Here is a 41,468-nt window from a genome sequence, read left to right on the forward strand (position 1 = left end):
TATGCCGAAGTGCTCAAGAAATCCGTCGCCGGTCCGAGCACCCTTCAATAGCGTTGCACTTGGAACTTGAGACCGCCACCCTTCCCGCTGAAACCACGCTGGTAATCACACGGCGCAATCCCAGAGCCGTCGACCGCCTCGATGCCAGTCTTTTTAGACCACGCGAAGCGCAAGACACGTCTATTAGACGCCACCCTCCAATAGCCTCAGGCAACCAGCGGAAAATCCCTCCCATCATAGGGATTCAGGCGATACGGCGATATTCGCAGCCCGTCATGCAGAGCTGCATATCGCTGGGCAAGGGGGAGCCAGGGTCCCAATCCACAGCGCTACAAAAGGTGTCTCCAGGACAGGGTTTGCCGGTGTGGGCATGCCATAAAGGAAGCCCGGCCCCCCTGGGCTGGGGCCGGGCTTTCCTTAAGCGCTTAGAGCGCCGCCTTCCTTGCTTACCTTTCGCAGGCTTCCAGCCCGCGCATCCTTGGCAACCGGAGCCATCCTGGCTCGTCCTTCCATGAATTGGGCTTCCTGCCCAACGAGGCTCATTGTGCCAAAGCCACTCCGGCCTCTACATAACCTATGTTAGGTTTATTTGTAAGATATTGCCTACAAAATACTGGAGATCGCCGCGCCCCATCCTTGACCGTGCCCTCCCCCGGAAACCGGTCTGAATCGCTCATGCCATGACGTCACTCCGGACTCATCCCCTCACAACCTGCTACTCATGCATTCTGGGAAAAGGTCCTCCGCCCGGCCCGCCAGCCTCGCCTCGCCTCGCCTCGCCTCGCCTCGCCTCGATAGTCACATTACCTACAGAAACAAGGCGTTGTGATGAAGAATAGCCATTGCCCTCAGAACATCTTGCCGGGCAGCCACAGGGTCAGGACGGGAAGTGCCGCCAGCAGCACGAGCCGTAACACATCCGCCAGGATGAAGGGCAGGATGCCACGGATGACCATTCGCTGGGTCAGATGGGGCTGGGTTGCCTGGACCACGAACAGGTTCATGCCGATGGGCGGGGTGATCAGGCCGATCTCGGCCACCGTCACCACGAGCACGCCGAACCACACCATGTCGAAATCCAGCGAGGCCGCGACCGGCGCCAGGAACGGCACGGTCAGCAGGATCATCGACATGGCGTCCATGAAGCAGCCCAGGATGATGTAGAACAGCATGATCAGGACCAGCACCATGGCCGGCGACAGCCCGCTGGCCTCGATGCCGTCGATCAGCGCGCTGGGCAGCCCGGTGGTTTCCAGGAAATAGTTGAACAGCGACGCACCGATCAGAATGAAGAAGATCATTCCGGTCAGGCCCGCGGTTTCCCGCACCGCGCCCCACAGTGCCTGACGATCGAGCTCCCCGGAGAGCAGTGCCAGGCCGAAGGCGCCGACGGCGCCGACCGCGGCGGCCTCGGTGGGCGAGAACCAGCCCAGATAGATGCCCCCGATCACCAGCGCGAAGAGCAGCAGCACGCCCCAGACCCGACGCAGCGTGGCCAACCGGGTGCCCCACCCGGCCCTGGGCGCGGAAGGCGCCAGATGCGGGGCCATGCGGACCCGCACGATGATCGCCAGCCCATAGAGCACCGCGCCGATGATCCCGGGCAGGATGGCGCCGATGAACAGCTGGCCGATCGAGGTCTGGGTGAGGATGCCGTAGATCACCAGCAGGATGGAGGGTGGGATCAAGACCCCCAGCGTGCCGCCCGCGGCGATGGAAGCGGACGACAGCGAGCCGTCGTAGCCGCGTTTCTCCATCTCGGGGATTGCCACGCGCCCCATGGTCGCGACCGTGGCCAGGGACGATCCACAGATGGCGCCGAAGATCGCGCAGGCGCCGACCCCGGTGACGGCGAGCCCGCCACGCACATGGCCGAGGAAGCTGTTGACCATGTCGAACAGCGAGCGCGACAGCCCGGCCCGCGCGGCAAAGACGCCCATCATCACGAACAGCGGCACGACACTCAGCGAGTACGGGAAGATCGCCTCGAAGGGCGACGAGCCGAGAATGAAGCCGGCGCCCATGAGCCCGTTCAGCCACCAGAAGCCACCGACCCCCACCAGCGCCATGGCCACCGCGACCGGGAAGCCGAAGGCAATCAACACCAGCGTCAAGCCGAAACCGGCCAGACCGAGCATCGCGCCACTCATGAGGCGACCTCCGTGGAAACCGTCGGCTGGGGAGACGGCAGCAGGCCGAGCCCCGTCCCGACGATGGACAGGCCGACACCAAACAGCAGCGGCACCCAGTAGTAGAAGATCGGGATGCCCAGTTGCTGCGAACGATCACCGAACATGACCTGCTGCTGGAAGGTGGCGTAACAGAAGTACAGCATCATCCCCAGCAGCGCCATGGCCGCCAGCCCGGCGATGCCCCGCATCACGCTCGTCCACTGACGGGGCAGCGACTCGACGAGCAGATCCACGCCCACATGGGCCCCGGTCATGAAGGCGTAGGGAATGACCAGCCAGGCCCCGCCCAGCACGCACAACTGAACCAGATCGACCACCCCGGGCACGGGGTAACCGATCTGGCGGCCGATGATGTCGGCCACCGTCAGCAGCGCGGCCGCCGCATACGCCGCGACCCCGGTCACGGCGACCAGCGTGACCAGGGAGCGCAAGGCGGTTATCACATATCGCATAAACAGGGTCACCCTAAGGACGGCGGACCGTCACCCTGACGGGCGCCGGTCCGCGCAAGGAGGCTCAGGAGGAGGCGTCTTGCTGCTTCTCGGCGAGCAGCTCGCGCATGCGCTCGTAGATCTCGCGCGCGTTGTCGACCCCGTGGTCGGCGGTCTCCTGAATATAGTGATCAATGGTGGGCTGCAGCGCCTCGCGCCAGCGCTCCCGCTCGGCGTCCGTCAGATGGGTGATGACATCGCCGGAGGCCACGGCTTCCTCGCGGCCGGCGGCGTCCCACTTGTCCCACCAGTCCCCGAACTTGGCCTCCAGCGACGCCCCCGACGCCTCGTCGATGCACGCCTGGACGTTCTCGGGCAGCGAGTCGTACTTGCGCTGATTCATCACGAAGAAGAACGGGACCGTATAGGCGCCGGCGTCCAGGTGATAGTGGAGCACCTCGTTCAGGCCGAACGACTTCACCGGGTCCCAGGGGAAGACGGTCCCGTCGATCACGTGCTTCTGAATGTTCTCGTAGACCTCGCCCGGCGGCAGGCCCTGCGGGGTGGCACCCAGTGCCGTGAGCATCTGCGAGACGGCGGGGCTGGGGGTGCGCAGGCGCAGCCCCTGCATGTCCTCCATGGTTTCCACCTTCTTGTCCGCCGTATGGATGAGCCCGCCGTTATGGGCGAACAACGCGAGCACCTTGAGGCCACGATATTCAGGCGCCAGGTACTCGGGATACATCTCCCACAGCGTCTCGCTGGCAGCCCCGGCATCGCGCGTCATGAACGGCAATTCGATCAACGAGGTGCGCGGGAAGCGCCCGCGGGGAATCCCCTGGAGGCCAAGTGCGATGTCCACGACACCGGCCAGCACCTGCTCCTGCTGCTTGGCGACATTGCCCAGCTGCGTCCCGCCCGGATAGATCTCGAACTGGACCTCGCCGTTGGTGCACTTTGTGACCTGCTCGGTCCAGGGCTCGATGAAGTCGGTATGGAGGCCATGCACGGGAGGCAGGTAATGGCTGACCTTGAGCGTGGTCTGGGCGGCGGCGGCTTGCGACATCAGCAGCGTCGCGCCGATGGCAAGCGAGGCGAAGGTAAGCGTCTTGTTGTTCACAGGGTGCTCCTGATTGCTCCGCAGGCGCGGAGATGAGGTTGGTATTGTTGTTTGGCCGTCAGGGGCCGGGAGAAAGACGTTATCGACCCACTAGAGCCCCAGCACGAGCTTGCCGCGCTTCGCACGGGAGCAGCAGGTCATCATGCGCCGGCTGGCGGCTCGCTCGTCGGCGCTCAGGACCTTGTCGCGGTGATCCACCTCGCCCGCCATGACGGCTACCTCGCAGGTGCCGCACAGCCCCTCCTCGCAATCGCTGGGCACGTCGACACCGACCGCGCGCAGCGCCTGCAGCACGGTCTGGTCGGCGGCCACGGGGACGGTCAGTTCGGAGTCGCTCAATTCCACTTCGAAGGCCTGCTCCCGGCGGGGATCGAGGATCGCGTGACTCGCGCTGAAGTGCTCGACATGGATGGCATCCGCGTCGTCCCGGGTCAGCGCCGCCAGGGCATCGAGCAGACGCGCCGGGCCACAGGCATAGACCCGAGCCTCGCCGCGCCCGCCCACGACAGCCGGTAGATCGAGGCGCCGCCCCTCGTCCGCGGGGTACAGGCACAGCCGATCGCCATGATCTCGCTTCAGGCGCTCCAGCAGCGGCATGGAGCCCCGGGAACGGCCTGCGTAGTGAATGGCGTAGCGCTTGCTGAGCCGCTTGAGTCGATCCGCCATCGCGATGATCGGGGTGATACCGATGCCCCCGGCGATCAGCAGGTAGCCGTCGGCGGTCTCGTCCAGCCGGAAATGATTGCGCGGCCCCCGCAGGCGCACTCGGGTCTGCGGCTTGACCGTGTCATGAATAAGTCGGGAGCCGCCCCGCCCCGGTTCTTCGCGACGGATGGCGATCTCCAGGCGCTGTTCGTCGTCCGGGTCGCCGCACAGGGAGTACTTGCGAGTGATGTCGCCCACGGCCAGATCGATGTGCGCGCCGGGGGTCCAGCGCGGCAGCGGCCGACCGCGTGGATCTTCCAGCACCAGGCGGATGACGTCGGGCGTCTCGTGGATGACCCGAGTCACCACGGCTTCCCGCTCGGCATCGCGCCGGGAGGGCGCGCCCAGGGGGAAATCACGCCCCTGCTCACGGAGCGAGTCGTCGCGGCGTTCGGGGTTTCGGGTCGGGTCCCAGCGCACCCACAGATGCTCCGGACCACGGAACGAGGTGTTGGGCACGAAGGTGAATGTCTGGTCGGGAACCAGGGTCATGTGCGGCAGGCGACGCGTGAATTCTTCGAGGAAGATCCGCATCTCCAGGCGGGCGAGGTTCTTGCCCATGCACTGGTGGCTGCCGTAACCGAAGGTCAGGTGGTCGGTGGTGTTGTCCCGGTAGATGTCCAGCTCATCGGGGTTCTCGAAGTGCCGGCCGTCGTGGTTGGCCGAGGCGCTGACGATCAACAGCTTCGCCCCCTTGGGGATCGCCACGTCACCGACCTGCGTATCGGTCGTGGCGATACGCCGCCAGGCGGCCACCGACCCCGACAGACGCAGGCACTCTTCGACGGCATTGGGAATCAGGGACGGGTTGGCACACAGATCCTCCCAGACCGCGCGGTTTTCCAGCAGCAGGCGCAGCATGTTGGCGGTGGCATGCGCCGTGGTCTCGTGGGCGGCGACGATGCCGGCCATCATCATCGAATGCAGGTAGGAGTCGGTGACCACCTCCGGCAGTTCCTGCTGGCGACGAATGGCGTATTTCATCCAGCCATGGCCGGCAGGGTCCTGCCGCATCTTCTCCAGCACCTGGCCGGCATACTGCCAGAACTTGCCCACCGCCTCGGCGACGGCGACCTGCTCGTCCGGCGAGGGCCGCCCCCAGGTGTTCACGGTGTGGGCGATGGAGTACTCGCGAAGCGTGTCCATGTCTTCCTCGGGCACGCCGAGAAAGTGCAGCGCCACGGTCAGCGGGATCTCCCAGAGCATCTCATCGACCAGATCCGCCTCGCCTTTGTCGACCAGCCGATCCAGATACTCGCGCGTCAGGCGCCGCACCATGGGTTCGTGATGGGCCAGCTCCTCCAGCTCGAAGGACTTCATCAGGGCGCGGCGGCGCTCCATGTGGGCCGGCTCGTCCTCGTTGACCAGCGTGCGGTTCATGGCATAGCCGTAGCGCTGGAGCGTGTCCTGCGCGGCCTGGGTGGTCGGCGTGATCTTCTCCAGGGCGATGGACGGCGAGAACGTCCGGTTGTCGCGGAAGATGGCCTTCACGTCGGCGTAACGGCTGACCACCCAGTAGCCGAGCCGGGGACTGTAGAAGACCGGCTCCTGATCGCGGGACCAGCGCAGCGCCTCTGCCGGATCCAGCTGATAGTCGCTTTCGAAGGGGTCGAACGATGCCGCCTGCGGCGATACCGGGCAGCCGTTCGGCGCAGTATCGGGGGCATGAGAGGCGGCGTCGCGAAAAGGACAACGTCCTTCGTCGGCACGCGGCGAGGTCCGAGGCGTGGGCATGGCGAGTCTCGTTATTTACTTTTATTGAAAAGACTTGTTCCGTGAACGAACATAGGTAAGCCCTTGACCGGGGTCAAGGGGCGGACAGGTGATACCCTGGGCTCTCTAGCCCAAAGTCTAAGTTGCAGTTTCTGAACGGCGAGCCACGCACGATGAGTCAATTGCAAACCCTCGATCGGGGGCTCCACGCCCTCAGGATCATCGCCCGTCACCCGGGTGGCCTGAGCATTGCCGAGCTGGCGGAGGCGCTGGGTATCAACCGGGCGATCGTCTATCGCATCGTGGCGACGCTGGAGGCGAACGCCCTCGCCTATCGCCGGGAGGATGGGGCCATCTGTCTGGGTGGCGGGATCCTCGGCCTCGCCGCGCAATTCGAGCCGCAGCTGCGCAGCGTGGCCGAGCCCTTGCTGCGCCGCCTCGCCCGCGAGACGAACGCCACCGCCTACCTGTCGGCCGCGCAAGGCGACGAGTGCGTGGCCTTGATGGTGGCCGAGCCCGAAGAGGCGTTACTGCGCGTCGGCTATCGGGTGGGGAGCCGGCATCCCCTGACCATCGGTGCGGCGGGCATTGCCATCCTCTCGGCACGCCCCGAGTCCGAGTCGGACAGCGACGCAGTGCGCGACGCTCGCCGCCAGGGCTACAGCATCACCCGCGGGCAGCTCCAGCGCGGCGCCGTGGGCGTGGCCTGTCCGCTGTGCGATCCGGCATCACGCCCGGGGTTCGAAGGCAGTGTCGGGGTCGTTGCGCTGGACGACCTGAATGCCGACGCGGCGGCAAGCGCCGTTCAAGCCTGCGTGAAGCGACTCAATGTCCTGCTGGCATGACGAGACGGCGTGCCAGAGTCGGGGCAGGCGTCTGGCAAGGCGGGGCGCCTTCAATGCCCCTTGTCGGCTCCCTTGCTGGAGCGGAACGCCCAGCCCGAGGCGGCGATCACCAGCGCGATGGCGATGCCCAGCTCGAGGATCGGCCGCCCCGCACCCAGCTTGACGGCGTTCTCCACGAACAGGATCACCAGCACGATGCCGGCCACCGTGACCAGCGAGTGCTTGAGCTCGGTGAAGCTGGCTACCTGCAACGGCCCCGGGCTTTCGAAGTCGGGACGCAGGAACAGCCGGTACATGCCGTGGGCCATGATCTGGAAACTCGCCGCGATCAGCAGCAGGTCCATCATCTTCAGCAGTCCCACGGCGCTTTCCTTGAGGGTGTCGCCATCCCCGGCACCGCCGGTCACCAGGGCCCACAGCGTCTGCAGCAGGCTCAAACAGGCCAGGGCATAGAGCACGAAGGCCGCCAGCATGGCCAGCACCACCGTGACATGAATCATCAAGCGACTGCGTCGCAACCAGCGCTCGATCATGGCGGCACCTCCGGGTATCAGGCTGTTCAACCTGTTATGCCATCCCCGTCGCGGATGCGCCACTCTCGATGACCCCGCGACGAGCGCATCACGCTCGAGCGGCGGGTCGGCGGATCTGCTGCACCTGAATCTTGAGATCCGGCCCCTCGCCCTGGAATACCGCCACGTTGACCACCCCTTGCGGGTTGACCCACTCCATCTGATTGACGCCGCTTTTCACCAGGCTATTGGCCTCGGCGGCCGTGACCGGCATCCCGCCATTGAGGGTTCGGATCACGGCCCTTTCCGGTACCTTTCCCCGCAGTGGACTGCCCTGAGCCATACGCAGTATGCGCAACCCGATCTGCTGGCCCTCGGCCAGCAGATCGACGTCCTTGAGCGGCTTTCCGCCACCGACTGGTCGGGACAAGTCGTCGCCCGTCTCGAGCTCATTGTCGTGCATGAGCGTGTCGAGATCCTCGTTCAACCTGGAGCACAGGAAGGCAATGCCGATGAAGGCGGTCACGAAAAAGGCCAGGATGAGCGCCACGAACTGGCGCCGCGACAGCGGCAACCCCGCATAGACGGCGGGGTCGAAGCGCATGATCACCGCCATGGCGCCGGGGATCAGCAACAGGGTAAAGCCCCAGCAGGCCACGACGGCTCGCTGCCGTATCTTGCGCGCCAGCATGGTGTTCCTCACTTTTCTTATATGGCATCTCTTATAGACGTCAGCGTGAGAAACAACAATTTCATCAACGTTTTATACTGTTTACTTGCGCATCCTTTTGTTAATTGCCGCACAAGGGAAGACGTCAGTCAGACATCCAGGTCTCGGAAGCCCGCCGGGCCCGCTCGGCGGCCGCCTTGCGCGCCCGATTGCGGCGGTAGAGACGCACCAGGGCGATGCTCAGTGCCGCCGTCAGCATCACCGCCAGGGTCACGCCCTGCCAGGGGCGAGCCGCATCGCCGAGCATGGTTTCCAGGGTGATGATGAGGATGAAACCCACGGCCTGACTGGCAATCGCCAGGGCGCGCAGGGTGTCGACTCGCTTTGCCATGGACACTCCGGGCGGCAGGACCGCCTCAAGCCAACGGAAATCAGGCTCCGGGCCACAGCCCGCAGGCGGCTCATTGTAGCCCGGCGTCACGCCGCTGGCGACGCGCGGCCGTCGATCCGCCCGTCAGCGGTACTTCTGGCTCCCGCAGGACGAGTTTCCTGCTCTTTCCAGGACAGTTTCCTCCGCGCGTCTGACGGTCTTATTCACGAAGGAAACCGCGTTTCCCGCCTCATGCCACTCTTCCATGCTTGTTTTGTATCCTTGTGTAACATCAGGAGGATGTCATGGCGATTCGCAGCTTCAAGATCGCGCCGGCCAACCTCGGCTCGGGCAGGCAGCTCAAGCAACCCGACTACTGGCTGCTGCTGGAAACCACCGGTGGCAAGATCCGCGAGATCGACCGCTACCCGACCTATACCGAAGCCCTGCAGGCCAATCGTGCCCTGAGCGAGCCCCGGCTGCACTGACTCCGCGCTCCCCGGGCCGCCGCCGGCGGCAGCCCCCGGTGGCGGTCGGCACGGCGACGGCGTCACACCAGGTCGCGCGGGATCGTCTCGTCCCAGGTCTTGGCGAACACCCGGCTCTCGCCCTCGTAGGCATCCAGGGTGGCCCGCAGACGGAAATTCTCGGCGTCCGAGGTCATCAGCGTGCGGGCCACGGTGCGCACCTGCCAGTCGCCACGGCCGAAGCTGCGCCGCCACTCGGTCCAGCCACTCAGGCTGTCGTAGTTGCCGTAGGCGTAGCTGTAACGCTCGGTGACCCGCACCGCGAGCTCGAGGTCGATGTCGTCGAGGCGGTAGGTGCCTTCATCGTTGATCACTTCCAGGGTGGTGCGGTCGTTGCCCAGGTCGCGGATCACCCGCCAGGCCTCCTGGCTGGGCTGGATCAGCGTACGCGCCAGCGGCGGCGCGCCCTCGGGCTCGGCGAAGGCGGGCAACGCCGCCTCCTCGTCCGGCTGCGGCTCGCGACACGGCAGGACCAGCCGGCACTCGGCCGGATGCAGGGTCAGCTTGGCCGGGATCGGCGCCGGCCAGGCCAGCGGCCAGTAGCTGCTCGACAGCGACAGGCGGATCGCATGCCCCGCGGGGAACTGCTGGGCGATGTGCTTGAGCAGGACGCGTACCCGGTAGCGCCGGCCCGGCTCCAGCGGCTCGGGAAACTCGTCGCTGTCGCGATGGGTCAGGTTGAGCAGCCCGTAGGAGACCCGCGTCGCCTTGTCGTCCTCGCCGACATCGATCAGGCGCAGCGCGACCATCGCCACCGGCTGGTCGGCCTCCAGGTCGAGCTCCACCACCGGCTGGCCGCAGATCTCCAGTGGTGCCTCGAGCGGGGCGGTCTGGAAGATCAGCGCGCCGCCGTCCTCGTCGCGCTGGTCGTGGGGCAGGTCGGGCGGCGCGTTGTAGGAGCACCACTTGCCGGCATACAGGCCGACGAACAGCGGCGAACGGATCGTCAGGGGCACGTCGTCGAGCGCGCTGTCGGCACCGATCCGCGCCACCTCGGGCTCCAGGTCGTGACCGCTGGTCAGGCGAAACGGCGTCGGCACGATCCGCGGCGAGGGCCACTCGGGCTCGCTGACCCAGCGCCCCGGACGCACGTCATAGCGTGCCGAGGGCGGCACCGACTCCTGCATCCACACGCGCAGCATCGGTTCGTCCATGATCCCGGTATCGATGCCCTTCAACCAGTGGTCCCACCAGCGCAGCGCCTCCTGCAAGAAGCCGATCGCCGGCCCCGGCACGCCCAGATGCGGGTACTTGTGCGCCCAGGGCCCCACCAGCCCCTTGCGCGGCACCTCGAGCCCGTCCAGCAGCCGGAATACCGCATTGCAGTAGCCGTCGGCCCAGCCGCTGATGGCATAGACCGGGCAGCGGATGCGCGAGAAGTCCTCGCACACCGAACCGTGCTTCCAGTAATCGTCACGGCGCTGATGGGCCAGCCAGGTGGCCAGCCACAGCCCGCTGCCCTCGAGGCGCTCCATCCACATCTCGCGCCAGCGCTCGCCGACCAGCGCCGGGTCCGGCGGGCAGGCGTTGGCGTCGAACATCGTCGAGGCCCAGGACAGGTTGTCACCCAGCAGGCAGCCGCCCATGTGATGGACGTCGTCGGCATAGCGGTCATCGGTGGAGCACAGGGTGATCACCGCCTTGAGCTCGGGCGGCTGCAGCGCGGCGATCTGCAGGCCGTTGAAGCCGCCCCAGGAGATGCCCACCATGCCAATGTCGCCGGTGCACCAGGACTGTGCGGCGATCCAGCGCAGCACCTCGAGACCATCGTCGAGTTCCTGCTGCAGGTACTCGTCGGTGAGCACGCCGTCCGACTCGCCGCTGCCGCGGATATCCACCCGCACCCCGGCGTAGCCGTGCCCGGCCCAGTAGGGATGGGTCTGGGCGTCACGGCTCGCGGTCAGGTCACGCTTGCGATAGGGCAGATACTCGAGGATCGCCGGCACCGGGTGGCGCTCGGCATCGACCGGCCGCCACAGGCGCACCGCCAGCCGACACCCGTCGCTCAGGGTGATCCAGGTCTCCTCCTCGTGAACCCGGCGCGAATAGGTCTCGACGATGCGCATGCGTTCCCCCTTTAGTCTGCGTGTTGTTGTCGCCCTGGCATCGGCTGTTTCAGCCGATGATGTCCTCGAATTCGAAGACCAGCTCTTCGGCCAGCCGGGCGTAGTTGGCCTCCAGCGCCTCGTCGCTGTCCGCGCCCATCCAGACCAGCGCCAGCGCATAGCTGTAGCTGTCCTGCTCGGGCAGCTCCGACAGCCGCATGCCCGGGGTGACCTGAAGCTCGATGTGGGTGCCGGGGAAGCGCCGCTCCAGCGCCGCGATCGCCTCGGGATCGGGAACGCTCACGATCGTGGCGTCGACGAAGAACACCCGGTAGAAGAACTTGCCGGCCACCGCGTACTCGCCCTCGCGATGAGGCATGTCGGGACGCTGGCCCAGCGCCAGGTCGACGGTGACCTGCTGATGGCTGACACCGTCGACCTTCTCGAACAGGTCGCAGTGCGACTGCGAGATGCGGGTATTGATCTCCAGCAGCCAGATGCGGTTCTGGACCTCGTCCCAGAAGAACTCGATGTTGAAGGCCGCGTTGTCGTAGCCGATGTGGGCCATGATCGTGCGGGTGAGTTCCTCCATCCGGCTCTGGATGCGCGCCGGCAGTCGCGACGGGTAGCGGTAGCAGAAGAAGCTCAGCACCTGCGGATAGCGGATCGAGTCGACGATGCCGTAGGGCACCACCTCGCCCTCGAAGACATAGCCTTCCACCGTGCACTGCCAGCCGCCGATGATCTCTTCGGCCATGCAGTGGCCGCCGTCCACGGCACGCACCGCCTCGGGCAGGCTGGCCTGCTCGAGGACGAAGTTGAACGGCTCGGAGATCAGGCCGATCTCGTCGCGCAGCCGCCCGGTCGCCATGATGAAGTCCTCGGGGCTGTCGATGCGAAAGCCCAGCCGCGAGCCCGACGACTTGATCGGCTTGACGAAGAACGGGAAGTAGAGACCCGCCTGGCCGATCTTCGACAGCGCCTCGTCGTCGAAGGGATCGAAGGCGGTGAAGCGCGGAATGTAGTTGCCGATCACCTCGCGCTGGACCAGCCGGCTCCAGTACTTGTGCTCGCACTTGAGCAGGCTCTCGAGACTCGCCGTGCGCGTGCCGAAGCGTTCGCAGAGCAGCGGCAGCATGGTCGACACCGGAAAGTCCATGTAGCCGACGATGGCGTCCACCGGGCCGTCGAAGTCGCGCAGCGTGGCCTCGGCGCGCGACAGCATGTCCTCGATCGGAAAGACCTCGGTGTCGTAGACCTCGGCGGGCTCGATGACGCCGTGAAAGCGATAGTCCTGCGCGCCGCGCAGCTGCTCGAGACGCGCGCGATTGAAGTCATTGAGCCCGACGACGAAGATGTTGCGCTGACCCATGGCAGCCTCCCGGGCGGCCCGCCAGGCCCGCCACGCCGGCGAGGAGCTGAGAAAGGAACGCGCCACGGCAGGCAGCGGCCGGCGGCCGACCCTCGCCCCGTCGGCCGGCCGCGTCCCGGCGTGCAACGTTGAAGTCACGTTGTGCTCGGAAACGTCGTTCTCAGGATAGTCGCTCTCGCCGCGAACAGGGGAAATGACGGGCTAAACCGTCGCAGGCCGGGAACAGCCCCTGAGCCCAGAGCTCTTGCAGACAGCTGAAACATGGCTCGGGCTGAGCCGACGGGACATGACAAGCCGGGCCGCGGGCCGTAGGCTGGTCACTGGCCCCGATGCGACCGCGCCGACGGCGTGCGCTCGACCGCCTTGATCCCTGATCGCTCCCGGCTCAACTCGACCGTCCATGAATGTCCTCGCCCTCGGCCCCTGGCTCGTCCCCCTGCCGCGCCTCTACGCCGGGCTCATCGCCGGCGGCGTGCTGATCGCCGCCACGCTGGTGCTGCGTCTGCCGCACCATCGCCGCGCCATCTGGTTCGGCGGCGGCCTGGTCTGCGCCCTGCTCGCCGCCCGGTTGGGCCATGCGGCCCTGCACCCCGAGGCCACGCTCGCCGCGCCGCTGGACCTGTTCCGCCCCTGGCTGCCGGGCTACCAGCCGCTCGCCGGCTGGCTGGGCGCGGCGGCCTGGAGTGCGTGGGCCCTGCGCGACCGCCGACGCCCCCGGCTCGCCGCCCAGGGGCTGCTCGTGGCCGCCGCCCTTGCCTGGCTGGGCCTGACGGCCTGGCAGCCGTTGGGGCGAGCCCCGACGCTGACCCACCTGCCCGACCTGGCCCTCGACACCCTCGAAGGGCGGAGCGTCACCCTCGCGCCCGCCGACGACCGGCCGCTGATCGTCACCCTCGTCCAGACGCGCTGCCGGGCCTGCCGGCATACGCTGCCCCGCCTGGCGGCACTCGCCGCGCGGGGCGAGGCCCGGGTGGCGGTGATCGCCGAGGGCGACAGCCTGCTCGCCGTCGGCCGCTATCTCGACCGGCACGGCCTCTCCCTGCCCCGGGTGCTGCTCGACCCGCACGAAAAGTGGCTGGCGCTGAGCCACGCCCCCGGGCTACCCGCGACCCTGGTGTTCGATCGCCACGGCCGCCGGGTGGCGAGCCACGCCGGGGAGCCGACACGGGCGCTGCTCGACAGCTGGACCCGGCTGGCTCAACGCTGAGGAACGAGAAAACGCGGGCGGCGCTTGGAACTCGTTCCCAAGCTTTCGGAACGATGGGCGCCGGGGGACAAGGCGAAGCGAGGGTCCTTTGCCATGGATGGCAAAGGTAGCGCCCAGGGAGGGGTTTACAGCGCCCTCGCGAAGCCTTGCCGCCGGAAAAGCCCATCCCGACGACCGGTTGTAAAAGGAGCGCTTAAGCCACCTGCCGCTTTGCGTTAGTATACGGCGCCCCATCGCCGGGCGGCCGGGACCGCAAGCCCGCCGGCCCGCAAGCCCCGATTTCTTCGAGCATTTAGGACACCATGAGCGACTTCATTCCCGGCCAGCGCTGGATCAGCGACGGCGAGGCCGAACTGGGCCTGGGTACCATCCTCAACGTCGATTTCCGCAGCGTCACCGTGCTCTTCGCCGCCAGCCAGGAAACCCGCACCTACAGCGTGCGCCAGGCACCGCTGACCCGCGTGGTCTTCGGCAGCGGCGATCACATCGAGTCCGCCGAGGGGGTCACCCTGACCGTCGACGACACCAAGGAAGTCGACGGCCTGGTGATCTATATCGGCATCGACGCCGCCGGCGAGTGGCACGAGCTCTCCGAGGCCAAGCTCTCCGATCGCATGCAGTTCAACCAGGCCCGCGACCGCCTGCTCACCGGCCAGGTCGACCGCAACGACTGGTTCGACCTGCGCTTTCGCACCCTGCATCACCACCACCGCATCAGCCAGAACCCGGCGCTGGGCCTGGCGGGCCCCAAGATCGACCTGATCCCCCACCAGCTCTACATCGCCGACGAGGTCTCGCGCCGCCATGCGCCGCGCGTGCTGCTCGCCGACGAGGTGGGGCTGGGCAAGACCATCGAGGCCGGGCTGATCCTGCATCGCCTGCTGCTCGCCGGGCGCGCCGAGCGGGCGCTGATCCTGGTGCCCGACAGCCTCACGCATCAGTGGCTGGTCGAGCTGCTGCGCCGCTTCGCCATCGAGGTCACCCTGCTCGACGAGCGCCAGAGCCAGGCCCACGGCGAGACCAACCCCTTCGAGGCCGGCCAGCTGATCCTCGCCAGCCAGCAGTGGCTGTTCGCCAACCCCCATCGCCAGAGCCAGGCCGAGGCCTGCGCCTGGGACCTGCTGATCGTCGACGAGGCCCACCACCTGGACTGGACGCCGGAAGAGAGCGGCCCCGGCTACGCCTGCGTCGAGCGCCTGGCCGCCGTAACGCCGGGGCTGCTGCTGCTCACCGCCACCCCCGAGCAGATGGGCCTGGAGAGCCATTTCGCCCGGCTGCGCCTGCTCGACCCCGACCGCTACCACGACCTGGAGCGCTTCCGCGCCGAGGAAGCCGGCTACGTGCGGGTCGCCGAGGCCATCGACGCCCTCGACGCCCTGCCCGGCGACGCCGCGGCGCTGGACACCGCCGCCACGGTCATCGACGACGCCGACAGCCGGGCGCTGCTCGACACCCTGGCCGATCCCGAGAGCGATAGCGCCCAGCGCGAGGCCGCGCGCATCCAGCTGCGCGACCAGCTGCTCGACCGCCACGGTACCGGCCGGGTGATGTTCCGAAACAGCCGGCGGCATGTCGGCGGCTTCCCCGAACGGCGCCTGCACGTCGCGCGCCTCGACCCGCCCTCGGCCTACCGCCGCGTGCTGCGCAAGCTCGCCCGCGACGAGGACTCCCTCGACGAGCTGCTGATCGAGACCGGACTCGACCACCCCGACGTGATGCTCTATCTCGACGCCACCTACCGGGCGCTGGACGACGACCCGCTCAACGGCGAACCCTGGTGGCAGATCGACCCGCGCGTCACCTGGCTGCTCGAGCGGCTCACCGAGATGGGCCGCGACAAGGCGCTGGTGATCGCCCACGACCGCCGGACCGCCACCGACCTGGCCGAGGCGCTGCGCGTACTCGGCGGCGTCCACGCCCCGGTGTTTCACGAGGGGCTGACGCTGGTCGAGCGCGACCGCGCCGCCGCCGACTTCGCCGACGCGGAGGACGGCAGCCAGCTGCTGATCTGCTCGGAAATCGGCTCGGAAGGGCGCAACTTCCAGTTCTGCCGCCATCTGGTGATGTTCGACCTGCCCCAGCATCCCGACCAGCTCGAGCAGCGCATCGGCCGCCTGGACCGCATCGGCCAGCGCCACGCCATCGAGATCCATGTGCCGGTGTTCGCCGACAGCCCCGGCGAGCGGCTGCTGCGCTGGTACCGGGAAGGCATGGACGCCTTCAGCGCGCCCCACGGCGTGGGCAGCGAGCTGTTCGACGCCTTCGGCGACGAGCTGGCCGAATCGCTGCTCGACGACGAGGCCCTCGCCGAGGTGATCGACGAGACCCGCGCGCTGTTCGACGCCAAGCTGGCCGAACGCAACGCCGGACGCAACCGCCTGCTCGAGCTCAACGCCTGCCGCAACGAGCGCGCCGATGCCGTCGCCACGGCGATCCGCGAGCTCGACGCGGACCGCGCCCTGCCGCGCTACCTGGACCAGGCGCTGGACATCTTCGGTGTCGACAGCCAGGACCTGGGCGGCGAACTGCTGCACCTGCGCGCCGGCCCGCAGATGCTCGACGGCCTGCCGGGGCTGGTGAAGGGCGAGGAAGGCTTCACCGCCACCCGCTCCCGCGAGCGCGCCCTGGCCCGTGACGACGTCCAGCACCTCTCCTGGGAGCACCCGCTGGTCCGCGAGATCATGGAGCGCATCCTCGACGGCACCCTGGGCAACACGGCACTGGCGCTGCTCGATCATCCCGCCATCCCGCCCGGCCGGGTGCTCACCGAGCTGGTCTTCTGCACCCACTGCCCGGCGCCCACGCACCTGCACGTGGACCGCTTCCTGCCGCCCACGGCGATCCGCGTGCTGCTCGACGAATCCGGCGCCAACCTGGCCGACAAGGTCTCGTTCACCGGACTGGCCAAGAACCTGCAGAAGGTCAAGAAGGCAGTGGCCCGCGACCTGATCAAGTCACGCCACGAACAGCTCCGCGACCTGCTGACCCGCGGCGAGAGCGAGGCCGAGCGCGAGCTGCCGACCATCCTCGAGGCCGCCCAGAGCCGCATGCGCGAACGCCTCGACGGCGAGCTGACCCGCCTGCAGGCGCTGGCCCGCCACAACCCCTCGGTGCGTCAGGACGAACTCGACGCCCTGCGCGACGAGCGCGCGGCCCTCGACACCGCCATCGAGGGCGCGCGGCTGCGCCTCGACGCGGTGCGGGTGATCGTGACGGTGGACAAGGAGACCCGGCGCTAGGAAACACGGAATAAATGCCTGCGCGGGTGTATCGCTGCGTTGCGCGGTGCTCGGAATCCGAGCCTATACCCCATAGGCTGTGGTTCCTGCGCGCCGTGCGCCTTGCGCTACTTCCCGCTCGGCTATTTATTCAGCGCTTCCTCCAATTCACCGCGTGAATTGTCACCCGATCGACGTAACAGCGAGCAGAAAGATCGTCTTATCGGTACGGAATCAGCCCCGACGCTGGCCACCCGAAAGAATCGCGGCGAGGGCGGCGTCGAGCGTCTCGTAGTCGAAGCGAAAGCCGGCGTCGAGCAGCCGGCGCGGGCGCATGTCCGCGCCGGTCAGCAGCAGGCGGGCCATCTCGCCCAGCGCCAGTTCGAGCAGCCTGCCCGGCACCGGCAGCAGCGCCGGGCGATGCAGCCGGCTCGCCAGGGTGCGGGTGAACTCGGCGTTGGTCACCGGATGCGGGGCCGAGGCGTTGAAGGGGCCGCTCAGGTCATCCCGCCCGAGCAGGAACTCGATGCTGCGGACGTGATCCTCGCGGTGGATCCACGGCATGAACTGGCGGCCGTCGCCGAAGCGCCCGCCCAGCCCCAGCCGGAACGGCGGCAGCATCTTCGCCAGGGTGCCGCCGCCGGCGTCCAGCACCAGCCCGGTGCGCAGCAGTGCCACCCGCACGCCGGTCGACTCGGCCTCGCGGGCCGCCGCCTCCCACTCGGCGCACAGCCGGTGGGCGAACTCGTCGTGGGGCGGCGTGTCCTCGTCCACGACCCGCTCGCCCTGAGCACCGTAATAGCCCATCGCCGAGCCCGAGACCATCACCCGGGGCGGCGTGTCGGCCGAGCGGCACAGCGTCACCAGCTCGCGGGTGATGGTGACCCGGGAGTCGACCAGGCGCCGCTTCTGTGCCGCGCTCCAGCGCTTGTCGGCGATCGGCTCGCCGGCCAGGTTGACGATCGCCTCGACGCCGGCATCGCGGAAGTCGAGCACCCGGGAGCGGATCGCGGTCGCCGACGGCAGCACCCGGGCCGCCGCCTCGGGGTCCCGGGACACCACCGACAGCGTGTGGCCGGCCGCGGCCAGCCGCTCGGCGAGCCGACGTCCCACGAAGCCGGTCCCGCCGGTCATCAACACATGCATCGGGCCTCCTTGGCTCGGCTGAAGCCGAGTTATACAGACGTTGTACGCTTTGCTAGTCTAGTCGGCGCAGTGCGCCGCCGACCACCTGCTCGGCGGCCTCTTTCGCCCCGCACAGGAGAGCCTCGCATGACGGTCGCCCCGCTTGCCATCATCGGTGCCGGCATCGCCGGTCTGGCCTGCGCCCGCGCACTCGTCGACCAGGGCCGGGCCGTGCAGCTCTTCGACAAGGCCCGCGGCCCCGGCGGCCGCCTGGCCAACCGTCGCATCGGCGAGACGGTCTTCGACCTCGGCGCCCAGCACTTCACCGCGCGCCACCCGACGTTTCGCCGGGCCCTGAGCGCCTGGCGGGATGCCGGCCTCGTCGCCCCCTGGCCGACCCGCCCGTGGCGGGTCAGCGCCGATGGATGGCAGCCGGCGAGCGCCGCCGAACGCTTCACCGCCGTGCCGCGCATGAGTGCTCTGGCCCGGCATCTGGCACAGGGGCTCGATGTCCACACCGGGCAGCGAATCACCGCCCTGCAATCGACCCGTGACGGCTGGTGGCTCGAGACGGAGTCCGGCGCGCACCATGGCCCCTTCGCCGGCGTGGTGCTGGCGCTGCCGACGCCCCAGGCCGCCGCGCTGCTCGGCCCGGTCGCCCCCGAACTGGCGGCGGCCTGCACGCAACGCCCGATGACACCCTGCTGGGCCGCCTGCGTGCGGTTTTCCACGCCACTGCCGGCACTCGACGCCCCGGCCCCGGACTGGCAGACGGCGGCCTTTCTGACGGGCCCGACGCGGACGCTGCATCGTGCCATCCGCAATCACACCAGGCCCGGCCGCCACGCCCAGGGCGAGAGCCTGACCCTGCTCGCCGATGTGGCCTGGAGTGTCGAGCACCTGGAGGACGACCCCGCCACGGTGGCCGACGCCCTGCTCGCCGCCTTCGCCGCGCAGTACCCCGCGCCCCTGCCCGCCGCCGAGTGCCTGACGGCGCACCGCTGGCGCTACGCCCAGCCGGCCGCGGCGGACACCGGCGGATCCGGCTATCGGCTGGGGGCGGACGGCCTGGCGCTGTGCGGCGATGCCTGGCGGAACGGGCGCATCGAGGACGCCTGGCTGTCCGGCCACGCCCTGGGCCATCACCTGGCCACCCATTCCGCCGACAAGGAGAACCTGCATGCATGATGCCCTGATCCTGCTCGCCCACGGGTCCCGCGACCCGCGCTGGCGCGCCCCCTTCGACAGCCTGGGCGAGGGCCTGGCCGAACGCCTCGAACGCCCGCTGCGCCTGGCCTACATGGAACTCTGCGAGCCGTCGCTGGACAGCGTCGCCGCCGAGCTGGCCGCGGCCGGCTGCCGCCGCGCCGAGATCCTGCCGCTGTTCTTCGCCGCGGGGCGCCACCTGCGTGAGGACGTGCCCGGCCAGCTCGAGCGCCTGAACGCCGCGCATCCCGAGCTCACGCTCACGCTGCTGCCGCCGGTGGGCGAGCACCCCGCCTTCGTCGACGCCCTGGCGGCGATCATCGAGAGTCGCGCAGATCCCGTGGCGTCACGGTAGAATGGGCGCGGATACGATTTGTACAATACGGTTGCCTTGTACAATTATCTCCCCCATTCTCTAGATGACAACGGCCTCCGGGAGGCGTGCCGTGTCGTTGGACTGCAAGAGGCCCCAGTGCGCATGAGTGACAAGTCAACGGATCCGACCGGCGCTCCGCTGTATCCGATTCGCGAAGTTTCCCGCCTGACAGGGGTCAACTCCGTCACCCTGCGGGCCTGGGAGCGACGCTACGGCCTGATCCGTCCCCAGCGCACCCCCAAGGGGCACCGCCTCTACGCCCGCGACGACATCCAGCGTGTCGAACGCATCCTGCAGTGGCTCAACCGCGGCGTGCCGGTCAGCCAGGTGCGCGACCTGCTCGACCAGCCCGAGACGCCCCCCGAGCCCCTCACCGACGACGGCGGCGACTGGGAGGGCCAGCGTCGGCAGCTGCTGGCCAGCATCGAGGCGCTCGACGGCGCCCGGCTGGAATCGCTGTTCAATCAGGGGCTGGCGCTCTACCCCGTCGCCACCTGCCTGCACGAGCTGTGGCAGCCGCTGATCGGCGAGCTCGAGGAGCGCTGGGGCGACCAGCTGGGCGCCGGTCTGCAGCGCCAGTTCCTGAGCGCCTTTTTGCGCACCCGCATCGGTACCCGCCTCTACCACGCCAACCTCCGCGCCAGCGGCGCCCTGGTGGTGGTCGCCTGCCTGCCCGACGATCCCGGTTCGCTGTGGTCGCTGCTGTTTGCGCTGGCCGCCGCCGATGCCGGCTACCGGGTGCAGCTGTTCGACGCGCCGCTGCCCCAGGGCGACTGGCCGCTGGCGGTGGAGCGCCTGCGCCCGTCCGCCGTGGTGATGCTCAGCGGTCGCGCCGAGCGCAACGACCTGCTGCGTCGCCAGCTGCCGCGGCTGGCCGACCAGCTGCCGGTGCCGGTGTGCCTGGCCGGGCCGGTGACCCGCATCCGCGCCGGCGACATCGAGGACACCGCGCTGGAGACCCTGGGCGATCAGCCCACCATGGCGCTCGAGCGGCTGCGCCCGCTGATCGGCTGAACGTCCCACGCCTTGCACCCGCAGGAGTGCCCCCATGGCCCGTCAACTCGTCTGGTTCCGCAGTGACCTGCGCACCCTCGACAACACGGCCCTGGCCGCCGCGGCCCGCCGCGGGCCGGTGATCGCCGTGTTCCTGCACTGCCCGTCGCAGTGGCAGGCCCATGGCCACGGCGCCAACAAGATCGACTTCCTGCGCCGCGGGGTGGCGGCGCTCGGCGAGGCCCTGGCCGGCTACCATATCCCGCTGCTGCAGCGCGACATCGGCGACTTCTCGGCCGCCGCCGAGACCCTGCTGGCCATCGCCCGCGAGCATGACGTCGCCGCGCTGCACTTCAATCGCGAATACCCGCTGAACGAAGCCCGGCGCGACGCCGCCGTGCAGGCGGCCTTCCGCGAGGCCGGACTGGCCAGTCACGCCTGGACCGATGCTGTGGCCTTCGAACCCGGCGAGCTGCTGACCGGCCAGGGGCACTACTACAGCGTCTTCACCCCGTTCGCCCGAGCCTGGCACCGCCAGATCGACGCCGAACGGCTGGCCCTGCGCGACGCGCCGACCGTGCAGACCGCGCTGCCGATCGCCGCCGAGGCGCTGCCGGACGCGCCACGCCTGGCCGACACGCCGGTGGACGCCCGACTGTGGCCCGCCGGCGAGACGGCCGCCGCCGACCGACTGGCACGCTTTTTGCGCTACCGGGCGCGCCACTACCATGAGCAGCGCGACCTGCCGGCCATCGCCGGTACCAGCGAGCTCTCGCCCTACCTGGCGCTGGGCATGCTCTCCCACCGCCAGTGCCTGCAGGCGGCGATGGCGGAAAACGGCGGCCATCTCGGCGACGGCGACGCCGGCCTCACCGGCTGGATCAACGAGCTGGTCTGGCGCGAGTTCTACCAGCACATCGTGGCCGGTTTCCCCGCGGTCTGCCGCCACCGCCCCTTCCAGCGCCACACCGAGGCTCTCGCCTGGCGCGACGATGACGATGCCTTCCGCGCCTGGTGCGAGGGACGCACCGGCTACCCGCTGGTCGACGCGGCGATGCGCCAGCTGGTGCGCACCGGCTGGATGCACAACCGCCTGCGCATGGTCACCGCCATGTTCCTGACCAAGCACCTGCTGATCGACTGGCGGCGTGGCGAGGCCTTCTTCCTGCGCCATCTGGTCGACGGCGAGTTCGCCGCCAACAACGGCGGCTGGCAGTGGGCGGCCTCCACCGGCACCGATGCCGCGCCCTACTTCCGCATCTTCAACCCCACCACCCAGTCGCGGCGCTTCGACCCGGACGGGCGCTTCCTCGCCGAATATCTGCCCGAGCTCGCCGAGCTGCCCGCCAAGGCGCGACACGCCCCGCCCCGCGATGCCCCGGGAGCGGCCGACTATCCGCCACCGATCGTCGACCACAAGGCGGCCCGGGAACGTGCCCTGGCGGCCTTCAAGGCCCTGCCCAGGAGCTAGATGTGATCTCTCGGCAGGTTGTTCATCCGGAGCCTGGCCGTGGGAGCGACTTCAGTCGCGATGGGTCGGCCACCGGGCTCCACCGCCGGGGCCCAATCGCCGCCCACAAGCTCCTCAATCAGGCCGGCCAGCATGGCCACCGTCGTGGTGGGAGCGACTTCAGTCGCGATGAACCCGCCATCGGGCCACCGCTGTCGGGGATGAATCTCCGCCCACAGGTGACTGCGGCGGGCCGGCCAGCCTGGATGCTCCTGCGGTTAGCCGGTCGGGCCTTTGCGTGAACAACCTGGTGGGGCTACACCGCTAGCTCCGCTTTCTCCCGGCCGATTCCGGCCCACACCCCGGAGGCGATGATGACCCGTGACTCGTCCCTGGAGGCCTTCTGCGCCTTCTACAATAAATTGGACAAAACCTGTACAAATCGACTCGCAGAGTTTTACACTGAGGACGTCAGCTTTCGCGATCCCTGGCACCACATCGAGGGACGGGAGGCACTGATCCGCTACTTCGACACGCTCTACACGCGGGTCGGCGACTGCCGCTTCACCTTCGCGGAACGCCTGCACGACGGCGATCGGGCCTTCGTCCGCTGGACCCTGACGGTGACGCATCCGGCCCTGGCCGGGGGGCGCCCGGTCACGGCGGACGGTTGTTCGTACCTGCGCTTCGAGGCCGAGCGGGTCCGCGAGCATCACGACTACTTCGATGCCGGTGCGCTGCTCTACGAGCACGTACCGCTGCTCGGCGGCGCGATCCGCTACCTGAAGCGCCGCCTGGCCTGACCGGTGGCGCGAGGAGGAGGTCATCATGCAGGGACTGTCCGGCCGGCGGCGCATCTGGCTCGTCGGCGCCAGCTCCGGAATCGGCGAGGCACTCGCCCGCCGGCTCCTCGAGCAGGGTCACCGGGTGGCACTGAGTGCGCGCCGCCGGGAACCGCTCGAGCGCCTGGCCGCTCACTACCCGGGCGCGCTGGTGCTGCCCTGCGACCTGACCGACCCTCGATCCGTCCACGAGGCCGCCGACACGCTCGGTACGCACCTCGGCGGCCTGGACGTGCTGCTGCATGTCGCCGGCACCTGCGAATACCTGGACGTCCGCCGCTTCGATCCGGCGCTGGTGGAGCGGGTCTTCGCGATCAACTTCCATGGCGCCGTGCGGGTGATCGACGCCGCCCTGCCGCTGCTGCGCCGCGCTCGCGAACAGTCGGGCTCGCGCCCGCTGCTGGCCGCGGTGTCGAGCGCCGCCGCCTACCTGCCGCTGCCCCGGGCCGAAGCCTACGGCGCCTCCAAGGCCGCGCTCAGCCACTTCCTCGAGTCGCTGCGCATCGACCTGGCCGACGAGGGCATCGACATCAGCCTCGTGCATCCCGGCTTCGTGGCCACGCCACTGACTGAACGCAATGACTTCGCCATGCCGCTGCGCATCGACGCCGATGCCGCCGCCCGGACGATCCTCGACGGTCTGGAGCGCCGCCGTCTGGACATCCACTTCCCGCGCCGCTTCACCGCTCTGGTGAAGCTGGCCGGCCTGCTGCCGCCGGCGCTGCGGCTGCGCCTGGGCCGGCGTCTGGTACGCCGCCGGCACCACACGGAGGCCGTCTCATGAGTCACGCCCAGCACATCGCGGTGGTCGGCAGCGGCATCAGCGGCATGGCCGCGGCCCACTACCTGTCGGCCCGCCACCACGTCACGCTGTTCGAGGCCGGTTCGCGCCTCGGCGGCCATACCGCCACCGTCGATGTCACACTCGGCGGCCGCGACTATGCCGTGGATACCGGGTTCATCGTCTTCAACGACCGTACCTACCCGCACTTCAACCGGTTGCTGACCTGGCTCGGCGTGCCCGCCCGGCCCACCGAGATGAGCTTCTCGGTGCACGATGCCCGGCGTGACTTCGAGTACAACGGGCATACCCTGGCCACGCTGTTCGCCCAGCGCCGCAACCTGCTGCGGCCGCGCTTCTACCGCATGCTCGCCGACATCCTGCGTTTCAACCGCGAGGCGACGCACGATCTCGACAGCGGCCGCCTGGACGCATCACTCACCCTCGGCGCCTACCTGGACCGCAACGGCTACGGCGCGGACTTCCGCGAGCGCTACCTGCTGCCGATGGGCGCGGCGATCTGGTCGGCGAGCATCGCCGAGCTCGACGCCTTTCCGCTGGCGTTCTTCGTGCGCTTCTTTCACCACCACGGCCTGCTGTCGATCGACGACCGGCCGCAGTGGTACACCATCCCCGGTGGCTCACGGCGCTACATTCCCGCCCTGACGCGGCCCTATGCCGAGCGCATCGAGCTCGACTGCCCGGTGCGATCGATCCGCCGCGACGCCGACGGCGTCACCCTGAGCACGGGCCGCGGCGAGGCCCGCTTCGACCAGGTGGTGCTGGCCTGCCATGCCGACCAGGCGCTGGCGCTGCTCGCCGACCCCAGCCCCGCTGAGCGCGAGATCCTCGGTGCCCTGCCCTATCAGGACAACGACGTGGTGCTGCACACCGACACCCGGCTGCTGCCGCGCCGGCGCCGCGCCTGGGCGAGCTGGAACTACCGCCTGGACGGTCGCGGCGACGAGGCCCGGGCCTCGGTGACCTACGACATGAACCGCCTTCAGGGACTCGAGGCGCCTCGCACCGTCTGCGTGACCCTCAACGACACCGCCAGCATCGATCCCGCGCGCATTCTCGGCCGCTACCGCTACGCGCATCCGAGCTTCACCCTCGCGGGCATCGCCGCCCAGGCGCGCCACGCCGAGATCTCCGGCATCGCCCGGCGCACCCACTATTGCGGCGCCTACTGGCGCAACGGCTTCCACGAGGACGGGGTGTGGAGCGCCTGGCGGGTCGCCGCGGCCCTGGGCACGGCGCCGGAGGCCGCAGCCTCACCGGCCGCCGCGTCCACCAGGGAGGCACCGGCATGAAGGCGCCCCCACGCAGCCGCCTCTATCGTGGCGAACTGCGCCATCGGCGCGTCGTGCCGCGCACGCACGCCTTCACCTACCGGCTGTGGATGCTCTGGCTGGAACTCGACGAGCTGCCCGCCCTGTTCGACGGCGTACCCGGCTTCAGCGCCCGCCGCCTGGCCCTGGCGCGCTTTCGCCGCGAGGACTACCTCGCCCCTCGCGACCGGCCGCTGGACGAGGCGGTGCGCGAGCGCCTGCGCCAGGAACTGGGCGACACGGTGGCGGCCCGTGCCGACGGCCGCATCGCCATGCTCACCCAGCTGCGCCTGTTCGGCATGGCCTTCAACCCGATCACCCTCTATTACGTCCACGACCGCGACGGCCGGCTGCGCGCCCTGCTCGGCGAGGTCACCAATACCCCCTGGGGCGAGCGCCGGGTCTACGCCTGCGAGGTCGATCCCGCCCGCCACAGCCATGCCGCCCACTTCACCAAGGCGCTGCACGTCTCGCCGTTCAACCCCATGGACATGACCTATCACTGGCGCTTCAACGCCCCGGGCCGGTACCTGTATATGCACATGGAGGCCCACCGCGCGGGAGTCCGGCACTTCGACGCCACCCTGACTCTCGAGGGGCAGCCGGCGACCCGCGCCGCGCTGCTGGGCACCCTGGCCCGCCATCCGTTGATGAGCCTCAAGACCGTCGCCGCCATCCACTGGCAAGCCCTGCGCCTGTGGCTCAAGCGCACGCCCGTCCATGACCACCCCGGCGGCGGCCGCTGCGCCCGCAAGCCCCCCGACGCCGGCGCCGCCACCGAGGAGAGCCGACCGTGACCTCACTGCGCCCCCTTCCCCTGCGCCGCCCGGCCGCCCAGCGCGACGGCTGGCTGCTGCGCCATCTCAAGCCCCGCCTGCTGGACCGCCTGGATGCCCTCGAGGGCGGGCGACTGCTGCTGATCGACGGCGACACCCGCCACCGCCTGGGACGTGGCGGCGACCTGAACGTGACCGTGGTGCTGCACCGCCAGCGGGCCTGGCGACGGCTGGCGCTGGGCGGCACCGTGGGGGCCGCCGAGGCCTACATGGACGGCGACTGGGAAACCGACGACCTGGTCGCCCTGACGCGGCTGTTCGCCCGCAACATCGCCCACGTCAACGCCCGGGTCGAGACCGGCAGCGCGCGACTGGCGAAGCTCGCCCTGCGCGGGTTCCATGCCCTGCGCCGCAACACCCGGCGCGGCGCGCGGCGCAACATCCAGGCGCACTACGACCTCGGCAACGAGCTGTTCGCGCTGTTCCTCGACCGCGAGCACCGCATGTACTCCAGCGCGCTGTTCCCCACGGCCGACGCCGACCTGGAAACGGCCTCGACCCGCAAGCTCGACCACCTGCTCGACAAGCTCGACGTGCGCGCCGAGCATCACCTGCTGGAGATCGGCACCGGCTGGGGCGGGCTGGCGCTTCACGCCGCACGTACCCGCGGCTGCCGGGTGACCACCACCACCCTGTCCGACGAGCAGTACGCCGACGTCGCCGCGCGCATCGCCGCGGCCGGGCTCGAGGATCGCATCACGCTGCTCAGGCAGGACTATCGCGAACTGCAGGGGCGCTTCGACCGGCTGGTCTCGGTGGAGATGATCGAGGCCGTGGGCCATCAGTACCTGCCCGCCTACCTGGCGACGCTGGACCGGCTGCTCACCGACGACGGCCTGGCGGCGCTGCAGGCGATCACCATCCACGACCAGCGCTACACGGCGGCCCGACGCGAGGCGGACTTCATCAAGCGCTACATCTTCCCCGGCGGCTTCCTGCCCTCGCACACCGCGATTCTCGAGGCCATGACCCGCCACAGCACGCTGAACCTGATCGACCTGGAGGAGATCGGCCCCCACTACGCCCGCACCCTGGGCGAGTGGCGGCGGCGCTTCGAGGCCCGCCTCGACACCGTGCGCCGGCTGGGCTACGACGAGCGCTTCATTCGCCTGTGGCGCTATTACCTGAGCTACTGCGAGGGAGGCTTTCGCGAACGCACCATCGGTACCTGCCAGCTGCTGCTGGCCAAGCCCGGCGCCCGCCCGGCGCCGCGGACCGGCACGCCATGACGGGTCACGGGTGGAGACGGGAGGATCAGGCAGTCTGCAGGGCGCGCAGGTAGCGGGCCTCGACTTCCGCCGCGGGCTGGGGCCGGGCGAACAGGAAGCCCTGGGTATACAGGCAGCCCTCGGCGATCAGGAAGTCGCGCTGCGGCTCGGTCTCCACGCCCTCGGCGATCACCTCGAGCGACAGCCCCCGGGCCATGGCCAGCACCGCCGCGACGATCGCCGCATCGGCGACATCCTCGGGCAGCGCGCGGATGAAGGCGCGGTCGAGCTTGAGCTTGTCGACCGGCAGGCGCTTGAGGTAGGCCATCGACGAGTAGCCGGTGCCGAAGTCGTCGATGGCGATGGGATGGCCCTGGGCGCGCAGCGCCTCGAGTCGCGGCGAGACGTCGCCGGCCCGCTCGTCGAGCAGCACCGACTCGGTCAGTTCCAGCCCCAGCAGGGCGGCGGGCACGTGATGGCGCGTCAGCGCCGCCGCCAGTCGCGCCTCCAGGTCGCCCTGGATCAGCTGCAGTGCCGAGATGTTGACCCACACCGGCACCCGCGGCATGCCCACAGCCTGCCAGTTGGCCAGCTGCGCCACGGCGCGATCGATGACCCAGTTGCCCAGCGCGGCCATCAGGCCGTGACGCTCGGCCAGCGGGATGAAATCCCCCGGCGAGATCATGCCCTGCTGGGGATGGCGCCAGCGCAGCAGCGCCTCCATGCCCACCAGGCCGCCGTCCTCGAGACGATGCTGGGTCTGGTAGTACAGCTCGAGCTGGTCGCCCTGGGCCAGCGCACGGCGCAGCTCGTTGACCAGTTCCAGCTGGCGGTCGCCCTCGACCTCCAGCGACGGCCGGAAGCGCCGGTTGTGATTGCGGCCATGGCGCTTGGCGGTATAGAGCGCCGACTCCAGGCGCTGGAACAGCACCCCCGAGTCACGGCCGTCGTCCGGGGCGCGACAGCTGCCGATGGTCAGCCCCAGGCGCAGCGCATTGCCGGCGATGTCGAACGGCTCGCACAGGTGATCGCGCAGGCTGGTCACCCACGCCTCGTGGTCGTCGAAGGTGGTGGTGCGGATGACCATGAACTCGTCGCCGCCCAGCCGGCCGACCACGCCGCCGGCGACGAACGCCGCCAGGCGCTGGCCGAAGCGCGCCAGCAGCCGGTCGCCATCGTCCACGCCCAGGGCGTCGTTGATCGCCTTGAAGCCGTCGATGTCGATCAGCGCCAGGTCCAGCCCCTCGCCGGCGCGCAGGCGGTTGAGCCGCGAGGTCAGCAGGTCGTGCAGCCGGCGGCGGTTGGGCAGCCCGGTCAGCGGGTCCTCGAAGCCGATGCGGCGCAGGTCCTGCTCGCGGGCCTTGTGACGGGAAATGTCGGTGAACAGGCCCACATAGTGGCTGACCCGGCCCTTGGCATCATGGCAGGCCTGCATGCGCAGCCATTCGGGAAACTGGTCGCCGTGCTTGCGCTGGTTCCAGATCTCGCCCTCCCAGCGCCCGGTGGCCTGCAGGGTCTGCCAGTAGCGCTCATAGAAGGCCTTGTCGTGGCGCCCCGAGGAGAGCATCGAGGCGTCCATCCCCAGCACCTCATCTCGGGTGTAGCCGGTGATCTCGGTGAACGCCGGGTTGATGCCGAGGATGCGGTTGTGGCGATCGGCGATGATCACCCCGTCGCCGGAGAGCTTGATGGCCTCCTCGCTGAGCCGGCGACGCTGATGTTCCCGATGGATCTGCCGCCAGCCGTCGACCAGCGCCACGGCGACGATGCCCAGCGCCGCCAGGCGCAGGCCGAGCAGCGGCAGCCAGGCCATCGCCGACAGGGCGGCCAGCCCCATCCAGCTGGTCGGGCGGTTAAGCGTGAAGGCGGGCCACATGGTGTCTCATCGTGCGGTGTCTCGAGGCGGAGAAAACCCGGGCATCATGCCCCGCTCGCGAACACCGGCGCAAGCCGACCTCCGTCCAAAGGGGCGTTGCGCCGGCGGCCGGCGCCCACTAGCCTTGGGGGCCGGCGTGCATTCGCTTCACGCTGCCAGTAGACTAGGCGCGTCGCGCAGAGTGCGGGGCACAACAATTCTGACTCTCGGAACGACTCAGTGAGCAAGCAACACTCCTTTAGTTACGAAGAACTGCTGGCCTGCAGCCGCGGTGAGCTCTTCGGCCCGGGCAACGCCCAGCTGCCGGCGCCCAACATGCTGATGCTCGACCGCATCTCCAGCATCCAGGAAACCGGCGGCGAGCACGGCAAGGGCGAGCTGATCGCCGAGCTGGATATCCATCCGGACCTGTGGTTCTTCGATTGCCACTTCCCCGGCGATCCGGTGATGCCCGGCTGCCTGGGCCTGGACGCCATGTGGCAGCTGGTCGGCTTCTACCTGGGCTGGCTGGGGCACCCGGGCCGTGGCCGCGCACTGGGCTGCGGCGAGGTCAAGTTCTCGGGCCAGATCCTGCCGGACGCCGGCCAGGTCACCTATCACATCAACATCAAGCGGGTGATCACGCGGCGGTTGATCCTGGGCATTGCCGATGGAACCGTGTCGGTCGACGGCCGGGACATCTACCAGGCCAACGACCTGCGTGTCGGTCTGTTCACCTCCACCGCGAATTTCTGATCAGGAGGCTTCCATGAGACGAGTGGTAGTCACCGGCCTGGGCATCGTTTCCTGCCTGGGCAATGACCAGCACCAGGTTCTGGACGCGCTCAAGGCAGGGCGCTCCGGCATTCGCTTCAAGGACGAGTACGCCGAGCTGGGCTTTCGCAGCCAGGTGGCCGGCGTGGTCGACATCGATCTCGACGCCCTGGTCGACCGCAAGCAGCGCCGCTTCATGGGCGATGCGGCGGCCTATGCCTACGTGGCGATGGCCCAGGCGATCGAGGACGCCGGGCTCACCCCCGAGCAGGTGTCCAACGAGCGCACCGGGCTGATCGCCGGTTCCGGCGGCGCCTCCAGCGCCAACCAGGTCGAGGCGGCGGACATCCTGCGCGCGAAGGGCCTGCGCCGCGTCGGCCCCTACCGCGTCACCCGCACCATGGGCAGCACGGTCTCCGCCTGTCTGGCCACGCCGTTCAAGATCAAGGGCGTGAACTACTCGATCTCCTCGGCCTGCGCCACCTCGGCGCACTGCATCGGCAACGCCGTCGAGCAGATCCAGCTCGGCAAGCAGGATGTGGTCTTCGCCGGCGGCGGCGAGGAGGAGCACTGGACCCTGTCGTGCCTGTTCGACGCCATGGGCGCCCTGTCCACCGGCTACAACGACAGTCCCGAGAAGGCCTCGCGCCCCTACGACAAGGACCGCGACGGCTTCGTCATCGCCGGCGGCGGCGGCATGGTGGTGCTCGAGGACCTCGAGCACGCCAAGGCCCGCGGCGCGACGATCTACGCCGAGGTAGTCGGCTACGGCGCCACCTCCGACGGCTACGACATGGTCGCCCCCTCCGGCGAGGGCGCGGCGCGCTGCATGCGCCAGGCCATGGCCACCGTCGACGGCGACATCGACTACATCAACACCCACGGTACCTCCACGCCGGTCGGCGACGTCGCCGAGCTCAAGGCGATCCGCGAGGTGTTCGGCGATGCCACGCCGGCGATGAGCTCCACCAAGTCGCTCACCGGCCACTCGCTGGGCGCCACCGGGGTCCAGGAAGCGATCTACTCGCTGCTGATGATGAAGAACGACTTCGTCGCCGCCTCGGCCAACATCGAGTCGCTCGACGATCAGGCCGACGGCTTCGACATCGTCACCCGGCGCCGCGACGGCGTGACCCTGGAGCGCGTGCTCTCCAACAGCTTCGGCTTCGGCGGCACCAACGCCTGCCTGGTGCTGCAGAAGTACCGCGACTGAGCGACGCTCGCTCCCGCCGAACCGAGACGCCCGGCCAGTCGGCCGGGCGTCTTGCATTGTGCGCTTTCGTCAACCGCTCACGCCGAGGCGGTATCCTTCCGGGTGGCCGCCGCCGGACGCGGCACCTCGGAGATCTCGGCCAGCCGCGCCTCGATCCAGCTCTCGACCTCGACCAGCACCTCCTCGGGGGTACGTCCCTCGGTGGCGATCGGCTCGCCGACCACCACCGACAGCCGCCCCGGGTTCTTGACCCAGTGCCGCCCCGGCCAGCGCTCGCCGGCGTTGTGCGCCACCGGCAGCACCGGCACCCCGGCGCGACAGGCGATCACCGCGCCGCTCTTGTTGTAGCGCCGCCGCACGCCGGGCTTCACCCGGGTGCCCTCGGGAAAGATCAGTACCGACAGCCCCTCGCCCAGCCGCCGCGGGCCCTGGGTGAGCACCTGCTTCATGGCCCGCGCCGGGCGGGAACGGTCCAGGGCGATGGGATGCAGCAGACGCAGGGCCCAGCCGAACAGCGGCAGGCGCAGCAGCTCCTGCTTGAGCACGGTGCACACCGGCGGCTTGAGCACCTGCAGGAACAGCGTCTCCCACTCGCACTGGTGATTGGCGAGGATCACCACCGGCCCGGCGGGCACGTTGTCGCGGCCGCGGATCTCGTAGCGCACGCCGCACACCCGGGCGAACCAGCCGACGATGAAGTGGTTGTAGAGGTTGAGCAGGCGATAGCGTCCGGCCAGCGGCAGCAGCGGCGCCACCGGCAGGCACAGCAGCCCGAAGACCAGGATCGCCAGGAAGTAGCCGACATAGAAGATCGCGCTGCGCAGGGCGTTCATGACACCTCCTGGCTGTGGTAGGCCTGGCACCAGGTATCCAGCATGCGGCCCAGCTCGAGGCGCCATGGCTTCTGGTGCACGCCGAAGGCATCCAGCACCCGGCGGCAGTTGAGCACCCGGCGCAGCGGCTGGTCGTGGTGATGGTTGAGCGCCTTGAGCCCGCCCAGCGTCACCGCGCAACCCAGCCCCTCGAGGCGCGTGGCCAGCTGGGTACGCACCACCGAGGCGAAGGTGTAGATGCTCACCGGCTCGGTGCCGGCCAGGTGATAGGCGCCCCAGGCCCTTGCGCCACAGTCCAGCTGCTGGAGCATGCCGACCAGCGCCAGCGCCACCGAGTCCACCGAGGTCGGGCAGACGATCACGTCCTCGGCCGCGCGCACCGTCTCGCCGGCCATCAGCTGGTCGATCAGTTCATTGAGCCAGGCCCCGCGACCCTCGAGCGCGAACAGCGGCCCCAGCCGCACCAGCAGATGACGCGGCAGGCCGGCGCGAATCCGGTTGCCGGTCTTGACCAGCCGCCGCAGGTTATCGTCGCGGGGCTCGGGAATCATGTGCTCGTCGATCGGCGTCTCGCCGCCGTCCTCGTAGAGCTGGTCCGACACGCACCACACCAGCGGCACGTCGGCCACCTGACAGCTTTCCAGCGACGCCTCGACGGCCTCGGCATGGGCCATCACCGTCGACGGATCGGCGCTGCTGGGCTCCACCAGCGGCGGGATCACCACGGCGTCCGGCGCCAGCTCCGCCAGCCGGCGCGGCGACAGCGACACGCCCTCCTCGATCACCAGCTCGGTATCCCCGCGCCGGTTGGCCTCGCGCGCCAGCGCCAGACTCAGGCAATGGCCGGCATCCAGAATCAACAACTTCACGGCGCTTCCTTTTCTCGAATTGGCTCGGCGCCACCCGCCCGGCGGGCGCACCCCCAGCACCTGTCTCCTGCCCGGTACCCGGCAGCCGGCACCCGGTTGCCCGGCGCCCGGTTGCCCGGCGCCCGACATTTCCATCGGCGCCCCGATCCGTCAGGCTACGCCCTTCGACCCGACACCATCGAGGAATCGCCCATGTCCGACACCCCGCACTGCCTGTGGCCGGGCCGCGCCCGGCTCGGCGAAGGCCCGTTGTGGTCCCGCGAGCTGCGGCGCCTGCTGTTCGTCGACATCCTCGGCAGCCGGCTGATGAGCCACGACCCCGCCACCGGCGACACCCGGAGCTGGCCGCTCGACGAGGCCTGCTGCTGGCTCGCCCCGCATGCCGACGGCGGCTTCGTCGCCGGGCTGCGCACGCGCCTGGTGCGCCTGCACCTGGACGCCGACGGCCCGCGCCTCGGCGAGACGCTGGCCTGCCCCGTCGCCGACGCCCCGGGGCACCGCCTCAACGACGGCAAGGCCGACCCTGCCGGGCGCCTGTGGTTCGGCATCATGGACGAACACGAACAGGCCGCCAGCGGCCGGCTGCTGCGTCTCGACGCCCGCGGCCTGCACCGCGTCGACGCGCCCTACACGGTGACCAACGGCCCGGCGATCGGCGCCGATGGCCGCACGCTCTACCACACCGACAGCCCGGCGCGCACGATCTACGCCTTCACCATCGACGCCGACGGCAACCTCATCGACAAGCGCGTGCATCGGCGCTTCGCCGAGGCGGACGGCTACCCCGACGGCATGATCCTCGACGCCGAAGGCGGCCTATGGGTCGCCCACTGGGACGGCGGCCGGGTCAGCCGCTTCCTGCCCGACGGTCGCCGCGACCGGGAGATCGCCCTGCCCGCCTCGCGGGTCACCTGCTGCACCTTCGGCGGCGACGACCTGGGCACCCTGTATATTACCACTGCTGCCGTCGGCTGCGATGACCAGCCACAGGCCGGCGCCCTGTTCGCCGTGCGCCCGGGGGTCACGGGCCTGCCGGCCTGCGTGGTGACAGCGTAATCATGCCGTGTTGCGATGTCCCCGGCTCACAGGGGCTCCATCGCAGCGGACCGTGCCACGCCAGCCATACCCACGCCGACCCCGGTCAGATGCCAACAAAATGACATATCTTGCAGACAACGGCTGGTTTTCCAGGCTTTGCATGTAGGAGATCTCTGACAGTATGGGTTGAGCGGTTACACCCTCCATTTGTTTGAGTTAGCATCACCCGCAAGCTGTCCGCAGTTTACTTAACTAAACTTCATCGAAGCGCACCCATGCCTCAACCAGCCGATATCAACGACGCCATCGCGGTACGTACCGTGCTCAAGGCTCTCAAGCCGGGGCTATACGTCATCCGTTACATCGCCGCACAGGGGGCGACCGAAGCCACGCCGCTGGGCGTCGGCCAGGCGCCGCTGTACCCCTCGGGCCAGTTGTCCATCACCACGCCCGACGGCGGTACAGAAGGAGCGCTGCAGCGCCCCGGCGACTACCTGGTTCTCAATGTCACCGGCGGCAACGTCGTGGTGGCCATCAGCAAGTACGCCCCCAAGCCGCTGCTCGACACGGCGGGCGTGCACTGGCGTATCGAGCCGTTGGCACAGGCCAGCCAGCAAGCCCCGGCCCCCCGCCTGGAAACCGCCGAGGCATTCTCTCTTACCGGCCACATCGAACGCCGTGGCGATGTCACCGTGGGCAATGGTGAATGGCTGGGCAATCCCGAAGGCCGGGCACGCCTGGAAGGCGTTCAGATCGACTGGCCGACACGCCCCGCCACGGTCGACATCAGCGGCTGGTGCCAGGTAGGGGAGCACCGGCTGAACGGCCAGGCCGGAGACTACCTGGGGACGCGTCGACGTGCCGCGCCGATTGCAAACATCGGCTTCCAGCTGCAAGGCGCCGAGACAGAGAACTACCGACTGACCGGTGAAGCCGCGTATTCCGATGGCACGCGATTGCCGCTCGACGGCACGCGACGGCCGGCGGCCGGGGCGCACCTGGTGGCCCTCAGGCTGCACCTTCAGCACCGGGTCCGCGAGGCGCACCGCGAACAGCCAGCGCCCCCGCAGCGTTCATCCTGGCTGGACCCCGAGGTCACGCACATCACCACGGATGACACCCAGGAGGCGTGAAACAGCGCCTTCATCGAAAGCGCGGAAGCTGACAGGTAAAACAGACGCTCGCGATGAACGATGCCCGATCCCGAGCGTTTCCCCCCAAGGCTCATCACCGAAACAATCGACAACGGGCCGCCAGGGGCTCGAGGCGCTGCCCAGGTCTCGACGACACGGCCCCGAGCCCGACGACAAGTATGGCGCATGCGTGCTGATCGCCGTGTGCGGCCGCGCAGGCAGCAACCACGCACGCGCGATACGGGCCGGCCCAGCGCCGGCATTTCAGTGTGAGCTCGCAAGGGCTCATGAAAAGGGAATCCACGAAAGGGGTTAAGCAATGGCCCAGCAGTATGCTTCTATTCAAGAGGCGACTGACAAGGTAGAAGCCGCTCATGGCTCAGAGCTGAAGGCAGCGATTGATACGCTGCTACAACCTGATAGCTCTGCCGAGCAGGTCGAAACTGTCGCCGATCTACAGAGCAGCAATGCCGACGCGCTGTTCATCAACCTGGGGGATGGCGAAGGGCGCGGCACGACCGACAGCCCGCTCAACTTCGACGACTCCGGTCGCGATTCAGGCCGCGCCTATGTCTTCGACGGAGCCCAAGGGTATGTCGCCCACTTCAACACCGTCGATCGCGTAATCGTCGGCTCCGACGGCGACGACCAGTTCACCGTCGACGGCGACCACAACACCACCATCGATGGCGGCCTGGGCGACGACACCCTGATCACCACCGGCGGTGACGACAGCGTCAGCGGCGGCGCGGGCAACGACACCATCGATGCCGGTGCCGGCAGCGACACCGTGCGTGGCGGCACCGGGGACGACTCCATCGATGGCGGCGCCGGCAGCGACACCATTCACGGCGGGGCCGGCAACGACTCCATCGCCGGTGGTGCCGGTGACGACAGCATCTACGGTGGCGGCGGCGACGACACCGTCGTCTTCGACGGCAACGCGGCAGACTACACGATCACCCAGAAGGGTGCGGTCGTGACCGTGGTCGACAACACCACCGGGGAAAGCGACTCGCTGGTCAACGCCGAGAACCTGCAGTTCGCCGACGAGAACCAGATCATCGAATACGATGACAACGTTTCTGCCCTGGCCACGCTGTATGACACCGCCCTCGAGCGCGATGCCGACCAGAGCGATGCGGACCTGGGCGGCATGCAGTACTGGACCGAACAGCTGCAGTCTGGCGCCCGGCTGGGCGACGTCGCCGCCAGCTTCGTTCTGTCCGACGAAGGCCAGGCCCTGTACGGCGATATCCCGCTCGACCCGAGCACGCCGACGCAAATCACCGACACGGTCAATGCCTTCTACCAGGCCTTCCTGGATCGCGACCCGGATGCCGAGGGCGCGCAGTACTGGTCGGATGAATTCGCGAAAGGGGCTTCCCTGAGCGATGTCGCCAACAGCTTCGTCGAGTCCGACGAGTTCAACAACAACCTGCAGCAGCAATCGCCTTCCGACTGGGACTTCCTGGTCTAAGCACGGCTACGCGTCTGGCGGGGGGAGTCTTCCCCCCGCCTTTGTCACCTTGCAGGCCCGCTTCCCGAGCCGTTGACGACGGTTCGGGAAGCGCGCCTTGTGTTGTTCCGATGGACCGTTTCGTGGCAGATACCTTCAACCGTCTACATCGCGAGCTCCAGACCCGGCTGGCCGCGGGCGACAGCGACAGCGTCCTCGACGTCGCCCGCGGCTTGCTGGGCGACCCCCGCACGCGAGACGACGCCCTGCTCTGGATGGGCCTGCTGGCCGCACGTGCGCCTGCCGCCGAAACCGTCGATACCGGTCTGGCCGCACTGGCCTCGCTCGTCCTGAAGAACGAGGACGTCTCGGCCCTGCGGCTGCTCGAACGGCTGGCCACGATCCGCTCGCCACGCGCCGGGGATGCCAAGGCCTGGCGAGCCCTCGCCTCGGTAGCCGCCGCGGAGGCCTACCGCAGCGAGCCGACCCGTCCCGACCTGCTGGTTGCCCATGCCACGCACCTGGCCGACGCCGCCTCGCCGGCGCCCCTGCGCCAACTGCTGGCCCGTCACGCCCCCCAGCTGAACGCTCCCGATGAGCTGCGCCGGCTGGCGCCCCTCTTTCAACGGGCCTTCGGCTGGCCGTTCGGCGCGATCCGCCAGGCCGGGGAGCGCCTCCAGGGCTGGTGCCTGATCGCGCCCGACACCCCGACGCCGACACTGACCCTGCAGGCGGGCCAGCGCCGCATCGCCTTCACCGCCACCCGGCGACACCCCCTGACGCTCGAGGGCGATGAGCGTGTCGACTGCCTGCGCTTCGAGCTGGCCCTGCAAGGGCAGGCCGAGTCGCTGGCGGTCAGCATCGCCGATGCCGAGGGCCAGCCTCGCCAGCTGGTCGGCGGCCCGCTGAGCCTGCAGGACACCCGGCCGCCGCACCGCCGCCCCGACGCCTCGCTGCCGGCCGAAGACGCTGAGCCTCAGCGTCGCGCGGTCACCGTGCTGGTCCCCGTGTATCGAGGCCTCGAGGTGACGCGCCGCTGCCTGGACAGCGTGCTCGCCCACCGGGCGGCCAACCGGGCCTTCCAGCGCCTGGTGGTAATCGACGATGCCAGCCCGGAACCCGAGCTCGTCGCCCTGCTCGACGCCTACGCCGCGCGCGGCGACATCGAACTGCACCGCCAGCCGCTCAACCGGGGGTTCATCGGCACCGTCAATCACGGCCTGGGCCTGCACACCGCCGACGACGTGGTGCTGCTCAACAGCGATACCCGCGTGCACGGCGACTGGCTCGACCGGCTGCAGCACACCGCCTATCGTCACGCGCGTACGGCCTCGGCCACGCCGCTTTCCAACAACGGCGAGCTGCTCAGCTACCTGGCCCCCTGCGACCCCGCGCCGGCCCCCGACGACGACGCCCTCGCCCGGCTCGACCGCGCCGCCAGCCAGGCCAACGGCAACGACGCCACCCGTGACGCACGCCTTCCCACCGGCTGCGGCTTCTGCCTCTACCTGCGCCGGGATGCCCTCGACGCCCTCGGCGGGCTCGACCCGACCCTGATCCGTGGCTACGGCGAGGAGTCCGACTGGTGCTACCGCGCCGCCGCCCAGGGCTGGCACCATCGCGGCGCGCTCGATGTCGTCGTCGCCCACGAAGGCGGCGTCTCGTTCGGCGCCGAGAAGCGCCTGCGCGTCATGCAGAATCTCAGTGTCCTCGAGGCACGCTACCCGCAGGCCGAACGCGCCTTCACGGCCGCCTTGCAGCGCGATAGCCTGCTCCCCGGGCGCCGGCGCCTGTGGCGACACTGGCTGCGCACCCAGCCAATGGAAGCACTGCGCGATCTGGACGCCCCGGCCACCCTGCCGCTGTGGCCCAGCCTGGCCCATGCCGAACGCGCCCTGGACACCGCCGATACCCAGGGGCAGCGGGGCATCGCCCTGGCCCTCTCCCGTCAGCGCCAGCGGCTGACCCTCACCGGCAACGTGCCGCATCGCTGGCGGCTCGACTACACGCTGCCCGACGACCGCGCCCTGCTCGTCGACGACCTTCACGCCCTGGGGATGACCGCCATCGACGCCCGGGACGACAGCGTGCCGAACTGGCTCGAGCGCTGGCTGCCGGCCTGGTGCACGCCGCGGCCACGCTCGTACGCCGAGCCCCCGGCCCTGGCCCCGGCCATGCCGGGCATCGCGGCACAAACGCCCCGCCTGCTCGCCGTCGCCGGCACGAGCGCCAGCCTCAGCCAGCCGCGCTTCGTGAACTGGCTGCAGGCCCAGGCGCGCGAGCCCCGTGGCGCCCGCCTGCTGCCGCTGCGGCGCGCCGCCTGGCCGGCCTCCGCCTGGCGCAGCGGCCACCTGTTCCCGCTGCCCCTGGCCGAGAGCCGCTACCGCGAACGGGTCGACCTGCTGCGCCATTACCTGCCCCTGGCCGGCGTGGTGCTGCTCGACACCACGCCACTGACCCTGGCCGATGCCCGCTGGCTGGACACCGCCGAGCGGCCCCTCCCCTGGTGGCTGCCCGAGGACCTGGCCGACACGCTGCCCGCCGACGCCCAGGTGGCCGCCGACGGCGGCTCGCGCCCGATTCACCGCCTCGCCCTGGCGCGCCACGGGTCGCCCCGCCGCCGTGGCCACCCTGCAACCACCCCGGAGAGCCACCATGACGGCATCGTCTGACGGCCAGGGCCGGCTGACCGGCCTTTACGGCAACCTGCTCAAGGGCTGGGCCTGGGACGCTGCAGCCCCCGGCCGCCGCTGGGCCGTCGCCATTCACGGCGACGGCCGCCCGCTGGCCCTGGCCCAGGCCGAGGACTTCCACCCCGAGGCCCCCGGCGATGGCGCTCACGGCTTCAGCGTCGTGCTCAGCGATACCCAGCTCGACGCCTGCCGGCAGCTGACCCTGACGCTCGCCAATGCCGAACGGCCGCTCGACACGCTGACACTGCCCGCTGCCCCGCCGGCCAACCGCACCCCCGAACACTCGCGCGTGCACTGGCAACCCGGGCTGGTGCTGCGCGGCTGGCTGGTTGACACCCACGACCCACAGCGCCAGGCGAGCATCGAGGTCCACGAGCAGGGGCAGCGGATCGCCCGCACCACGCCGACCCGCTGGGACGCACTTCCCACGCCCGCCGGCGAGCCCCACGAGCGCGTGGAAGGGGGCTTCCAGATCCGCCTGCCGCTGTCGCTGGCCGACGGCCGGCGCCATGTGCTGACCGTGCGCGACGACCAGGGGCGCGAGCTGGCCGGCAGCCCGGTGGTGATTCAGGAATGGCCCGAAGGCCTGGCCCACTGGCAGGCGCACGCCGCGACCGAGAGCCAGCGCACGCTGCTGACCCGCCAGCTGGAGCGCTACGAGCAGTTGCTGCCGCGGGGTGTCGATCCGGCGGACTACCCGGCCTGGCTGGCGGCCTTCCCGGTCACGCCACCCGAGGCGCCCTCGCGTTCGGGGCCGGTCACGGTCGGCGTGATCCAGCTCGGCAGCGGCGCGCTGCACCTGCCCGACACGCCCGCGCTCGGCGTGCGCACCTGGGTCATCGATGCCCCCGACGATACGCACGCCTACCAGCAGGCCCTCAGCGATGCCTGCCGACGCTGCGACGCCATCGCCCAGCTCGAGCCCGGCGACCGCCTGGCCGAGGGCGCGCTCGCCCGGGCCTGGCAGGTGCTGCACGAGCAGCAAGCGGCGATCGTCTACAGCGACTTCGACGCCCCCGCGCGCCAGCCCGATGCCCCGCGCCAGCCGGGCTTCCTGCCCGCCTGGGACCCGGACCGCCACTGGTGTCAGGATTTCCTGAGTGCCGGGCTGTGCCTGGTACGCAGCGACGTGCTGCGCGACCACCCGCGTCCGCCGGCCACCCCCGATGAGCTCACCTATGCCGCCGTGGAATGCTGCGACGCCGAAGCGATCTGGCACCTGCCCGAGCCGTTGCGCCACCGCGCCCGCCCCTGGGCGGAAGACGGCCTTGCCGACGCCCCCTGCGCCGCCGAGCACCTGGAACGGCTGCAGGCCCGGCTGGCGCACCACGATCCGCTCGCCACGCTGGCCGCGCACCCCGCTCATCACAGCCTGCGCCGCCTGACCCGCCGGCTCGACGATTGGCCGGCGGTGGCGCTGATCGTCCCCACCCGGGATGCCCTGGGGCTGCTCAAGCGCTGCCTCGATACCCTGCTGGCGCACACCGACTACCCGGGCCAGGTGCACGTGCTGATCGTCGACAACCAGTCGCAACGCCCCGAGACGCGGGCCTACTTCGCCGAACAGACCGCCGCGGGCACGCGCCCCCTGGGCCGCAGCGGCGGGCGCCTCACGGTCGAGGTGCTGGCCTACCCGCATGCCTTCAACTATGCCGCCATCAACAACGCCGCCGTGGCCCATCTGACCCGCACCCACGGCGAGGCCGCCGCCCCGGTCATCGGCCTGCTCAACAACGACATCGAGTGCCTGCACGACGACTGGCTGTGCCGCCTGGTGGCGCTGCTGATGCGTCCCGGCACCGGCGCGGTGGGCGCCAAGCTGCAATGGCCCAACGGCATGGTCCAGCACGGCGGCGTGATCGGCGGCGTGCACGGCCTGGCCGCCCACATCGGCAACGCCTGGCAGAACGACGACGCCGGCCACCTGGGCATGAACCACCTGACCCAGCGTTTCTCGGCCGTGACCGCCGCCTGCCTGCTGATGCGCCGCGCCGACTACCAGGCGATCGGCGGACTGGACGCGCGCGACTTCCCCGTCGGCTTCAACGACGTGGACCTGTGCCTGAAGCTGCGCGCCCGCGGCCAGGCCGTGGTCTGGACGCCGGAGGCCCGGCTGATTCATGCCGAGTCCGCCACCCGCGGCAAGGACGAAAGCGCCGAGAAGGCCGCCCGCGCCCAGCGCGAGATGGCCAACCTGCGCCGCCGCTGGAGCCAGGCGCTGCTCAACGACCCGGCCTACAACCCCAACCTCTCGCTGGACACGGCCTCGGACCCGTTCACCAGCCTGGCCCTGCCCCCGCGAGAGCGCCGCGCCCGTAACGCCCGACTCCCGCGTTAACCGCCGGCGGCAGACACCGCAAAACGCCTCACGGACGAGGCCACGACACCCGCGCGGCCGCGCTTAGGCGAGACCTTCAGAAGGCCTCGCCCGGCGGTAGCGTGCCCGAACGCCCGTAGCCCGTAGCCCGTAGCCCGTAGCCCGTAGCCCGTAGCCCGTAGCCCGTAGCCCGTAGCCCGTAGCCCGTA

The 41,468-nt window shown here is 69.5% G+C and carries 33 protein-coding genes; 20 read left to right on the top strand and 13 right to left on the bottom strand.

The genetic code is table 11. The annotated features are described in order from the left end of the window. Nucleotides 1–848 precede the first annotated feature (848 nt). The 4 genes from G7A98_RS15640 to G7A98_RS15655 form a co-directional block, all read right to left on the bottom strand. On the bottom strand, nucleotides 849–2,150 hold the full coding sequence (locus G7A98_RS15640) for a TRAP transporter large permease (RefSeq protein ID WP_163650610.1): 1,302 nt from the start codon (nucleotides 2,148–2,150) through the stop codon (nucleotides 849–851). Further along, nucleotides 2,147–2,644, bottom strand: coding sequence for a TRAP transporter small permease (locus tag G7A98_RS15645; RefSeq protein WP_163650611.1), 498 nt, complete (start codon nucleotides 2,642–2,644; stop codon nucleotides 2,147–2,149). The genes G7A98_RS15640 and G7A98_RS15645 overlap by 4 nt, the downstream gene beginning before the upstream one ends. Before the next feature lie 64 nt (nucleotides 2,645–2,708). After that, nucleotides 2,709–3,743, bottom strand: coding sequence for a TRAP transporter substrate-binding protein (locus G7A98_RS15650; protein ID WP_240464767.1), 1,035 nt, complete (start codon nucleotides 3,741–3,743; stop codon nucleotides 2,709–2,711). 90 nt (nucleotides 3,744–3,833) lie between these two features. Continuing rightward, complete coding sequence (locus tag G7A98_RS15655; RefSeq protein WP_163650612.1) at nucleotides 3,834–6,182, bottom strand: cytochrome P450/oxidoreductase; 2,349 nt, start codon at nucleotides 6,180–6,182, stop codon at nucleotides 3,834–3,836. A 152-nt stretch (nucleotides 6,183–6,334) separates the two neighbouring features. On the opposite strand from G7A98_RS15655, the gene G7A98_RS15660 reads away from it, so the two are divergent. After that, the gene (locus tag G7A98_RS15660; protein ID WP_163650613.1) at nucleotides 6,335–7,006 is read left to right on the top strand and encodes a helix-turn-helix domain-containing protein; all 672 of its coding nucleotides are present in this window, start codon (nucleotides 6,335–6,337) and stop codon (nucleotides 7,004–7,006) included. Between the two features lie 50 nt (nucleotides 7,007–7,056). Here G7A98_RS15660 and G7A98_RS15665 read toward each other — a convergent pair whose 3' ends face one another. The 3 genes from G7A98_RS15665 to G7A98_RS15675 form a co-directional block, all read right to left on the bottom strand. Then, nucleotides 7,057–7,539: a YqhA family protein gene (locus G7A98_RS15665; RefSeq protein WP_163650614.1), complete on the bottom strand. Its 483-nt coding sequence runs from the start codon at nucleotides 7,537–7,539 to the stop codon at nucleotides 7,057–7,059. A gap of 88 nt (nucleotides 7,540–7,627) precedes the next feature. Continuing rightward, entirely contained in the window at nucleotides 7,628–8,209 is a 582-nt protein-coding gene (locus G7A98_RS15670) for a hypothetical protein (protein WP_163650615.1), read from the bottom strand. Between the two features lie 124 nt (nucleotides 8,210–8,333). Continuing rightward, nucleotides 8,334–8,579, bottom strand: coding sequence for a hypothetical protein (locus G7A98_RS15675; protein WP_163650616.1), 246 nt, complete (start codon nucleotides 8,577–8,579; stop codon nucleotides 8,334–8,336). A gap of 284 nt (nucleotides 8,580–8,863) precedes the next feature. On the opposite strand from G7A98_RS15675, the gene G7A98_RS15680 reads away from it, so the two are divergent. Continuing rightward, a complete protein-coding gene (locus tag G7A98_RS15680; protein WP_163650617.1) occupies nucleotides 8,864–9,046 on the top strand; it encodes a hypothetical protein in 183 nt (60 codons plus the stop codon). 62 nt (nucleotides 9,047–9,108) lie between these two features. On the opposite strand, the gene G7A98_RS15685 is transcribed toward G7A98_RS15680, so the two are convergent. Continuing rightward, a complete protein-coding gene (locus tag G7A98_RS15685; RefSeq protein ID WP_163650618.1) occupies nucleotides 9,109–11,151 on the bottom strand; it encodes a CocE/NonD family hydrolase in 2,043 nt (680 codons plus the stop codon). 49 nt (nucleotides 11,152–11,200) lie between these two features. Beyond that, the gene (locus tag G7A98_RS15690; RefSeq protein ID WP_163650619.1) at nucleotides 11,201–12,502 is read right to left on the bottom strand and encodes an ATP-grasp domain-containing protein; all 1,302 of its coding nucleotides are present in this window, start codon (nucleotides 12,500–12,502) and stop codon (nucleotides 11,201–11,203) included. A gap of 400 nt (nucleotides 12,503–12,902) precedes the next feature. On the opposite strand from G7A98_RS15690, the gene G7A98_RS15695 reads away from it, so the two are divergent. Beyond that, nucleotides 12,903–13,709 (top strand): TlpA disulfide reductase family protein, encoded by an 807-nt coding sequence (locus tag G7A98_RS15695; protein ID WP_163650620.1) that lies wholly within the window; start codon nucleotides 12,903–12,905, stop codon nucleotides 13,707–13,709. 302 nt (nucleotides 13,710–14,011) lie between these two features. Continuing rightward, entirely contained in the window at nucleotides 14,012–16,948 is a 2,937-nt protein-coding gene (rapA, locus tag G7A98_RS15700) for an RNA polymerase-associated protein RapA (protein ID WP_163650621.1), read from the top strand. Nucleotides 16,949–17,161: 213 nt separating this feature from the next. Here rapA and G7A98_RS15705 read toward each other — a convergent pair whose 3' ends face one another. Then, nucleotides 17,162–18,073 (bottom strand): TIGR01777 family oxidoreductase, encoded by a 912-nt coding sequence (locus G7A98_RS15705; RefSeq protein WP_163650622.1) that lies wholly within the window; start codon nucleotides 18,071–18,073, stop codon nucleotides 17,162–17,164. 126 nt (nucleotides 18,074–18,199) lie between these two features. On the opposite strand from G7A98_RS15705, the gene G7A98_RS15710 reads away from it, so the two are divergent. The 9 genes from G7A98_RS15710 (at nucleotide 18,200) to G7A98_RS15750 (ending at nucleotide 27,096) form a co-directional block, all read left to right on the top strand. Then, nucleotides 18,200–19,240 carry an FAD-dependent oxidoreductase gene (locus G7A98_RS15710; RefSeq protein ID WP_163650623.1) on the top strand — a complete coding sequence of 347 codons (1,041 nt, stop codon included), beginning with the start codon at nucleotides 18,200–18,202 and terminating at the stop codon, nucleotides 19,238–19,240. Further along, nucleotides 19,233–19,613, top strand: a complete 381-nt coding sequence (locus tag G7A98_RS15715) for a CbiX/SirB N-terminal domain-containing protein (protein ID WP_163650624.1) — start codon at nucleotides 19,233–19,235, stop codon at nucleotides 19,611–19,613. The genes G7A98_RS15710 and G7A98_RS15715 overlap by 8 nt, the downstream gene beginning before the upstream one ends. Nucleotides 19,614–19,736: 123 nt before the next feature. After that, nucleotides 19,737–20,648 carry a MerR family transcriptional regulator gene (locus G7A98_RS15720; protein ID WP_163650625.1) on the top strand — a complete coding sequence of 304 codons (912 nt, stop codon included), beginning with the start codon at nucleotides 19,737–19,739 and terminating at the stop codon, nucleotides 20,646–20,648. Nucleotides 20,649–20,682: 34 nt separating this feature from the next. After that, on the top strand, nucleotides 20,683–22,098 hold the full coding sequence (gene phrB / locus G7A98_RS15725) for a deoxyribodipyrimidine photo-lyase (protein ID WP_163650626.1): 1,416 nt from the start codon (nucleotides 20,683–20,685) through the stop codon (nucleotides 22,096–22,098). A gap of 353 nt (nucleotides 22,099–22,451) precedes the next feature. After that, a complete protein-coding gene (locus G7A98_RS15730) occupies nucleotides 22,452–22,880 on the top strand; it encodes a nuclear transport factor 2 family protein (protein ID WP_163650627.1) in 429 nt (142 codons plus the stop codon). A gap of 25 nt (nucleotides 22,881–22,905) precedes the next feature. Then, nucleotides 22,906–23,703 carry an SDR family NAD(P)-dependent oxidoreductase gene (locus G7A98_RS15735; protein ID WP_163650628.1) on the top strand — a complete coding sequence of 266 codons (798 nt, stop codon included), beginning with the start codon at nucleotides 22,906–22,908 and terminating at the stop codon, nucleotides 23,701–23,703. Further along, nucleotides 23,700–25,013 (top strand): FAD-dependent oxidoreductase, encoded by a 1,314-nt coding sequence (locus G7A98_RS15740; protein ID WP_163650629.1) that lies wholly within the window; start codon nucleotides 23,700–23,702, stop codon nucleotides 25,011–25,013. The genes G7A98_RS15735 and G7A98_RS15740 overlap by 4 nt, the downstream gene beginning before the upstream one ends. Next, nucleotides 25,010–25,828, top strand: a complete 819-nt coding sequence (locus G7A98_RS15745) for a DUF1365 domain-containing protein (protein WP_163650630.1) — start codon at nucleotides 25,010–25,012, stop codon at nucleotides 25,826–25,828. Before G7A98_RS15740 ends, G7A98_RS15745 begins: the two co-directional genes overlap by 4 nt. Further along, the gene (locus G7A98_RS15750) at nucleotides 25,825–27,096 is read left to right on the top strand and encodes a cyclopropane-fatty-acyl-phospholipid synthase family protein (protein WP_163650631.1); all 1,272 of its coding nucleotides are present in this window, start codon (nucleotides 25,825–25,827) and stop codon (nucleotides 27,094–27,096) included. The genes G7A98_RS15745 and G7A98_RS15750 overlap by 4 nt, the downstream gene beginning before the upstream one ends. A 25-nt stretch (nucleotides 27,097–27,121) precedes the next feature. Here the strand turns inward: G7A98_RS15750 and G7A98_RS15755 are convergent, their stop codons facing one another. Then, on the bottom strand, nucleotides 27,122–28,951 hold the full coding sequence (locus G7A98_RS15755; protein WP_163650632.1) for an EAL domain-containing protein: 1,830 nt from the start codon (nucleotides 28,949–28,951) through the stop codon (nucleotides 27,122–27,124). A 219-nt stretch (nucleotides 28,952–29,170) separates the two neighbouring features. On the opposite strand from G7A98_RS15755, the gene fabA reads away from it, so the two are divergent. Further along, a complete protein-coding gene (fabA, locus tag G7A98_RS15760) occupies nucleotides 29,171–29,686 on the top strand; it encodes a 3-hydroxyacyl-[acyl-carrier-protein] dehydratase FabA (protein WP_163650633.1) in 516 nt (171 codons plus the stop codon). A gap of 13 nt (nucleotides 29,687–29,699) precedes the next feature. Beyond that, nucleotides 29,700–30,917: a beta-ketoacyl-ACP synthase I gene (gene fabB / locus G7A98_RS15765; RefSeq protein WP_163650634.1), complete on the top strand. Its 1,218-nt coding sequence runs from the start codon at nucleotides 29,700–29,702 to the stop codon at nucleotides 30,915–30,917. Between the two features lie 77 nt (nucleotides 30,918–30,994). Here the strand turns inward: fabB and G7A98_RS15770 are convergent, their stop codons facing one another. Both G7A98_RS15770 and G7A98_RS15775 read right to left on the bottom strand, forming a co-directional pair. Next, nucleotides 30,995–31,750 carry a lysophospholipid acyltransferase family protein gene (locus G7A98_RS15770; RefSeq protein ID WP_163650635.1) on the bottom strand — a complete coding sequence of 252 codons (756 nt, stop codon included), beginning with the start codon at nucleotides 31,748–31,750 and terminating at the stop codon, nucleotides 30,995–30,997. Beyond that, on the bottom strand, nucleotides 31,747–32,619 hold the full coding sequence (locus tag G7A98_RS15775; RefSeq protein ID WP_163650636.1) for a sugar nucleotide-binding protein: 873 nt from the start codon (nucleotides 32,617–32,619) through the stop codon (nucleotides 31,747–31,749). Before G7A98_RS15775 ends, G7A98_RS15770 begins: the two co-directional genes overlap by 4 nt. Nucleotides 32,620–32,811: 192 nt before the next feature. Between G7A98_RS15775 and G7A98_RS15780 the strand changes: the two genes are divergently transcribed. From G7A98_RS15780 to G7A98_RS15800, 5 genes are all read left to right on the top strand, one after another. Then, nucleotides 32,812–33,675, top strand: a complete 864-nt coding sequence (locus G7A98_RS15780) for an SMP-30/gluconolactonase/LRE family protein (RefSeq protein WP_163650637.1) — start codon at nucleotides 32,812–32,814, stop codon at nucleotides 33,673–33,675. Nucleotides 33,676–33,932: 257 nt separating this feature from the next. Next, nucleotides 33,933–34,790, top strand: coding sequence for a hypothetical protein (locus G7A98_RS15785; protein WP_163650638.1), 858 nt, complete (start codon nucleotides 33,933–33,935; stop codon nucleotides 34,788–34,790). Between the two features lie 319 nt (nucleotides 34,791–35,109). Next, a complete protein-coding gene (locus G7A98_RS15790; RefSeq protein WP_163650639.1) occupies nucleotides 35,110–36,270 on the top strand; it encodes a DUF4214 domain-containing protein in 1,161 nt (386 codons plus the stop codon). Between the two features lie 122 nt (nucleotides 36,271–36,392). Next, nucleotides 36,393–38,921, top strand: a complete 2,529-nt coding sequence (locus G7A98_RS15795; RefSeq protein ID WP_163650640.1) for a glycosyltransferase — start codon at nucleotides 36,393–36,395, stop codon at nucleotides 38,919–38,921. Next, entirely contained in the window at nucleotides 38,905–41,280 is a 2,376-nt protein-coding gene (locus tag G7A98_RS15800; RefSeq protein ID WP_163650641.1) for a glycosyltransferase, read from the top strand. Before G7A98_RS15795 ends, G7A98_RS15800 begins: the two co-directional genes overlap by 17 nt. Nucleotides 41,281–41,468 lie beyond the last annotated feature (188 nt).

The sequence above is a fragment of the Modicisalibacter sp. 'Wilcox' genome, from assembly GCF_010993675.1.
GTDB lineage: Bacteria > Pseudomonadota > Gammaproteobacteria > Pseudomonadales > Halomonadaceae > Modicisalibacter > Modicisalibacter tunisiensis.

Coding starts and splice junctions, on each gene's coding strand:
- G7A98_RS15640 (WP_163650610.1), bottom strand. CDS start 2,150: ATGAGTGGCGCGATGCTCGGTCTGGCCGGTTTCGGCTTGACGCTGGTG.
- G7A98_RS15645 (WP_163650611.1), bottom strand. CDS start 2,644: ATGCGATATGTGATAACCGCCTTGCGCTCCCTGGTCACGCTGGTCGCC.
- G7A98_RS15655 (WP_163650612.1), bottom strand. CDS start 6,182: ATGCCCACGCCTCGGACCTCGCCGCGTGCCGACGAAGGACGTTGTCCT.
- G7A98_RS15660 (WP_163650613.1), top strand. CDS start 6,335: ATGAGTCAATTGCAAACCCTCGATCGGGGGCTCCACGCCCTCAGGATC.
- G7A98_RS15665 (WP_163650614.1), bottom strand. CDS start 7,539: ATGATCGAGCGCTGGTTGCGACGCAGTCGCTTGATGATTCATGTCACG.
- G7A98_RS15670 (WP_163650615.1), bottom strand. CDS start 8,209: ATGCTGGCGCGCAAGATACGGCAGCGAGCCGTCGTGGCCTGCTGGGGC.
- G7A98_RS15675 (WP_163650616.1), bottom strand. CDS start 8,579: ATGGCAAAGCGAGTCGACACCCTGCGCGCCCTGGCGATTGCCAGTCAG.
- G7A98_RS15680 (WP_163650617.1), top strand. CDS start 8,864: ATGGCGATTCGCAGCTTCAAGATCGCGCCGGCCAACCTCGGCTCGGGC.
- G7A98_RS15685 (WP_163650618.1), bottom strand. CDS start 11,151: ATGCGCATCGTCGAGACCTATTCGCGCCGGGTTCACGAGGAGGAGACC.
- G7A98_RS15690 (WP_163650619.1), bottom strand. CDS start 12,502: ATGGGTCAGCGCAACATCTTCGTCGTCGGGCTCAATGACTTCAATCGC.
- G7A98_RS15695 (WP_163650620.1), top strand. CDS start 12,903: ATGAATGTCCTCGCCCTCGGCCCCTGGCTCGTCCCCCTGCCGCGCCTC.
- rapA (WP_163650621.1), top strand. CDS start 14,012: ATGAGCGACTTCATTCCCGGCCAGCGCTGGATCAGCGACGGCGAGGCC.
- G7A98_RS15705 (WP_163650622.1), bottom strand. CDS start 18,073: ATGCATGTGTTGATGACCGGCGGGACCGGCTTCGTGGGACGTCGGCTC.
- G7A98_RS15710 (WP_163650623.1), top strand. CDS start 18,200: ATGACGGTCGCCCCGCTTGCCATCATCGGTGCCGGCATCGCCGGTCTG.
- G7A98_RS15715 (WP_163650624.1), top strand. CDS start 19,233: ATGCATGATGCCCTGATCCTGCTCGCCCACGGGTCCCGCGACCCGCGC.
- G7A98_RS15720 (WP_163650625.1), top strand. CDS start 19,737: ATGAGTGACAAGTCAACGGATCCGACCGGCGCTCCGCTGTATCCGATT.
- phrB (WP_163650626.1), top strand. CDS start 20,683: ATGGCCCGTCAACTCGTCTGGTTCCGCAGTGACCTGCGCACCCTCGAC.
- G7A98_RS15730 (WP_163650627.1), top strand. CDS start 22,452: ATGACCCGTGACTCGTCCCTGGAGGCCTTCTGCGCCTTCTACAATAAA.
- G7A98_RS15735 (WP_163650628.1), top strand. CDS start 22,906: ATGCAGGGACTGTCCGGCCGGCGGCGCATCTGGCTCGTCGGCGCCAGC.
- G7A98_RS15740 (WP_163650629.1), top strand. CDS start 23,700: ATGAGTCACGCCCAGCACATCGCGGTGGTCGGCAGCGGCATCAGCGGC.
- G7A98_RS15745 (WP_163650630.1), top strand. CDS start 25,010: ATGAAGGCGCCCCCACGCAGCCGCCTCTATCGTGGCGAACTGCGCCAT.
- G7A98_RS15755 (WP_163650632.1), bottom strand. CDS start 28,951: ATGTGGCCCGCCTTCACGCTTAACCGCCCGACCAGCTGGATGGGGCTG.
- fabB (WP_163650634.1), top strand. CDS start 29,700: ATGAGACGAGTGGTAGTCACCGGCCTGGGCATCGTTTCCTGCCTGGGC.
- G7A98_RS15770 (WP_163650635.1), bottom strand. CDS start 31,750: ATGAACGCCCTGCGCAGCGCGATCTTCTATGTCGGCTACTTCCTGGCG.
- G7A98_RS15780 (WP_163650637.1), top strand. CDS start 32,812: ATGTCCGACACCCCGCACTGCCTGTGGCCGGGCCGCGCCCGGCTCGGC.
- G7A98_RS15785 (WP_163650638.1), top strand. CDS start 33,933: ATGCCTCAACCAGCCGATATCAACGACGCCATCGCGGTACGTACCGTG.
- G7A98_RS15790 (WP_163650639.1), top strand. CDS start 35,110: ATGGCCCAGCAGTATGCTTCTATTCAAGAGGCGACTGACAAGGTAGAA.
- G7A98_RS15800 (WP_163650641.1), top strand. CDS start 38,905: ATGACGGCATCGTCTGACGGCCAGGGCCGGCTGACCGGCCTTTACGGC.